We start from the raw sequence: 56,909 nt of genomic DNA, 5'->3' as shown, positions 1-56,909 counted from the left end.
AACTGGAGTGTGAGCTGACAGATCGCTCTCTGCACTTCAGGAAAGGCATTTTGGTCGAAGTCGAGAAGACGATTCCGCTCGAGAATATTCAGGACGTTACCTTTGTCGCCGGTCCGGTGCTACGTTATTTTGATCTTTGCATTCTGAAATTTGAAACGGCCGGTCAGAATTCAAAGCAGGCCAACGACATGGAGTTGATCGGCATTGTGGATGCACAAACCTTTCGCACCCAGATTCTGGATCAGCGGCAAAAATTGATGGCTACCCGAACGCATCAGCCATCGGTTCCAACCGACCAAAATCTCCTCACCGAAATCCGTGATACGTTGCGCGACATTCGGCAGTTATTACAGGAAAATCGTAACTAAGTACATGCGCAAACGTTCGCCGTCAATTTTACTTTATTTTGATACTTTTGAATGGTGTATTTGTCTACTATTCGGTGCTTATAAAATTTTGATATATGAGTACTTTAGCCTGAATACCAGTATAATTTGATTTCCACACTATTTTCACTATCAAAGGATTTACTTATGAAAAAGCGTTTCTACATCTCGCTGTTACTTTTTAGTATACTTTCCTTCTATAGCCTTCCAGTTCTAAGCCAGTGGTCCACGGCTACACTATCACGAGCCCGGTCAAATATTAAAGCTGTTACGGCAGGCAATAAAGCCGTGTTTGCGGCAGGAGGGGCTTTTTCCCCCCTTGGTAGCGCCATTGATGTAGGGGATGTAGACATCTATGATGTAACAACTGATCAGTGGACTTCTACTTATCGACTCTCTTTAGAAAAAGCAAACATGTCGGCTACCAGTTTGGGTGACCTGGCTTTTTTTGCTGGAGGCTCCTTCTTGACAATCAGGTATTACAATACAGTAGATATTTACAATTCAGCAACTAATCAGTGGACTACGGCCCAGCTCTCAGCGGCAAGAATAGCCATAGGCGCTGCTGGTGCTGGTAACAAGGTTTTATTTGCGGGAGGATATACGTATGAAAATGGATGTAATTGTTTTACCAATTTCAATGTGGTAGATATATATAATGTCACCACAAATCAGTGGTCAACAACTCAACTGCCGCGACTTAGTGGTAATGTATTGGCTACAGCCGTAGGGAATAAAGTGTTATTTACAGGAAATGGGTTGATCGATATTTATGATGTGACGACTGGTCAATGGACGGCAGCTACAATTCCTCAATCACAGGTTGCCTTAACTGCGGTAGGTGTTGGAAATAAAGTCCTTTTTGCCGTAGGTAGTTTTTTTGCCAGCCAAGTATATATTTACGATACAGCTACAGACCAATGGACTACGGGTGCGTTATCGCAGGTGAGAGGGGGTATATCAACGACCAGTCTGGGGAGCAAAGTCTTCTTCGCTGGAGGAGTGAGCAGTCCCTCTTTTCTCAACTCTAACGTATTGGACATTTATGATGCTGTTACGAATCAATGGACAGCTACTCAACTTCCCCAGCTTTCAGGCATTGTGTCCTCAACTAAGGTCGGGAATAAGGTCTTTTTTGCAGGAAATGGCACGAACAAAGTAGATATTTATACGGTTGAGGCTGCTCTACCCGTTAACCTAATCTCCTTCTCGGGAGCGTGGAAGGAAAACATTGGCGCTCAACTCAGTTGGCAAACCTCGCTGGAAACCAACAACGACCATTTCGAGATTCAGCGGAGCGCCAATGCCAAAAGCTTTGAAACCATAGGCCGAATGCAGGGAAAGGGCACTATTCAGGCTCACACGGATTATACCTTTACTGATGCTGACATGCCCGGCCAGATTGGCTATTACCGGCTCAAGCAAGTCGACTTCGATGGTAGTACGCATTTCTCCGATATTATTTCGGTGAATCGTCGGGAAAGCAATCCACAAGCAGCCACTCTATCAATCTGGCCCATGCCTGCAACAGGTAGTCTAAATTTTCAACTCTCAACTAGTAAAATAAGTCAGGTAACGGTTTATGATCTGCAAGGTCGTCAACGATTATCCACCCAGATGGAGAACCAGTCTACAGCCGATGTATCAGGTCTGCCAGCCGGTGTCTACCTACTAGATGTACTTACCTTGGATGGTCAGCACCTGCACAAACACTTTCTTAAACAGTAGTAAGAGCCTCCTGATTCGTAGCTTTGCTACGTATTTTCATAGCAGGTCTTATTCATGCCACCCCGCAAACTTTCCCTTACCGAACTCAATCGCCTGTCGGTTGATGAGTTTAAAGACACCGATAAATTTCCCTATTGCCTGATTCTGGACGACATTCGCAGTCTTAACAATGTGGGTTCAGTGTTTCGTACGGCCGATGCATTCCGAGCGCAAAAACTGTATCTGTGTGGCATCACGGGGCAGCCACCCCACCGCGACATCACGAAAACCGCACTGGGTGCCACAGAATCCGTTGTGTGGGAACATGCTCCGGACGTAGTGAACCTGGTGAATCAGTTGAAAACGGACGGCTGGATTATTGCGGCCGTAGAGCAGGCAGAAGGAAGCACGTCACTGAGTGATTTTAGACCAGAACCAAACAAACCGTACGCATTTGTGTTGGGTAACGAAGTAACGGGTGTTCGAGACGACGTTGTGCAAGTAGCTGATATAGTGCTGGAAATCCCCCAATTTGGCACCAAGCATTCGCTTAATATTGCTGTAACGGCAGGTATTGTTTGCTGGGATTTTCTGCAAAAAATGTAACAAAAGCTTAACATTGGCCTTGCGGTTATCCCATAAATTTCGTATTTATTTGTAAATTTTTTCTATTGACTCAAATGGCAAACAAAGCTGTAAAAACAAAGCAAAAATCGCTGGCATCCGAGATCGTCAGTTCCATTGAAACCAAACTTAGTGAAGCAGGTGCGGCTACAAAAAAGATGAAGAAATCCATCGAGAAATCGGCGGAGAGATTAGCCAAGAAGCTCGCAAAATTGATGGATAAGGCGGAGAAAAAAGCCGCGAAACCTGTTGATGCGTCGAAGAAAAAGGCGAAGAAAGAATTAGAGAAAGCAAAAAAGAACGCAGCGAAAGCCGAGAAAAACGCTAAACGTACGGCCAACAAAGCCTCTAGAGCCATCGTTGCCGCTGCTGAATCAGCCATCGAAATAACTAAACCCAGCCGTCCTTCCCGTAAGCAGACACCGGCTCCCAAGCCCGCGGCAACCACAGCTAAAACGCGTACAACACGCGCAAAAACCGAAGCGGCCACGCCTGCTCCAGCCGAGATGACATCGGACAATTCATAGTCAGGTGAACGCCTGATACGTTCTTTAGTTGCCCGTCTCAAGCGGGCTTTTTTGGCTTCAAAAGCAGACAGGTCAGGTGAATCACCTGACCTGTCTGCTTTTGAAAAATTAGCGTCTATTTGCTAACGGATGCCGACTGCGCGCTTACTACTCTCATAACCCCATTCATGATACGCCAGTGGCCCGGAAACGTACACACGTATGGATAGTCACCAGGGGCCGCCGGTGCCGTGAATTTCAGCCGGTACGTTTGATCGGGATTGACCAGTGGCGTAGATACGATGATCTGCGCAATAGATGGCACGTAGTTCTTTTCAGCCCCGTCTTTCGCCGTAATCATTTTATCGGCAGCGGCACCGATAATTTCCATACTCTTCGGTTTTCCAATCACCAGGTTATGCTGCATGGCATCGGGATTTTCCAGCACTATTTCCACTTGCTTACCAGCCGTAACAGTAAACTCTTTCTTGTCAAAGCGCATTTCTTCGCGCACTGTTTTCATACGTACCAGTTCAACATTTGGGTCGACCGCTTCGGCTTTCGTAAGTCCCCACGCTTCGTAAAGGCGATTCAGACGTTCGCGATTATCCGTAGAAACCGTATTGCTCAAACTGGCTAAAAACGATTTATCAGCCTCACGCACCTGGCCTTTCTCTTTCATGTTCCAGCCTTCCGATACGCCTTTTACGATGGCGTCGCTCTCCGCCGGATTTAGCTTTTGCGTTTGTCGAAGTAACGCAATGACGGAATCAACCGGCGCAACCGACGCATAACTACGGGTAGCCCGCTCCAGCACATAGGCACTCATGCTTTGCGGAGCGCGGTACGTTAGCGTGTGCGTGGCGTTGTTATTTTGCTCGTTGCTCTCCGCAATTTTGTTTTCGCGGTCGAGCATTACCGTAATGGTATATTGGCCAGCGCGCTCGAACATAACTCCCATATCCCCTACCCAGGGGCCATTATTCGCTTTGCTGATCGTAACGGTTTCGCCGGGTTTGATCCCTGTATTATGCGTAACACTCACAAAATCAATCTTCGACGCATCCGCTACACCTTTGGGGCCCTCAACCCGTAGCGTCATTGGAATGGGCGTACCTTCGGGAATAGCCACGCCACCGGCATTCGTTACGTCGACAAACAGTTTGGCACCTTCCCGAACGGTGGGTGAATCTGGCGTAGTCCGAACAGCGGTAACAACAAGATCAGGCTGATTCCCAGCAGGTACTACGGCTTTTGAGGAGGCCATTGCAGATGTCCCATGTCCAGCGTGACTACTCATATCGTGTGCAGCGGAAGCCACGTTCGATTTTGCGGAACCGTTCATGGTGATCTGACCGAGATACGTTTTCAGTAAAAACCCATTCGCACTGGTCAGTGCACTGGCAAAAGCATCCGGTAGCCATCGATCATTCGCTTCTGTAGACTTATCAAGACGAGCCAGAATCATTTGCTGAGCCTCCTTTGATTTTACCCAGTCTTTTGAGGAGAAGGCTAGTAATGCGTTCAGGACAACTAACGGTTCTTTGTCATTCAGAATATCATATTTGCGAAATAAAGCAATGGTATGCGGAGTCATGGGCATCACCTGTACGGCCGTTTTTCGAACGGCTGGAGCCGGATGTTTCAGCGCGGGTTCTATAGCGCTCATAAAGTCTATCCTATCTTTCATATCTGAAACATCGGGTTCCTTAATAATCAGGCCGTGCAACGTCCACAGTGCATGAATGGCCGCCGGATTATTGCCAATTTCATCGACAAACTGATCGTTGATCAAGGCAGTCAGTTGTGGCACTACGTCCCTATTCCCGCGTTCGATGAGCAAGCGTTGGGCCGTCATCCGCCAGAACATATTCGTATTTTTTAGCGCAGCAATCAACTCCGCTGGCCGGTCTTTACTCAGCGCCATCGGCGTATAGGCCGGTGCGTTCTTGTATCCAACCCGGTAGATGCGTCCGTGCGTGAAATCGCGGAGGGGTGTTTCGTAGGCATTACCACTGCCGTTGGTAGCTCCCTTTGGCGTAGGATTGTGCTGAATAATGTAGCTATACCAATCAACGACCCAAACGGCACCATCCGGACCAACTTCGGCAAAGACGGGCGCAAACCACTCATCGGCACCGGCTACCAGGTTGAAGCCTTCGGCATCCTCAAAGTTTGTACCGGTTTTTTCCATTACGTTCTGGTGCAGGATATGTCCGGTTGGTTCGGCCACGAACGCGATTTTGTTCCAGTATTTTTTCGGGAAAGCGCGGGCGGTGTACAGGTTATGTCCCGCTGCGGCCGTGAACCCACCAAATACGTCCACTTGACGAACTTTTTCGGTGATGGGTTTCATGTCTTTGTGCGTGTCGATGCTGCGGCTGCCGTTTTCGCGCAGGTGGGGAGCACCATTGAAATATCGGTTTGGAATGGCCATATACCAACCGTGCGAATTGTTAGCGGTTGAGCCAAAAATATCGCCCGTTTCGCTGAAACCAAGGCCCCAGGTGTTGTTCGACGTGTTCGTTACGTGTTCAAGTTTAGAACCATCTGGCTTGAACCGGAAAAAGCCCTGACTGAACTTAACGCTATCGGCACCAATTTTGCCTTTGAAGCCAGAGTACCCGACGCTGCCCCAAATCCAGTTGTCGAAACCGTAGTGCAGGTTGCTTGGTCCGGCGTGGGTATCGAACGTACCGAATCCGGTGAACACAATTTTCTTTACGTCTGCTTTGTCGTCGCCATTGGTATCCTGCAGAAACAACATGTGCGGGGCCTGGGAAACATACAGCCCGCCGTTGGCGAACACCATGCCCGTTGGAATGCTCAGTCCTTCGGCAAAATTGGTAAACTTGTCGGCTTTGCCGTCTTTGTCGGTATCTTCGCAAATGACGATGTAGTCGGAACCACCTTCGGGCTTGCGCTCATTCGGGTAATCTTTCGTGATGAGCGCATACAGCCGTCCGCGTTCGTCCCATGCCAGCGCAATCGGGTGCATCACGTTTGGCTCATGCGCAAACAGATCGAGAGTAAAATCAACCGGCACCTGAAGGTGCTTCATCGACTCCTCGGGCGATAGAGGTTCCTGCTCCATCTGGGCACCGGGCCGCTTTTCGTAGTTCGGAAGTAGGGCTTCGTGGTAAGCAAACGGTTGCGGATTCAGCGCATCGTGGCGTTTTTTAGCCTCGTCGCCAATCGCCCACAAAATGCCGCGTTCGAGCAATTGCTGAAAACCGGGCTGCGTCCAGGTACGTTCGTCGTGCCCATAAGCCGTGTAAAAAACACGCCCTTTGCCATATTGCCGGGTCCAGGTATAGGGTTCTTCCTTTACACCGGGCTTATCTTTCTCCTGATCGGCTTTGATATCGCGAACAGCCAGTACGTTATTGTCGGCTTGCAGATGACTGTGCAGATACGTTTCATCGAAGGCTTTGAACGAGGGCAGACCAGCCACGATTGGGTTGTTCGGCTGGGTGAAGTGCGTTTGAATGGTATCCATCCGATGCCGCCAGAACTGTCCGCCAACAACTTTGTCGACATACTCAGTTGAGTTTCGGAAACAATACGACGCGCAGTGCACCGGAATCAGCCCGTGCCCCGACGCTACGTAGTCCAGCAGTGCCTTTTCCTGTGGCTTCCCGATACTGTCCCAATTGGCGAAAATCAGTAACCCGTCATACTTATTCAGGTTATCGGCATTCAGGTCTTCCAGTTTGTCGGTATACGTGAAATTGATTCCCTTTTTACCCAGAGCCTCCATAATTTCTGGCACCCGCTCAATGGGTTTATGGTGTCCGTTGTCGCCCAGAAAAAGGATTTCCGTCCGGCGAGCCAACGCGCCAGAGTTTTTGCTATCCTTCTGTTGAACAGATGTTTGTGTACCCGATTGACGGGCACATTGGGTCATCATTACGACTAACCCAATTGCTGTAAGTATTTTTTTCATTTCCAACACAGAGTAAACAGAGGATTCACGGAGAACACAAAGTAGCGCCGTGCCCTCCGTGTTTTACTCCGTTACCTCTGTGTTTAGAATTTACATATTTTTAAAATCGGGTAACTTGATCAACTGCCCACCTTGTAAAGCTGATTCGTGCGCCAGAATACCTACGCTCGTCCAGTTGGCCGACTGGGCCGCATTCGGGAACGGGTCGCGATCCTCGACAATGGCCGACAAAAACTCATGAACCATGTGCGGGTGTGAGCCGCCGTGCCCGCCCCCCTGCGTGAAGGACAGGTGTTGTTGTTCATCGGCATCATACACTCCCTTGGTTGTAAAGCCAGCAATTTCAACAGGCAACAAACGGGCATAATCGGGCACAGTCACTTTTTCCGGAATCTCCGGTTCCGGCTTTTTGGCCGTATGAATTACCGGTTGTTCGTCCTCGATGAGTTGCCACTCGAACGATTTTTTATCCCCGTACACCTCGAAACTTTCGCGGTATTGGCGCGCTACGTCGAACAGCGACCGATACACATAGGCGGATAAGTCACTGTCCTTGAACTTGATATGAGCCGACTCCACTGCGAACGGCGAGTTATGAATCTTAGCCAACTCCTCCCGAATCGTTCCTGATCCGAAACATGATACGTAATCGGCTTCGAGTTTGAGCAAACCCGCTACGGGACCAACGCAGTGCGTGGCATAGTGCATGGGCGGCAGACCAGGCCAGTAATCAGGCCATCCATCCATATCCTGCTGGTGGCTGGCTTTCAGGAACTGTACTTTTCCCAATTCCCCATTTTCATACAACTCCTTGACAAATAGAAATTCGCGGCTGTAGACCACGGTTTCCATCATCATGTATTTCTTACCCGATTCCTTTGTCGCTTTCACAATTTCCATGCACTCCTCAACGGTTGTGGCCATTGGTACGGTACACGCTACGTGTTTTCCCGCCCGCAACGCTTTCAGACTCTGCTCGGCGTGGTTCGGAATTGGCGAGTTGATATGAACGGCATCAATGTTCGGGTCGGTAAGCAGTTCGTCGTAATTACTGTAGCGTTTTTCAATGCCGTATGCATCACCGATCTCGTTCAGTTTTGCTACGTTCCGTTGGCAAATCGCGTACATGTTCGCGTTTGGATGCCGCTGATAAATTGGAATAAATTCGGCCCCAAATCCAAGGCCAACGATTGCTATGTTCAGCTTTTGCATGGTGTAACCGCCGGATTAAAACCCAGCGCAAATAATTCATAATCGTTTAAGTCAATTGCCTGGGATTTCAACCCGGCGTTACTGAATTCGTAGCCAACTGCGCTTGTATAAATGTCAGCCCTTCTACAGCCAATTGCTCGGGCGAACTGAACATAGGCCGGAAAATATGGGTGGCTGCGGCAAGTTCAGGCGGATTTGGGCCGAAAGCTTCAATGGCAATAGGCCCTTCATAACCGACTTCCTGCAACGTATCGAACACTTCTTCGAAGTTAATATGTCCCTTTCCGGGTGTTGAGCGGTCATTTTCCGAGATCTGGACATGAACCAGATAAGGCGCACAAGTACGGATGGCATCGGCCACGTTTTTCTCCTCCATATTGGCATGAAACGTATCAAAAGCGGCCCGGCAATTCGGGTGATCGACAGCGTCGATATAACGCACGAGATCATCAGCACAGGTGAGCAGATACGTCTCAAACCGGTTGAGATATTCCATGGCCAGCGTGACTCCCTCATTTTGAGCGTGCTCTGCCACTTCGCGCATTCCTGCCACCGACCAGTTCCATTCCTCCGTTGTAGCTGGCTTCCCGGTGAAGGTCTTAAAACCGGCATACAAAGGACCCATCAGGATTTTCGATCCGAGCAGTCGCGAACACGTAACAACTTCCTTTAGATACTCAATACTCGTACGTCGAACGGTTTCGTCAGGATCAATAAGACTATATTCCGGGCCGCAAATCGAACAGGTTTGAACACCTAATTCCAATTCTCTCAATTGCTGACCGATACGCTGCCATTTGTCGAGATGACCTGTGCTATCGACTGATCTACTAATCGGTATTTCAACAAAATCGAAGCCGCTGCCTTTCAGGAACGATAGTGTTTTAGATAAGTCTTCGTCCATCGTAGCCGTCCAGACGAACATGTTCATTCCTACCTTATTCATATTGAGTCTCTAAAAAATTACACAAACATACTAAGTAGTAAATTGGATTGTACGGCTTTTATTGGCGAATACTGACTTCTTTTTTACATTAAATCAGAAATTTTGGCGTCATTTGTGTTAAAAATGAGTATTTTCAATGAAACAGCCCCTTCGTAAAGACCTTGAACCGGTTGCGGCCTCATTCATTGTAAAAGAATTGGTTGAACCGCACTTCGATCCCAACTGGCATTTCCACCCACACTACCAATTGTTTCTGGTAGAAGAAGGTACAGGCACTCGCTTCATCGGTGATTCGATTAAACCTTTTGGACCGGGTGATCTGGTTTTTCTCGGCCCTAATCTACCCCACCTTTGGCGTAGTGATCAGGCGTACTTCGATAAGTCGTCCAACCTAACGACTAAAGGAATTGTCATCTATTTCGCGGAAGATTTCCTGGGAACTGATTTTCTGGAAAAACAAGAGATGACAGCATTGCGCCAGTTGCTCAATCAGGCCCGGAAAGGACTGGAATGGACGGGGTATACTCGCCGAAGAACCGAAACGGCACTCAAAAATCTCACCCAAAAGCCGGTTGGCTTCGAGCGTGTCATTGGCCTGCTGAATCTGTTGAATGATCTTTCTCATGCCACAGATTACCGCCATCTGACCAGTCCAGGCTACACGAACACGATGAAACCGAATGAAACCGACAGGATGCAATTGGTTCATAACTACGTGCTGGGACACTTTCCCGACGACCTTAGCTTAGACACCGTTGCCGACCTGGCGGGCATGACCCCTCCGGCTTTCTGTCGCTATTTTAAAACGCGCTCTAACAAAACTTTTTCGGAATTTGTCTCCGAAGTACGTATTGGGCACGCCTGTAAACTGCTTATTGGTGGCAAACTGAATATTACACAAATCAGCTTTGAGAGTGGTTTCCGAACGCTGTCAAACTTCAACAGGCAATTCAAAGATATTACAGGTCAAACACCGTCTGGCTACGTAAAAACATATCGAGAGTTGTAATAAACAGATCGGCCCACCTTCAAATGAAAGTGGGCCGATCGCCGATCTGCCTGGAGACGAATCGTCTTAGTATAAAATCGTTGAACCAGCCGGTTCACGCACGCTTACACCTTCCGTAATAAAGGAGAGCAAATCCTCATTCAGCCGATCTTTCTCGGTTACGAATAAGCCATGCGGGGCTCCTTCATAAACAATATACTGAGCAGCCGGCAATGCTTCAGCCGTTCGTTCGCCAGACGATTCAAGGGGAACAGTCTTGTCGGCGTCCCCGTGAATAATCAGGGTCGGCACCTGAATTTGAGTCAGGTCATCCCGGAAATCCGTTGTCGAAAATGACGTAGCACAATCAAGCGTTGCTTTGTGCGATGCCACATAGGCTCTGGCGAAATCGCCGTCAAGGTGCGCCTGACTAACGGGCTTATTCAGGAGATTTACGCCGTAGAACTGTTTGCCAAATGTCTGCAGAAAATCTGCCCGGTCTTTCCTGATGTTTTCCGCTATTTCATCAAAAACGCTCTGATCAACGCCGTCTGGATTATCATCGGTCTTCAACAAATAAGGCGTTACGGCACTGATAAAGGCTACCTTGCTGACACGTGCTCCACCATGACGGCTCATGTATCGGGCAACTTCGCCCCCACCCATTGAGAAGCCAACCAATGTTACATTTTGAAGATTCAGTTCATCGAGTACGGCTTTTAGATCGTCGGCAAGTGTATCGTAGTCATAACCATCCCAGGTTTGAGTTGACTTACCAAACCCCCGACGGTCGTAGGCAACAACACGAATACCATGAGCGGGTAGTTCGGCCAGTTGATAATCCCACATTTCGTGGCTCAGTGGCCAGCCATGAATAAGTACTACGGGAGTGCCTGTCCCTAGATCCTGATAGAAAAGTTTGATATCATTACCGGAGGCATCCGTACCTGCTTTTATGTAGCTCATAACGTATTTGAATTTTTTGTTGAGTTATTCGATTCACGTAAATAGAACTACAGGTAGAAAAAATGGTTTGTCCCGTATTCTCAATATACCTGGCTTTGTTACAACCTTTTACTCGCTCATGAAGCAATCGCTCCTCAACCGATTAACGAATCAACCCGACGCTTTAAACCATCTGTTATTCAGTCTGACTGAAGCCCAGATTCGGCAACGGCCAGTATCAGGTAAATGGTCTATTTTTGAAAATATGGCTCATTTGGGCCGCTATCAGGAGGTTTTTCTGGAACGATTGCAACAAATAATTTCGGGCGATACCCCTTCATTCAGTCGTTACGTTGCTGATAACGATCCTGGTTTTGCTGACTGGGAAGAACTTTCGTTCCAGGAACTGGCCAAACGACTGCGGGGCGAGCGCCTGACCCTGAATGCGTTCCTTAGCATTCTGAGGGAGGAACAACTTGTTCATATCGGGCTGCATCCTGCTTACGGGCCAATGACGCTTGAGGGCTGGACGGAGTTCTTCCTTCTCCACGAAGCGCACCATTTTTTCACGATTCTACAGTTGGGTGGAGCATTGCGCACGTCTGAACAGCCAATGGGCTTTTATCTCTTGCCGGACGAGTGATCAATCAGACGTACATACTACATCAATACACCCTGAAACACCTCGTCGAGCCGAGAAACGGCCTTGATGCTGATTTTATAGTTTCGAGTGTCCAGTCCTTTCATGTTATACTTGGAAATAAACATTTGCTTGAATCCAAGCTTTTCAGCTTCGGCGATACGTGATTCAATCCGGCTCACAGCCCGCACTTCACCCCCTAATCCAATTTCGGCGGCAAAAGCCACCGATGGCGAGATGGCGATATCTTCATAACTCGACACGACGGCGGCACAAACGGCCAGATCAATCGCCGGATCTTCAACGCGCAGGCCGCCCGCAATATTCAGAAATACGTCCTGTTGCCCAAGCCGGAAGCCACCGCGTTTTTCCAGAACCGCGAGTAACATATTCAATCGTTTGGCATCGAAACCGGTGCTGCTACGTTGCGGAGTGCCGTAGGTTGCTACGCTTACCAATGCCTGGGTTTCGATCATGAGCGGTCTATTACCTTCCAGCATGGAGCCAATCGTGACACCACTCAAAGCCTCGTCGCGTTGCGAAATGAGAATTTCGGAGGGATTCGTTACTTGCCGGAGCCCGGTACCCAGCATTTCATAGATACCTAATTCGTCGGTGCTACCGAAGCGGTTTTTATTCGTACGCAGAATTCGGTACGTAGTGTGCCGGTCGCCTTCGAAGGTTAGTACGGTATCAACCATGTGTTCCAGCACTTTAGGCCCGGCCAGCGTTCCTTCTTTGGTGATATGCCCGATCATGAACACCGGCACACCGCTTTCTTTGGCGTACTTCATGAATTCGGTCGCGCATTCGCGTACCTGAGAAACGCTCCCCGCTCCCGACTCCACCAGCGACGATTGCATGGTCTGGATCGAATCGATGATTAGAATTTCGGGTTCAAAGTGTTCGACCACCCGGAAAATATTCTGGGTAGAGGTTTCGGTCATGACGTGGCAATCGCTGGTTGGTACGTCGAGTCGTTCGGCCCGCATTTTAATTTGCTGCTCACTTTCTTCACCCGATACGTATAAAACCCGCATCCCGGCCAGGCTCAGGGCAATTTGCAGCAAGAGCGTTGATTTACCAATACCCGGCTCCCCGCCAATCAGCACCAGTGATCCAGGCACAATGCCACCACCCAGTACACGATTCAGTTCGCCATCAGTGGTGTATATACGTGGTTGCTCTTCATAATTAATTGCGTGCAGGGCTTTGGGTTTAGCCGCCACTTTCATTCCCCCCGGCCCGGTCGATGGGCTACGCCAGCCGCCTGCCACGGGTTCATCTTTCTGAACAACCTCTTCTACGATTGTATTCCATTCTCCACAGGACGGGCATCGGCCCATCCATTTGGCCGACTGATGGCCGCAATTCTGACAGAAATAGGTGGTTTTTAACTTGGCCATTTTTTCAGGTAAGAGTGAGCCGTTAGCAAGTATCAGTAAATAAATTCAGCCATCCATTAAACGTTACGGCTCGTATGGAATCCAATCACGGCCATACAAAAACTGCTAACTATTTACTGATAACTGCTCACTATTCTAACGCCGTTCGCTCGAAATAAGTTGGCGTCCTGTACGGTAGATTCCCAATCTGCGTTTAACAAACAACAGCGTCTGATACGACCAATTATGAAAAAAAACCTGCTTTTCGCATTACTAACATGTCTGCCCGTCCTGTCATTTGCACAAGGCGGCTTTCAGATCGGAATTAAAGGGGGCGTTAATCTCTCCAAGCTTAGTTTTGGCAATTTTGTATCAACGGGTACTAATGCCAATGGTTCCCCTTCGGTGAGTCTTGACGGACAAACGTTTCGGAACAGCCTGAGCGACAGCTTTGATAGTAAGACAGGTACCTCATTTGGCATTTACGCCCGTTTTGGTAAAAATCTGTTCATTCAGCCAGAACTTCTCTACTCAACCCGGGCGGGCGAATTCGGCATTATTCGGAATGGACAGACAGAAACGGTTAAGGTAACAACAACCAGCTTCGACGTACCGCTTTTGCTGGGTATTAAAGGAGGCCCACTTCGTGTAGTAGCTGGACCGGTTGTCTCGTTCCGGGTTGACGATAATCAGAAGCTGGGCCAGGCGCTAAGCCAGTACACCAGTGGTTCACTCAACGATGCCTGGGCCAAAGCTTATTATGGCTACCAGGTTGGTGGTGGACTGGACCTCGGCTCGTTTGGTCTTGACGTACGCTATCAGGGAAATATTTCCGACATCGCTCAGATCAACACCGTCGATAACGCAGCCAAATTTAGCCAGACGATGAAGTCCTGGCAGATTACGCTGGCCTACCGACTATTTTAGAACAACTCAATGCAACGACAAACGACCCGCCGGAAGCTTCCGGCGGGTCGTTTGTCGTTCGACGATAATCCTCTAGTTATAAAGGCGTTGCCAGTACTGGGCGAGCTGTTGCGAAATAACTTTTACCCGTCGGCGGGAGATCCCCACTTCGCGTCCGTCGGCCAGCTTCACCTGATGTTCTTTCGTGAAGATGCTACGTTGTACGTAGGCTAAATTGACGATATATGATTTATGAATACGCAGGAACATTGAGCCATCCAGCGTCTTTTCAAATTCTTTAAGTGTTTTCGATACTAAATACCGCTTCCGGTCGCGGGTATGCAGGAACGTGTAATTTCCTTCGCCCTGAAGGCACAAAATATCGTCTACAGAAATAAATATAGTGCGATTTAAGTAGGGTAATGCAATACGTTGCGCACCACGCTGATACGAAGACGGGAAGTGAGGAACAACGGAGGATAGTGTTTGGGCTGAGGATAAAGTAGTGGCTTCCATGGTAGAGGGATTTTTGGTCGATGTCTTGGGTGATTGATGAAACAAAACTACTTTATGGACGCTGGTTCAAAAAGAAATGGCTTGATCGGCAAGGGCTACTTTTGAATAGTAACCAATTGCTAATCAAGCCATTGAGCTTAATTTTATCGTATTTTTTGAGTGAATGTACCCAGCCTATTGCGTAAAACTACGTGGTCAGATAACGTATATTCTACCAGCCCAAAGATCGGGTAACTCCTTCGTAATGCCTTAGCTAACGAGCACAGGCTGAAAATCCCGAATCCGGTCTATAAACATCTGAGCACGCCGACGTGATATCTTTATCTGCTGCCCGTCTATCAACTCCAGTTCGCCCTCTTTTTTGACAAAAAACTTGCGTACAAACCCCAGGTTAACGATACAGGATTTGTGAACCCGAACAAAAGCCTGCCCGTCCAGTAACGTCTCATATTCTTTTAGCGTCCGGGACACCAGCATTTTTGTACCGTCTTTAAGGTAGAAGTTTGTGTAATTTCCGCAACCCTCCAACCGTACAATCTCATCGACAGAAACTGTGCGTTTACGATCATAAAATGGAATGAGAAGTTTTTGCAGGTAAGCAGAATCGGCAATTTTTTCCACACTATTGTGGAAAGGAATGGACACATTGTCAAAAATAGAGTCTTTAGTGAATGCGTTCATAGTCGTTTGGGATGATGATTGATAAACTATAGTTATGGGTTGACACTCAGAAACTTACTATACCGATCCACGTACCGCAGCCACTACTTGTAAGGTTCGTCCCCGCTACGTTCATTCACAAGAATCAGACCTACTTATTAAATCATGTAATAATAAGTAAAATTACTAGCCATAATTGCCTAATATTCAGGTACATTTTCCGCTTACTCAACAAAAAGTAAGTACCATTACCAGCTAATTTCGCTTCGCTTTCACTCTTGTTATAACCATAAATTCGTTAGTCATAAGAGGATCTCACCTGGTACAGACCGACTGTCTCCTGACTTTTTATGTACCTTTGTTGAAGCAAATAGCTGAAACCGTAGCATATGCTGGACAAAGTAAGAGACCTACATCAGGAAATTGAACACTATACAATCAACTCACCGGAGCAACTGGAGCAGTTCAGGATGCGATTCATTAGCCGGAAGGGTGTGATAACCGAACTTTTCGAGGGACTTAAAACGGTTCCGCAGGCTGATCGCCGGGCGGTGGGACAGGAATTAAATGGCCTGAAGAATTTTGCCCAGGAACGATTTGAAACGTTTACCCAGCAAGTAGACGAGCAACGGACAAACGCCGACAGTGCGCCACCCGTTGATCTGACCCTGCCAACCATTCCGAACCTGACTGGCACGCAGCATCCGCTGAGCTTAGTTCGTCAACGTATCATTCAGATATTTGAGCGGATTGGCTTCAATGTGGCCGACGGTCCCGAAATAGAGTCGGACTGGTATAACTTCGGGGCGTTGAACTTCCCGGAAAATCACCCGGCCCGCGACATGCAGGATACGTTCTTCGTTGCCAAGGTAGAAAATGGCGCGCCTGCCGATATGCTGCTACGTACTCATACGTCCAACGTGCAAATTCGTCTGATGGAGCGTCAAAAACCGCCTATTCGTTCGATCATGCCCGGACGGGTGTATCGGAACGAAACCATTTCGGCACGGGCCCACTGCATGTTCCACCAGGTTGAGGGCATTTACATCGACCGTAACGTGGGATTCAAGGATTTGAAGGATACGCTCTATCACTTCGTGAAGGAGATGTTCGAGCCAGGTACACAAATTCGTTTTCGCCCGTCGTATTTTCCGTTTACCGAGCCGAGCGCTGAGATTGATATTTCCTGCCAGATTTGTGGCGGCAAAGGCTGCAATATATGCAAGCATTCGGGCTGGGTCGAGATTGCGGGCTCAGGCATGGTCGATCCGCAGGTTATTGCCAATTGCGGCATCGACCCTGAAGAATATACCGGCTTTGCTTTCGGGATGGGCATCGAACGGATCACCCAATTGAAATACGTAGTGAATGACCTTCGCCTATACACCGAAAACGACGTCAGGTTTCTACAACAGTTTGAAGGACTATAATTAGTCATGAGTCGCTAGTCAATAGCCGTTAGCAGTTGGCTATCTGCTCACTAACGACTACTGACCAGCGACTGACAACTCAACTTTATGTCTCCCATTCGCCTTTCTGATTTAGCGTTTACACTCGAAGCCGTCATTGACGAAGCGTTTGGGCAGAAAGCGGTTTGGGTAGTGGCCGAAACAAGCGACATCAAAAACTACCCGGATCGGGGCTACTGCTTCCTGACGCTGGTAGACCGCGAATCGGCAGGCCGCGAAACACTCGCCAAACTGGAGGCCTGTATCTGGCGGAGAAACTACCATACCATTGGCAATTTTGAAAAGGAAACGGGCGTAGCATTTGCCCGTAATATTCAACTATTACTGCTGGTATCGGTAGGCTATAGCCCGGTATATGGGTTGCGGCTGGAGATCCTGAAAATTGATCCATCCTACACCCTTGGCAATCTCGAACGGGAACGGCAGGCGGTGCTTGATGCGCTGGTTACCGATCATCCCGATCTGATCTGGCTTGAAGCCGGACAATATATTACGGCTAATCAGCTCCTGCCCCGCCCTGCCGTTATGCAACGCATGGCGCTCATTACGGCACCCAATTCGGACGGCTGGCGCGACTTCAGGCACGAATTGGCCCAAAACCCTTTCGGGTATGATTTTGTAGTCGATGAATTTCTGACGCAGGTTCAGGGTCAGGGTGCCGAACGAGCTATTTGCGGGCAGTTGGAGCGCATTCGTACGAGTGGTGTAGCCTACGATGCGGTTGTTATTGTGCGCGGGGGCGGCTCCCAACTGGATTTTGGTTCGTTCGATACGTATCTGATGGGACAAACAGTGGCGGGATTTGATATTCCTATTCTGGCAGGCATCGGTCACGAACGTAATATCAGCATTACCGACCTGCTTTGTCATCAGAGCGTAAAAACACCAACCAAAGCAGCGGCTTTTCTGATTGAGCACAATCGGCAGTTTGAAGAAAGTTGCCTTCAACTTCGCGAGCGCCTACGCATGGTGGCTCGTGAAGCCTTGCTGTCAGCCCGGGAAAACCTTGACCGGGAAACCGAACGGCTCCGCTTTGTTTCGCATACCTATCTCCGTGGCCGCCATACCGACCTTGCTGAAAAAGCCGTTACACTACGTCACCTCGATCCGTCGAACGTACTAAAGAGAGGCTATGCGCTGCTGCTACGTAATGGCCGGATTCTAACCCACACTACCGACATTCAACCCAACGAAACGCTTCAGGTGCAGATGCACGATGGAAGCATAAACGTAGTCGTTCGTCAATAATCATCAGCCGGTAGTGTATGCTGGCGATTAGAAACTCTTGACGATCGAATGATGACTGAGAACTACTTATGACTTACCAGGACGCTTATGATCAACTCAGTACGTTGGTCAATGAAATTGAAAACGAAGAAGTACCGCTCGACGAACTGCCCGGCAAGATTCGGCTGGCTACCGAATTGATTACATTTTGTCAGGAGAGGCTGCGTGCCGTCGAGACGGAGTATCAGGAAGTTATCGAACGGTTACCCAAACGATAAATCCTGGATTTATTAGCCGGTATTATGTAACCTTTGCTAAACCTTCCCTAATTTTATCGCGGGGCTACTGCCCGCCGGGTGTTCTGTGCCGATGCAGGTTGTGATGTTCGTGATGGCACCTATTTTATTTCTGCTTGATTGAGTTTGTTCACCATATGAATTTATTTGCCAATTTAAATAATGTATTAAGTTCGGATGTTATGTCGCGCATTGCCACATATATTGACGAACCTGCCGAAAAAACCAGCAAAGCCGTTAATGGGCTTGTTTATACGATAATAGGGGGCCTGATGAAACGTACAATGAGCGACATTGGCGTAAATCAGCTTTATAGTCACATTCAGAAAGGCCGATATGATGGTACGTTAACCGACAATCCAGGCAATATTTTACGCGACCCCTCTCAAACGAATACGCTTATTATGCAGGGTAACGACGTGATAAGTCACTTGTTACCCGCGATGAAGAGTTCGATCAGCAACATGATTTCGACGTATGCCGGGATTCGCAACTCGTCGTCAATTTCGTTATTGGGGCTTACCACAACCATTGTTCTTCAGGTACTTGGCAAACAGGTTAAAGACCAGAAACTGGATGCAGAAGGCCTGGCATTGATGCTTTTCTCGGAACGCGACGCGTTTATCAGCGCCGTACCAGAGGACTTTATGCCCCGTTTGGTTGAAAAGGTTGGGCTTCAGCAAATCGTGACGGGTCAGGCAGCGCAAACCCGGCGCCCAACGGTCGAATCGCCCACACGCTCAACAGCTCCCCCTGCCCGTCAGATTACCAGCTACGACCTTACCGATGATTCGGATAATGAGAATGCAGCACTCACCAAATGGGGGTTTGGCGCCTTGATCGCACTCGCCCTGGCCATTGGAGGGTATTATATTTATCAGAATACCCAAAAATATTCGGACGAACACAACGATAGCAGTAACTTATCGACGGTAACTGGCGATTCGATTCAGGCCGATACGGTTACCCGATCGCTGGCTGTTCCGAAAGAGCCGACAGCCAAAACAGCCGGTTCAGCAACGGCCGTTACCCCGCCAACGACGGCCACAGTCGCCGGTGGGTTGACGCAACTAATGACGCCTTACCTGACGAATCCCGCTCTTCCCAAAGGGCGTGTATTTCCCATGACAGGCGTCGCGTTTCTACCCGGCTCCTTGTCACTAACGCCCGGCTCGGTCGCGGCTATCAACGAATTAACCACGCTTTTGAAGACGTATCCCCAGTTGCAGATCCAACTGGTTGGCTATGCGAACGACGCCCAGGGAGGCTTCACGAACAAGAATCTGTCCTTTAAACGAGTCTATCAGATCAAGCAACAATTAATGACAGCTGGTATCAATTTCCTTCGGGTAGACGCCATTGGCCGGGGTACAGGCGTTTATCGACGAGACACATCAGCTATTCCCAGACCGACACTGCGTAAGATTGACGTAAAAGTCGTTGCCAAATGACAGCCTGAGCAATACTACAAACGCTATAAAAATCCCTCCCGAGCGCTCGGGAGGGATTTTTAGTTATGGACGATTACCGGGAAACTTTGTAAATACCTTGTTGACCGCTTCGTTAATCTGCTCGGACGTAGCTCCTTTTTTGCCTAGTACACTGGCAACGGCCGCATCCCATATAAGCGCATTTTGCTTCACATCGACAATATGCAGGCTGATTGTTCCTTCTTTATAAGTACTGACCGGCACATCCTGACTTTGCCAATGATACCTTCGCTGACCAATATAGCGCGGTGCTTCATAAATCGTCGTTTGGCGGGTTTGCGTTTTTTCGCTGACAACAACACCTATGTTTACCAGAAGATCGGCCTCGGACGGGGGTTGGTTACCAGCCAGTTGTTGATATCCACGTCTGGTTAATTCAGTGCCTACTGCCCGCTCGACCTGTGCGATTGCCGCCTGATAGGCGGCACTGGGCGTCGGATCAATACGTGTTGTGTCAATAAACGCGAACGTTCGGTACATTGCCCAATTTGTTGATTTGTCTCCCTGATTTCGCATGATACGATAGGGTGAACAGCCCGTTATTCCTACGATGAAGAGAAATATGAGTGTGAACTGAGTTTTCATAGTAGACCAGTTGCTTACTCCTAAAACGCATTCCAGGGTATTTTGTCTGCTTTATCACCTCCTTCCCGCAGATTTAGAGTGATACGTAAACACCCGGCGATTAAAACAACTTCACCACATCGTAGTTGCATAGAAGCAACGTTTTACGAACTAACCATTCAGATTATGAATTCAGAAACAGGAAAAACTGCCCTGATTACGGGGGCCTCCAGCGGCATCGGTCAGGAGCTTGCCAAATTATTTGCTCAGGATGGCTACAACCTAGTGCTGGTTGGACGTAGTGAAGAAAAACTCGACCGGCTCGCCGATGTATTCAAGAGCAATTATGGCACCGAGAACGTTACGGTCATTAATAAAAACCTGGCTGAAGAGGATGCCGCTCAGGATGTATATAATCAGGTGAAGGCCAAAAATATTACGGTCAATGTGCTGGTCAACGACGCGGGGGTAGGCCTTTATGGTCTGTTTGCAACCGACACCGATTGGGAACGCGAGAAGTCGATGATTCACCTCAACGTACTGACGCTGACCCAAATGACGAAGCTGTTTTTATACGATATGCTGGCTCGTGATGAAGGAAAAATCCTGAACCTGGCTTCGTTGCTATCCATCACACCGACTCCGCTGATGGCTGTTTACGCGGGCACTAAGGCCTACGTTTATAACTTCACGCAGTCGCTCGTTAACGAGTTGAAAGACACGAACGTATCCATCACAGCCCTTTTGCCAAACGCCACCGATACCGACTTTTTCAACAAAGCGGGTGCGGAGAATACAAAGGTGACGGACGAGTTACAGGACCCGGTTATGGTAGCCAAAGACGGATATGATGCTTTGATGGCCAGAAAATCCAAAGTCGTGCCGGGCGGTTTGAAAAACAAATCGTACGAAGTGTTGTCATATGTGGCTCCTCAGGAAACGCTGGCAGCTGTGATGCGCGATAAAATGTCGCAAAAGCCAGACGAAGAAGAACCAACTATTTCGCTGGCCTGGGGCATTGGTATCGGTATCGCAGTGATTGCTGGTATTGCCCTGACGATCGGCTACAAAAACACCAGCGATTTTCAGAAAGCCCGTTACCGCTACAAAGCCCGTTCGGCTAGTAACTCGTTGTCGGATACGTTGTCATCCGTAGTCGATAAAGTGGTTGAGACGGTTGTGGATGCTTATCAGACTACAAAGGAAAAAGCGGGAAAGCTTGCCGTTAAGGAAGAGGAAGTAGAAGAAGACCTGGCGGTTTAATACCAAATCAACTAGGTCTCGGGCCACTTCGGTGGCCCAACTTGAAGGTTCAAAATAACACTCAACCCAGCATGAAAAACTCATCGTTTTGGCGCATTGCTACGGCGGTTTTTGCCGTCGGTAGTATTATTTACACAACCGTATCCAGCAGTCAATCAAGACAGCAAAGCAAAAAACGTCACGAAGCCGATCACGAAGGGTCGGAGTATGAATATGACGTACCGGTTGAATACGAAGAGGTATTTGAGAAAAATATGATTGTTCCGGCAGGCTGGGCGTTCGGGGCTGTCTGGTCAACGATTTATTCCGGTTTAGGTGCCCTACTCATACATCAGGCCCTTCCGTCGGAAGAATACAATCCGCGCTATCAGAAAGCCCAGCCCTGGTGGTGGACCAGTTGGACGCTCAACGCCATTTTCGGCCGGTTTTTCTCGCAGAACGATCCACAGAGTATTATCATTTCTGATCTAACCACCAAGTTTAGCCTGCCCGCGGCACTGGCGTTGCATCAGAGTCTGGAAATCGGCAAAACCGACGTACCAGTTCCCGAAAAATACTTGCGCATTCCCGTGAGTTTGTATGCCGGATGGCTTACGGTCGCTACGGTCGTCGGCACCCCAAATACCTTATTAACCCTGAATGCCTGGGAACCGGACGAAGAGCGCGATGAGCCGATATCGGCGGGCCTCCTGAGTGCCACAGCAGGTGCTGGTTACCTAATCGCCCGGCAGTTGAACGACCCCTGGTACATGGTTCCATTTGTCGCTGGGTTTGGGGGCATTGCGACCCGGCAATGGGAAAAGAAACCCATTGTTGGCTGGACGGCTGCTTTGCTGGCCGTTGCGTATGTCGGCCTGTTAGCCTACTGGCTCCCTAAAGGCAAATTCCATGCATACGACCGCCCAATGATTCACGATGCCGAAGCGGAAGTGCTGGCCGGATCAGTCGAAACTCAGGAACCCCATCAGGCTGAAATTGCCCGAGAGCGCATGAAGCCGGTAATAGTCGAATTAGATTAAACGCGAAAGCCGCCTTGTGAAAGGCGGCTTTTTTGTTAGTAAACAAACCATGTTATTACAAAATGCTGTAGGCTTGGTCTGTCAATAACTCTCCTGACAAAGCTGGACACTAGCCACAATGCTACTTGTTTCTATTGACAGGACACGACTACGGCGTACATAACTTCGTATAGTTTATGCTTCGTATCAACGACATTTTGTCGTTGATAAAGGCCAAAATCGCTATTTATACGCCAAAATGACCGAAAAAACAGCTCGGTCCGTGATTTGTTACAGGATAGGTATACAATAAAAAACACGAAGCCTTCACTGTCATGGACTTTAAGAATTACACCGTAAAAGCACAGGAGGTCGTTCAGAAAGCGTCGGAGATTGCGCTGGGTAACGGCCAACAAGCCATTGAAACAGGTCACCTGCTTCAGGCCATTCTGTCGGAAGATGAAAACGTAATTGGTTTCATTGTAAAAAAACTTGGCATCAACTTACAGAATACAAGTGGCGCCTTACAGGCCATTCTGACTACGTATCCAAAGATTTCAGGAGGTAACGGCAGCGTTTACCTCAGTAATGATACAGCCGCAGCCCTGGCCAAAGCCAGCAACTACACCAAAGAGTTTGGCGACGAATTTGTGAGTGTCGAGCTGATGCTGCTGGGACTTATGGGCGGTAAAGACCAAATTGCAACGTTATTGAAAGATGCCGGTTTCAACGAGAAACAGACGAAAGCGGCTATCAACGAACTTAGAAAAGGAAATTCGGTGAAAGACCAAAACGCAGAAGCTAAATATCAATCCCTGGAACGGTTCAGCGTTAACCTGAACGAACGGGCACGCACCGGCAAGATAGACCCGGTGATTGGCCGTGATGAAGAAATTCGGCGGGTACTGCAAATTCTGAGCCGCCGTACGAAGAACAACCCGATTTTGCTTGGTGAGCCAGGCGTGGGTAAAACCGCCATTGTTGAAGGACTTGCCCAACGTATCGTGTCGGGCGATGTTCCCGAAAACCTGAAAACCAAAACCATCGTCTCGCTCGACATGGGTCTGCTGATTGCAGGTGCCAAGTATAAAGGCGAGTTTGAGGAACGTTTGAAAGCCGTTATCAAGGAAGTGACGGATTCCGATGGTCAGATTATTTTGTTTATCGACGAGATTCACACGCTTATCGGTGCGGGTGCCGGTGGTGAAGGCGCTATGGATGCGGCCAACTTGCTGAAACCAGCCCTGTCTCGTGGTGAACTGCATACGATTGGTGCGACTACGTTGAAGGAGTACCAGAAATATATTGAGAAAGATAAAGCGCTCGAACGCCGGTTTCAGGCTGTTATGGTTGATGAACCGGATATGCCCGATGCCATTTCGATTCTGCGCGGTATCAAGGAAAAATACGAACTGCACCACGGTGTTCGGATCAAAGACGATGCGGTGATTGCCGCGGTTGAACTCTCAACGCGCTATATCACCGACCGTTTCCTGCCTGACAAAGCCATCGACCTGATGGACGAAGCAGCCGCCAAATTACGTCTGGAAATGGATTCGGTTCCCGAAGAACTCGATGAACTGAACCGACGTATCATGCAGTTGGAAATTGAACGGGAAGCCATTCGGCGGGAAAACGATCGAGAAAAAGAAACGTTTCTGAGTCGCCAGATCGAGGACTTGAGCGAACAGCGTAATGATCTGAAAGCCAAATGGGAAGGTGAAAAAGCATCGGTCAATGAAGGCCGAACCCTGAAAGAACAACTTGACAAATTGCGTCTGGAAGCCGAACAGGCCGAACGGGCGGGTGACTACGGTAAAGTCGCCGAAATTCGCTACGGCCGTATTCCCGAGATCGAAACGAAACTGAACTCGCTCGTTAAAGAAGGCGCTGATAAAGACTCGGCGGATCGGATGATGCAGGAGGAGGTTACTGCTGAAGACATTGCCGAAGTAGTGGCCAAATGGACGGGAATTCCAGTTTCGAAAATGCTGCAAAGCGATCGGGAGAAACTGCTCAATCTGGAGAAAGAACTTGGCAAACGGGTAGCCGGACAAGCCGAAGCCATTGGCGTAGTGGCGGATGCCGTACGTCGGAGCCGGGCTGGTATGCAGGACCCCAAGCGACCTATTGGTTCGTTCATCTTCCTTGGCACTACGGGTGTTGGTAAAACCGAAGTGGCCCGGACGCTGGCTGAATATCTGTTCAATGACGAGAATGCGCTGGTTCGTATCGACATGTCGGAATATCAGGAACGCCACGCCGTTAGCCGGTTGATTGGTGCCCCTCCGGGATACGTTGGTTACGACGAAGGTGGTCAATTGACCGAAGCGGTACGTCGCAAACCTTACTCAGTCGTGTTACTTGACGAGATCGAAAAAGCGCACCCCGATGTCTGGAACATTCTGTTGCAGGTGCTCGACGAAGGTCGCCTGACCGACAACAAAGGTCGGGTAGCGAACTTCAAGAACACGATCATCATTATGACGTCGAACATCGGCAGTCACCTGATTCAGGAGAAATTTGCCGAAGACGAAGGCTGGAACCACTCGCTGGTGCTGGAAGAAGCCAAGTCGGCGGTACTGGAGTTGCTACGACAAACGATACGTCCCGAGTTCCTGAACCGGATTGACGAGATCGTAATGTTCGAGCCGCTGACGCAGGCTAACATCCGCAAGATTGTGGACATTCAGTTCCGCCAGATCAAGCAGCGACTGGCCGAAAACGGTATCCAGCTCGACGCTACGGACGAAGCGCTGACCAAACTCGGCGAAGAAGGATTCGATCCCATCTTTGGTGCCCGCCCGCTGAAACGCGTGCTGCAACGTCGGGTGCTCAACGAACTGTCGAAAGCCATTCTGGCCAACGAGGTCAAGAAAGATTCTGTCGTCCTGATGGAATTGAACAACGAGGGCGAGATCGCTTTCACGAATCTGGATGCTGAAATCGAGATGTAATTAATAGATTTTGGAAAGCCTGGCTGCTGCGAAGTGGCCGGGCTTTTTTTTGTATCTTAGCTGCATATATTTGTCAATACAAACGGTTACGTCTATGCTAAACGTTCAATACGTAACCGACAGTTACGGCAAGCCATTATATGTTCAAGTACCTATTAAATAGTACGAAAAGCTATTGGCTGACGCGGAAGAGTTAACCGATATTACGGCTTACAAAAAAAGCGGGCAAGACTGTACCATTTAACGAAGCCTTTCGTGAAGTTGAAGCCTATCACAATAAACAGGCTTCATAATGCAGGTTAAGTCGATAAGTACGAACCGAAGTACTACAAAGTAGCCGGGCTTTTTTGTTGAATCGTCAGTCACAAAAAAAACGTTATCTTCACTTAACAAAATCGTGTATTATGCCTGTCACTGCAAAACTGACTAATCTCCAATTGGAGTTGCTTCAAACATTTTCATATGCACTGCCGGATGAGCAATTAGTTGAAATTAGGCAGTTGTTATCTCAATACTTTTTAGATAAAGTAGATGCTGAAATGGATCAACTTTGGCAAGCAAATAGCTGGGATACAAACACTATTGAAGAGTGGGCTAAAGGGCATGAACGTACTCCATACAAGCCCCAGACATGAGGATTGTGATTGATACAAACGTACTGCTCGCGGCACTTCCCAAAGTATCACGTTTCAGAGACATTATTACAGCCCTAGTTTTAAGAAAGTTTGACTTAGTTATTAGCACAGCCATTCTGCTTGAATATCAGGAAATTTTATCCCGTAAGACAAACACAATTGTCTCAAATAACTTTCTGGAATTCTTAACAAAACTCCCTGGCGTAGTTCGTGTTGACACGCCCTTTACATGGGGAATTATTGAGGTTGACCCTGACGATAATAAGTTCGTTGATGCAGGACTGATGGCGGGGGCCGATTACATTATCACTTACGACCATCATTTCGACGTAGTAAAATCTCATCCGTTTCCAGCAATTGGTGTTCTAAGTCCGGATGATTTTTTGATACTACTGGCCGCTAGTTGACAAAAGAGTTATAAGGCAGGTCTATTAAACAGCCTATCATCATTGCACCCTCCCTGTCCACGAAATTCTAGCGGCCCTCTAGTAGTATTGCATCCAAAATAAGACGCGACTATGACTCCTGCCGACACTATCACTACGTATCGACCCACGTTATTTTTGATCATCTATCGTGTGACGGGCGAGGTGATGGTTGGTGAGAAAATCGTTCAGGAAATGATACTGAAGTGGATAAGTCGATCGCCGAAATAGCTCATTTCCAGGTATCCCAAATCGCCTTTGTAATCCTGGCAATTGCCGCTTCGCGGGTGTCACTATCGGCTTTTGCATCTGAAACAAATACGGCAATGGCCATGTGTTGCCCGTTTGGCAAGGTAACCAGGCCAACATCATTGGTCGCAGTTGTTACCCCACCGATCGTCCAGGATGTTCCGGTCTTGTGCGCCACTACCGTTCCGGCTGGCAACTGCCCTTTCAATCGGTGTAATCCAGTTTCGGTGTCAGTCATCAGACGTAACAAAAGTGCCCGACTGGAAGCCGATAAGCCCAGACCATCCTGCACAGCTTTCAGCAGCTCTACGATCTCGTTTGGCTTAGCCCAGTTTCGATACTGCACGGCATTATCGCTGCCAATCTCTTTCTCCGTATTGGCGACGACAATACCTATTACGCCGAATGATCTCAGATAATCCATTATTACCTTCGGCCCGCCAACCAGTCGCATGAGTACGTCGCTCGCCGAACCGTCACTTTCCGACACAGCATATTGTAATAATTCGCCTACCGTTACATCGGCACCTTTTGGATTTTTGTCCCGAAGCGGACTGTGCTGCCGTGCTGATACGTACTCGGCTGGATCAACATGAACGGCCTGATCGAGCTTTAGTTTCCCCTGATCCACCAGATGCAAGGTGGTCATGCCAATCGGGAATTTATATACGCTCTGCATCGGAAACTGCTCGTCGCCACGCAGCTCAATCGACTGACCGGTTTCGATCTTTATAGCCGCTACGCCCACGCGTCCCTGCGCTGTCTGGGCAATTTGCTGGATCTGATTGCGAAGACTTACGTCTCCGGCAGGCGTAGTTGATTGATTTATATGGGATTGAGCATACAGCGAAGCCGAAAAAAGCAGCGCAACAGGAAGCAGGAAGCATTTGAACATGGAGAATGGATTATTTAGCACGAAATTATCGTTTAATAGTACAGTCACAAAAGCATTTCCATCCATGACCCAGTCCGACGTTATCACTACGTATCGACCCACACTATTTTCGATCGCGTATCGAATGACAGGTGAGGTGATGGTTAGTGAAGACATCGTTCAGGAAGCGCTACTGAAATGGATGAGTCGCTCGTCGGACGATATTCAGGACAACAAAGCTTACCTGGCCAAGAGCGTAATAAACTCCTCCCTGAATCATCTGGCGCAGGTGAAACGACAGCGGGAAGCCTACAAAGGTATCTGGCTGCCGGAACCGGTTTTGTCAACTCACCACACCAGCGATGCCAAACTGGATATTTCCTATGGCCTTATGCTTGTGCTGGAAAAACTCTCGCCCATGGAGCGGGCTGTTTTTGTGCTCAAAGAAAGTTTTGACTTCGGCTACTCCGAATTAGCCAAACTCTTCGACACCACTGAAGCCAACGGTCGCCAGCTCTACCGACGAGCCAAAGAAAAGATTTCAGGTACAAACCGCCGGTTTACGCTTGATCCTCAACAGCAGCAGGCACTTATGGAGGCTTTTGCCAGGGCCAGCGAAACAGGGAACATTGACACATTGATTCAGTTGCTTAAAACAGACGTAGCGCTTTACTCCGACGGCGGTGGCAACGTATCGGCAGCCGTTAATCCGTTGTTTGGTCGGGTGGTTATTGAGAAATTCCTGCGGGGCCTGGACAAAAAACAAGGCCAGACTCAGAGCGTCCGGGCAGCGATGGTTAATGGTGAACCAGCTTTATTTCTCACCCAACGAGATACCCAATTGCTCGATACCGTTATGGTGCTGGAGTTTGACGACCTAGGTATTAGTGGAATTTACATCATCCGCAACCCCGACAAACTGGCCCATCTGCAATAAATTTTAAGGAGGGCTGTCACAAAAGGGTAGAGTTGTTTGTCTTGCATGAAATTTCGAGAAAACGTAAAATTTCATGCAGGACAAAACCATTCGCTGGGTACAGATCACCCTTCTCTATTTCGGATTAACCAATGCTTTTCCAGGCGTATGGGCGCTATTCAGGCCCCAGAGTTTCTATGATTCCTTTCCGGGCTTTGGCCGGGTTTGGGTAGCCATAGATGGTCCTTATAATCAACACCTGATTCAGGATGTCGGCGGCTTCTTTCTGGCCCTTTCCGTCCTCAGTTTTCTAGCCCTGCTAGCTCCGCGTCTGGTATCGGCTCGGGCTACGGCCATCTGCCTGCTGACATTCAACATACCCCACCTGTTGTATCATCTGACGCACTTACACATGCTTCCATTCATTGATCAGGTAGGGAACGTAGTGACTTTATTCCTCGCCGTGCTGCTGCTCATTCCCTTATTACTGTACCAACCCAGTTCCAATTAAGTACCAAATGTATTACACCAATGAACAAAGTCTTAGTCATCGGCGGTTCGGGCGTGTTAGGCTCGGCCGTCGTCAATGAGTTACAGAAAAATAAGGTTGACTTCCTGACAGGTAGTCGTCATCAAATCAAAACCGATGCCTATAGCAAAGTCAATCAGTCAACCGATATACCCTGGCAACCGGTTGATCTGATTACTGGCGAAGGGCTACAGGCGTCGCTCATTGGTGTCGACACGGTTTTGCATTTAGCCAGTGGGCAGGGGAAAATTGGTCAGGGACCTTTCGAGGTTGCTATTACCCGCAATCTGCTGAAAGCAGTCAGGCAGTCGGACGTAAAGCACCTTATCCATATCTCAATTGTTGGCATCGATAAAATTCCTTTCAGTTATTACAGGGCCAAGCTCGACACCGAAGCCTTGATTCGTGAAAGTCAGGTGCCCTATACCATTTTGCGGGCTACCCAATTCCATGACTTCGTTGAGTTTGGTCTGCGTAAGCTGCTAAGTTTGCCAATTGGGTTTGTACCAAAGAAACTACGACTTCAACCCATCCATCTGGATGCCGTTGTAAAGAGATTGTATGAGTTAGCCGAGGCTGGCAACCAGAATACAATTCTTAATCTGGGTGGTCCGCAGGTCTATGAGTTAGGAACACTGGCCAAAATCTGGATGCAGTACCGGCGAATTACCAAACCAATAGTATCGATTCCTATACTTGGCTCGCTGATGAATGCCATTGCTCAGGGAAACGCTACGTGTCCGGAAAAAGCAATCGGCTCAAAAACCTGGAACGATTATCTGGCTGAACACTATGGCTCCTGATAGTCAGATCGTTTGAGCTATATTCCAACAAAAAGGTCCGACTTTTCAGCCGGACCTTTTTGTTAAGGAAACCTCGGAAACTTGCTGAAATCGGGTTTTCGCTTTTCCAGAAAAGCATCTTTACCTTCTTTAGCTTCTTCCGATAAATAGTACAACAACGTAGCGTCGCCTGCCAGTTGCTGAATACCCGCCTGACCGTCAAGCTCTGCATTGAACGACGCTTTGAGCATACGTAGCGCAAGAGGACTTTTGTCCAATATTTTCCGGCACCAGGCAATCGTTACTTCTTCAAGCTGGTCGAGTGGCACGACTTTATTCACCAGGCCCATGTCCAGGGCCTCCTGCGCATCATATTGATCGCAAAGTAACCAGATTTCCCGGGCCTTCTTTTGACCGACTACCCGCGCCAGATAGGACGCACCGAATCCGCCATCGAACGAGCCAACCTTAGGGCCCGTTTGCCCGAAACGGGCATTCTCAGCCGCAATGCTCAGGTCACACACGACGTGCAGTACGTGCCCGCCACCAATGGCATAACCCGCCACCATCGCAATGACAGGCTTGGGAATACGACGAATTTGCATTTGTAAGTCCAGTACGTTCAGGCGCGGCACTTTGTCCTCGCCCACGTAGCCGCCATGTCCCCGTACCGATTGATCCCCTCCAGAACAAAAGGCTTCGCCCCCTTCACCTGTCAGGATGATAACACCGACCCGTTCGTCCTGCCGGGCCAGCTCCATGGCTTCCGACATTTCCCGGACGGTCAGGGGCGTAAAGGCATTACGTTTGTGCGGACGGTTGATACTGATTTTGGCGATTCCGTCGAAATAGCTGAACAGAATCTCCTCATATTCTTTGATTGGTTCCCAGGGGTAATTGCTTTGCATAGGTAATGATGAATGATGAATGAAGAGTGATGAACACTAATAGGTATTTATCACTCTTCATTCATCATTCCATAAGTGGTTTCGTGATAATGTACATCCCATGTATGGTCGGCCATCATGCGGACGGTGGCGAGGCAGCGCTCAAACGGGAACTTGCGGCCCCATTCATTTGGCCCAATCATGGAAAGAAGATCGGTACCATTCTTGCGTTGATAAAAGTGATAGGTGTGGCCAACAACGGGCTCGAAGCTCATCTGGGCCGAATAAATGCGCTCCGAAATCTCGACCCGATTACGAATGGCGGTTGCCTGTTCGGCCAGCAACTGCATTTGTTTATACAACTGGCTAAGTTGCATATCCGTCTGTTCACGCATGGCCGCAACGGCCCTCCCGGTAATCTTGCCCTTGTCTTCGGGCCGGATCACAGCACTACCCGCCGTGTGGGCATACGCCAGCAGACCAGGTGATTCGGCCACTTTGTCCGGCGAGATCGGATTGATAAATACCTTCGCTTCTTCCATAATAATTTGTTGGGAAACTGCCCGGCGAACACTTTTGTTCGCTGTCGTGGAATGACAAAAAATAACGCATATTTACATCGCCGTAGCGACGCTCATTTTGCAAAATTACAACGAACAGACATGGAAACCATCTTTCCCTCAATGGACCGACACGAGTTTTTTCGAATTGTCGGTACGAGCATTGGCGCCATTCTCCTGACAAACTGCGCAGCAGGCTGTGGGGATAAGGCTGGCGGTGATCCGACGCCTGATCCAAATCAGAAAGTTGACTTTATACTAAGCCTAAGTGATAAGGGAAACGAAAATTTAACGGTGAAGGGCGGCTATGTAGTTAGGAACAATGTGATTGTTGCGCAAACGAAAGCCGGTCAGTTTATAGCCGTGTCGGCAAACTGCACGCACGAGGGGACGCAATTAATCTATAGAGCCAACGATAATCAGTTCTATTGCCCGCTTCATTTATCGCGCTTCGATCCTACGGGAAAGGTACTTTTTGGACCGGCCACACAGCCGCTGACACAGTACATCGTTGAGTCAGATACGGCTGCGGGTACGATCCGGGTTCATACCTAATAACTAAATTTTTACGGCCTGTCGCGCCAGCAGTTTCCAGTCTTTATTCTGTTTAATCCACACCAGCAACACAGCTAGTTTTGCCGTTCCGGGTGTACCTGAATTGGCGGTAATAGCTGACAGTTTATGGCGGACAATGGCCGTATTATCAATAACAGTGATCGTTTGCTCCGTCAGGTCAATTGTTTTGAAGTCGGATTCGCCACTAACCAGGGCGTCTACAAACGCTTTCTTGTCTTCCATTTTGCCATTTGAATGACCATAGGTCAGCGCATCGGCAGCCAGCGCTTCCAGCCCTCCCTTAGTTGGGTCGATCATCAGTGCGCGAAGTTTATCGACCGCCTGGCTAACCGCCTGTTCATTCGATTGGGCAACCCCATCTGTGGCTAGCAAACTACCTGCGATCAAAAAAGCGAAGAGAATGGTTTTTTTAAACATAATTGGTAAGGTTAATAAAAGGTTTGTACGATTTCGCAGCGACTACATCAGCTCGATCAGTCCGGCTGTGGCAGTTAATCAACCACTGGATAAAGCTACTAAATTTGCTCAGCTACTTACGTTCGCCGTCTGGCAGCCAAACTAAATTTTATCATTCTGTGATTCTCGATCCCACGGCGCCTGATCGCTGGCCAGTCCCCCAAACGCCTTATGAAGCGGATACGCTGGCATTTTGCAAGGCCTGGCTTAGTGATCAACCCGCGTTTACACTCCATACATCCGGTTCAACTGGCACGCCCAAACCCATCCATCTCACCCGAACACAAATGCGGGCCAGCGCTCATTTGACGGGTAAAACCCTGGGACTGAAGGCTGGCGATGACGCACTCGTCTGTCTGAATATTCACTACGTTGCGGGCGTAATGATGCTGGTCCGTGGGCTGGAACTAGGGCTACCCATGACCATCCTGGAACCATCCGGCAACCCATTGACCACGCTCGATCCGGCCACTACGTCCTTTGCATTCACTGCGCTTGTACCCTTGCAAGTACAAACAATTCTGGAAAGTGCCAGTGCTGACAAACTGGCCATTCTAAACGGAATGAAAGCTATTCTGGTAGGTGGAGCGGCTACAAGCCAGTCACTTGAAAAAGCGTTACAGGTCATAACAAGTCCGGTTTATGCTACTTACGGCATGACCGAAACCGTGTCCCACATTGCCCTACGTCGATTGAATGGCCCGGAAGCAACAGACGTATTTACGGCCCTTGATGGCGTTGCTCTTGGAATCGACGACCGGGGGTGTCTGCACATCACATCGGCCGCGACGAACTTTGACCGTATTCAGACCAACGACATCGTCGAGCTAGTCGATCCAACGCATTTCAGATTACTGGGCCGGGCCGACCGAACCATTAATAGTGGGGGCGTTAAAGTCCAGCCTGAGCAAGTTGAACAGGTTATTCAGCAGGTTATGGCCCACTTCATAGAATTGGACGGTTCAGCGACACGCCGTTTTTTTGTAGCCGGTCTGCCCGACGAACGACTGGGACAACGGATCGTCGTTATTGTCGAAAACGCTACGTTCCAGCCGCAATTGTGGGCACGGGTTCAGCAAGTTACTCGGGAAACACTAGGCCCCTATTCGGTACCGAAAGACGTATTCGTCGTTGATCGGTTTGCCGAAACGCCCACCGGCAAAGTTGATCAGAAAGCGACAATAGCGCGAATATCCTAACTTTACCCCACCGCTGTCCTATTGACAAAAAAGCATGTCGTTCAAAAATCTCCATATTCGCTATCAGACCGCCCGGTCGCTGCCCGCACCTTACGCTTATTTTTACACCCTGTCGCTTACACCTGTCGCCCATACTGCCATTCAGGTTGACCTCGCCATTACGTATCCCGACCGCGACGACATCGACGATGATGAATTAATTGCCGAAGGATACACCCGCGATGATGATTTTACCTGGGCGGGGCAGTTACCCAAACCGTGGCTGGAGACCGTAGTGAACCTGGTCAATAAAACCCGTTTGCAACCGCTCAATGAAGATGAGCTGGATGAGGACGATGACTTTTGGGACATGACCCTTGAAGCCGATGGCCGTAAGCAGGGCAAACCAGCGAAGACCGACGACTGGCAGTACGTTATCCAGGAACTCATTCAGGCGGCTTATGAAGGCATTGGTCGGGAACGTCCTTTTGAACTGACGTACCTGAATTTTGCCGGGCAACAGGGCATCACCGAACTACGGTTAACGGCCTCCTTTGCGAAACGTAGCGTCACATTGGTGAGTATTCAGAATCGGAGTGAACAAACGAAAACACTTCCCTGGTCGACCCTGCAACACGTAATGAGTGCTGTCTACAACCATGATTATGACCCCGATGACGCCCAGTTAAAGCGTCCGCAACGTGATGGGCAGTGGCTGAACCTTGGCACCGACGAATGGTATGATGTCAGTCCGTTTAAAGACCTGACCAAAACGCTGAAGAGTCTCCAGTAGCCATATACCTCCCCTCTTTTCAACCATGAACCGTGTTGGTTTGCAGCCATTCGTAGTACGTTTCCTTATGATGTTGCTGCTAGTCGCGGCAACTCTGACGACTCAGGCACGTATCATTCGGATTGAGATCACCAGTCGTCAATCCCCTACATTTGAGGGTAAGGTGTTTGGGCGTGTGGGCGCTTATGAAAAGCTCCGGGGCAAAGCTTATGGCGAGCTTGATCCGGCCAGTCCGCAAAACGCACTCATCACCGACATCGCCCTTGCCCCACGGAATGCCAGAGGGCTGGTCGAGTATTCGATGGATATTTATATCCTGAAGCCCATGAACCTAAGTCAGGGTAATCACAAGCTGTTTCTGGAAATAAACAATCGGGGTGGCAAGCTTTTCGGTGGATTCAATAACAGCACGGGTGGCAACGATCCCACCACAGCGGCTCAGGCTGGCGAGGGTTTTCTGATGAATCTGGGCTATACAATGGCCTGGAATGGGTGGGACCCCTCAGCCTCATCGAGCAATAACAACCTGACCCTCAGCGTTCCCATCGCGAAGAATACGGATGGCTCAACGATTACGGGGCCCTCTTACGAATACATTGTCTACGATAATGCTACGTCGGAAACGTATGCGCTGGCTTATCCGGCAGCGACCCTGATCAAAAACCAGGCAACACTTACGGTGCGGGAACATTTACAGGATTCCGCCAAAATTGTTCCGGCCAGTGAGTGGGAATACGTTAACGATCGAACGATTCGATTGCTGCCCGCTGGAACCCCCTTCCGGCAAAGTTCCATTTATGAGTTCTCCTATACAGCCCGCGATCCAATGGTGGCTGGAATAGGCTTTGCCGCCACCCGTGATTTTGTGTCATTTTTACGCTACGCCACCGCCGACGATTTTGGCAATCCTAACCCGCTGGCAGGTGATGTAAAACACACGTTTTCGTATTCGCTGTCCCAACCGGCTCGTTACGTAAATGACTTTCAAACGCTGGGTTTCAACGCCGATGAGCAGAAACGGCGCGTCCTCGACGGCATCGAAAACTGGATGGGGGGCGGCAGCGGCATTGGCTTGAATATCCGCTTTGCCCAGCCTTCCAGAACCGAGCGTAACCGGCAAAATCATTTATACCCCGAAGGCGTTTTCCCGTTCGCCTATCCCGTTATGACCGATTCACTCACCGGCAAAACGGCGGGCCGTCTGGCTCAATGCACGGCCACCAATACGTGTCCCAAGGTGTTCGAGATCAATTCGGCGAACGAGTATTGGGTAAAAGCTGCTTCGCTGCTGCATACCGACACGAGAGGAAACGACTTGCCAGACCCTGATAATGTTCGGTTTTTTCTCGTATCTGGTGCGCAACATGGCACGGGGAACGGGAACAGTCGGGGCCTTTGTCAACAACTTCAGAATCCGACTAATGCCGAACCGGTCCTGCGTGCCCTTTTTCTCGCACTGGACGACTGGGTTACCAAAGGGACACCCCCACCAAAAAGCGAAGTTCCCCGACGGTCAACTGGTATGGCCGCGTTGGCCATTCCTCAGCCTGGCTCTCAAACAGGCGTAGTTCCGCAGGCGGCCCTTGGCTGGCCCAGCATTCCCGGTGTTGTCTATACTGGTCTGATCACTACGCGGTATGTGCTCGATTTCGGTCCATCAATCCAACAGGGAATTCTCACTACGTTTCCACGCGACGTAGCGGGGCGCCCGACTTACATGAACTTTGTTTCTAAAGTGGATAAAGACGGCAATGAGGTTGCTGGTATTCGCTTACCACCCGTTGCCGTACCCACCGCCACGACAACGGGCTGGGCATTACGTAGCGCAAACTTCGGCGAAAATGACGGGTGTGAAGGCGCAGGACAAATGATCCCGTTCAAGGTAACGCAAGCCGAGCGCGTCTCAGCGGGAGACCCCCGGCTTTCGTTACAGGAACGATATCACACCCACGCTGAATACGTTGACGCCGTTCGAAAATGGGCGCATACGCTGGAAAAACAACGCTTTCTGTTAACTGCCGATATTCAGCAATACATCAAATCTGCCGAAGAAAGCAACGTATTAAGATAAGCCGGGTCAGATCGTAAACCAGTTTCAAGACGGTTTACCAATGATTATATAACAATTACTACTTCTTTCGTTTACCGGTTACAACCCATCGTAGCGAGCCTGAGTCTATACCTTCGACCGGAGATATTTCGTGCGTCAGCATGGCAACCAGGATCTAAAGATTCAATTATACATCCATCGTTTGTAAGCTTATGAAAACGGGACGCCTACCAGGATTGCCAGTGCTTTCTTACGGAATGATTCTGCTCACCTGTTTAAGTGCTTCAGGCTGTTTTAATGAGCCCAACTACCCAAACACTCCGCAAATCAGTTTCAAAGGTTTTAGCCGATATGTGCTTGAAGCGGGAACCGGTGTGGGTCAGCAAAAGCGAGACTCCCTGGTTATCACGATTGGCTTCAAAGACGGGGATGGCGATCTGGGCGATAATATACCAATTGATCCGAATGATTCGATTCGTTATAAACAAGCGGGTGGTTGGGGAAACTACAAAATCATTACGTATCGCCTTGAAAATAACCAATATAAAGAAGTACCCCCTGGTGAAGCCAATACCTTGTTTTTTCCTCAATTAAGCCGGGAAGGTAAAAAAGGGCCCATAGAAGGTGATCTGGAATTAGAGCAGATCTACCTGTACGGCACACAGTTCAAAAATTATCCTGTTAAGTTCCGCATTCAGATTCGCGATCGAGCGTTAAACCTGAGCAATGAAATAGAAACGGATACGATAAGCGTTCCTTTCCGGGAACGGTAAATGTTTTGCAAAAGTACTAGTTGCGGCTAGAGCTGTATCGTATACGTTTCATACTAAAAGACAACGTATCGTCAGGTTTTCTTTCGTCTTAGCAACTAGATAAACACGGCAGTCGCGCCAGTGCCTGTTGTTTTAAACGACACCAACTCCCACCTTTATCTGACCATAAAATTCAGCGCGTCGATTGGCGAAAGGCAATTGGTTTTTGATCCGTCATTTACTTACAGACTTTGTCACCATTATCCTGTAAAGAAGCATGGATACAGTCCGCCTTGTGGGTGCCTAACACATCGTTAGTATTTTGACTCGTTACGTTCTAACTTAGCTCTCGAACCTGTTTAACTACTCCTATGACCGAATACCAAACTCCTAAAGACCGGGCGTATACCGATAGCCTCATTAATTCAGCGAAAAAAGAGGCTGCGGCCTTCCTAAACCTCAAACATACGGCCGAGCGGAAGGATGGCGTCATTCCCATCAAGTATAGAGAACTGATGTCAGTAGCGGTTGCTCTGACAACTCAATGCGCCTATTGTATTGAATCTCACATTAATAATGCGGTTCAGGCGGGTGCCACCCGTGAAGAGATCGCCGAAACGGTCTTTATTGCGGCCGCGCTGCGGGCAGGCGGTGCGGTGGGCAATGGCCTTATGGCTATGCGTCTTTTCGAAGAAGCCAGTCAGGCAAATCCCTAAATTCGCTTATTTCGATAATTGCTCTGGCATAGGGTCATCAGCGGAAAGCAAGCAGGCATTTTCCGTTAGTTTAGCTCCGCGGCCATCGGCTGGTTGAGTAAGGGGAGCAATACGGTAAAATGGTCGTCCTGATCCTGGACAAGTATGTCGGTTTGGGTCAGCATCCGGTATTTGGCCGCAATGTTAGCCAGACCAACACCATTGCTGACACTACGTCCATTTTTACGCTGGAGGTTATTGCGTACCCGCAGTTGCCCGGCTTCTGTCGTACTGATTTCAATGAGCAGCGGGCGATTGGGCATAACAACGTTATGCTTGACGGCGTTTTCGACCAGCAGTTGCAGCGTCAGGGGGGGCAGTGAACTGGCGAGATAGCTCTCCGCTACGTTCATCTGCACGCTGAGTCCCGCGCCATGTCGCGTTTGCAGCAGGTGCACATACGACTCAATAAACTTTAGCTCCGTGCAAAGCAAAATCAGTTCCCGGTCGTTGGCCTGAAGCAGGTAGCGGTACATTTTCGACAGCTCATCGACGAACTGACTGGCTTGCGGGGGTGATTCTTCGATCAGTGCCGACAGCGCATTGAGTGAGTTGAACAGAAAATGCGGATTCACCTGGCTCTTCAGTGAATTGAATCGGATCTGCCATTGCGCTTTTACGAGTTCTTCTTTTTCCTGATACGTCTGTCGCCACTGCCGCAATACGTACCAGCCTTCATAGATGCTGACATACACAACGTAGTAAAACAGCTGGATACCCAGCGACGTGATGTAATCGACAGAACCCAGCCACCACGACTCCCGCGAACCTAGTAGCATGTGCAGACCAAATCGGGCGAAAACGGCCATGTTCACCAGTAAGGGCATCAGAAGCAGGTACATAAACAGCCGCTTCTGTGTACGTTCCAGACCCGGCAACTGGGCCTGCACCCGGAGGGCAGCCCCACGGCCCAGTTGCCAAAAGACAATACCCGCTACCAGTCCAACCAGCGTTGAATGGACAAGGGCAGTTGGCGTGGCTTCCAACCAGAAAGAAAGCCGAAAAAATACATTCCCGAACAAAAACAGGCCGATGGGACCAAGCCAGCGCAAGCGGGAATCGTTGATACGTATCATGTCAGAACACAACCAAGATGGACTGAGAATGAACCGACAAACTGGACCGTTTCACACGTATAGAAAAGGTGTACATAAAGAAGTAAGCACCAGGGTTTCACCTTAGCAAACTAACTAATAATCTCTTAATAGTCAAACTATTCCTTATCTAAAGGTGGCTCGATGAGGTATACGGTTGATCTGATATGGATGAAACCCGCGAAGCTTGGACTACATAAAAAGCGCAGCTTATAATTATACTACTGAACCGAGTGAGTTACGTCGATATACAGACTGCGTCTAACGTCTATGTTCAATCGGTTTCAGTCGCTCGTTCGTGATTATTTTGGCTTTTCCCAAAAAGAATCCAGAGGTTTCATCGTCCTTATTTTCCTGACGCTTCTTTGTCTGCTCATTCCATTTGTGTATCGGTACGTTGCCAGCCAGAAACCGACCGATACGTCGGCTACCGACCAGCGTAAACTCGACAGCCTCGTGGCCCTGATGCAGGCCGAAGAAGCCAAACAACCCCGCTTTAGTGACCGTTCTGATAAGGAAAAAACGACCGCTGAACGGTTTAGTGAGCCTAAGCTCTTCAATTTTGATCCAAACACCATCAGTGTGGCTGGCTGGCAGCAGTTAGGCTTACCGAAATGGATGGCCGAGCGGATTGAAAAGTACCGCAGCAAAGGCGGTCAGTTTCGCACAAAAGAAGATCTGCTTCGTATCTACGACTTCCCACCCGATCTCTACGAGCAGCTTGAGCCCTATATTACTCTCAAAGCATCTTCCCCATCGGGGCAGTTCGGCAAAGACCGCTTTGGAAATGCGAAATCCTATAACAACGAGCCGTATAAACCCACCGAACGACCAGCCTTTGCCGAACGTCCGGCCAAATTAGTGCTCCAACCGTTTGATATTAACACGGCCGATACCGCTCAATTGATTGCGCTGAAAGGCATTGGCTCTACCCTGGCGGGACGAATTGTTAAATTTCGAGATGCCCTGGGTGGCTTCGTTTCTACGGATCAATTTCGCGACATTTACGGACTGGATTCACTCGCGCTCAACGAATTACAGACATTCGGCAAGATCCAGTCTTCAGTCCGCAAAATTCCGATCAATACAGCCAGCGCCGACGACCTGGACCGTCACCCGTTTCTGTCACGTCGACAGGCGCAGATCATTGTTACGTACCGCGAACAGCACGGGGCTTACACCTCCGTTGAGTCATTGAAACCTATCCGGATTCTGGATGCCAAAACCATTGAGAAGATTGCGCCGTACCTGGAATTTTAACGTGAATTGAGCAACGTAACGGTAAATTGAGCAGATCGTATGCTTACGTTTGTTTACACAAAATCACGTAGTAGATTCAACCAGATGATACTTTCCGTACGCCAACTGCTACTTCTTTTCGGTCTCATTCCGTTTTGTTTTTCTCTAACAGGCACAGCGCAACCTATCCAGTGGCCGAATGGCGCAAAAGCTGCTATTTGTCTGACCTATGACGATGGCATGAGCAGTCAGCTTGAACAGGCCGTTCCTCTACTTACGTCGCTTAAGCTGCCAGGAACGTTCTTCCTGAATTCTGTCGCCACCAGCCAGATGGCCGACCAATGGCGGGAAGCCGCCCGACACGGACACGAACTGGCGAACCATACGTTGTTTCATCCCTGCCTGGGCGCCAAAGGTTGGAAACCCGCCTGGGCACTGGAGAATTACACATTTGATCGGATTCTGAAAGAAGTTCAGTCCATGAACACGCAGTTATACCTGCTGGACGGAAAATCGAACAAACGCACATTCGCCTTTCCGTGTACCGAAACAACAGCCGGTGGCGTCTCTTACGTCGATACGCTTCGTCAGTCGGGGCTGGTGAGTTATGGTCGTATGGGCGGATCGTCGACCGATGCGATCGTCACCAATTTCACTACCCTGGATTCCCTACTGGTACCCTCCTGGGCGGTGCAACCTACCAACACCGCCAATGACCTGATTACCTATGCGGAGAAAGCCGCACAGCAAGGAGGCTTAGGCATTTATATGTTTCATGGCGTTGGTAGCCAGTGGATTGCCGTGTCAGCTTCGGAACATAAAAAGCTTGTTGAGCATCTGGCCAAAAACAAAAAGACGTATTGGGTAACGACATTTGAGGAGGCCATGCGCTACGTTACTAAATGGCAAAAGAGTCATCCGTCAGCGAGCGTACGCAAATAGGGATTCTGGCGCGGGTGAACCGGATCGCCGTATCGACCCGCGCCAGAATCAATACTATCGTTTCGTCAGTAACACCACATTCTCGACATGATGCGTATGCGGAAACATGTCTACTGGCTGCACATTCGTCACAGAATAGCCTTCGTCTAAAATACCCAGATCACGGGCCTGCGTGGCCGTATTGCAACTTACATACACGATACGTTCGGGGGCCGCGCTGAGCAGCTGACGCGTTACGGCTTCGTCCATACCGGCGCGGGGTGGATCGGTAATGATCACCTCCGGGCGGCCGTGTTGATCGAAAAACCCATCGGTCAGTATGTCTTTCATATCGCCCGCCACAAAGGTCGTATTCGTGATGCCGTTGACCTCGGCATTGACACGGGCGTCTGCCACCGACGCTTCGACGTACTCCACCCCCACTACGTGCTGCGCCTGTCGAGCGACAAACAACGCAATGGTGCCCGTGCCGGTATAGAGATCATAGACCCGTTCGCGACCCGTTAGTCCGGCCCATTCGCGGGCAACCTTGTAGAGATTAAATGCCTGCTGGGCGTTGGTCTGGTAAAAGGATTTAGGCCCGATACGGAACGTAAGCTCCTCCATGCGTTCTTCGATGTACGGTTTACCCGCCCAATTTATGACCTCCTGATCCTGATAGCTATCGTTTTTCTTGGTATTAATGATGTAATTCAGCGACGTGATCTGCGGGAACGTAGCGTGTAAGTGGGTCATCAGCCCATTGAGCAGGTCGGGTTTGTCCTGCGCGACCTGCAACGTAACCATAACCTGCTGCGTAGTGTCAGCAGTGCGGATAATGAGCGTCCGTAGATAACCCGTGTGCACTTTCAGGTTATACAACGTCATGTCATGCTGAAAAACATACGCGTCAACGGCCAGCCGAATCGCGTTGGACGGATCGGGCTGGAGGTAACAATGATGGATGGGAAGCACCTTATCGAAACGGCCCGGCACATGAAAACCCACGGCTCTCGGGTCGATCAATTGATCCGAACTCACTTCCGACGCCGTTTTCCAGCGGCCTTCGGCGCAGGTAAATTCCAGCTTATTCCGGTAATACTGCGTTGGGTGCGCGGCCAGAATCGGCAGAATCGTCGGCAACGCGACTTTACCGATACGCGTCAGGTGATCGACCACCTGCTGGTGTTTAAAACCCAGTTGCTCGGCATACTGAATATGCTGCCATTTGCAGCCTCCGCAGGTGCCAAAGTGCTCGCAGAAAGGCTCAGCCCGCACCGGCGACCACTCATGAACACGTTCGGCAACGGCTTCTCGGTATTGCTTTTTGGTATTCGTAATGCGCAGATCCACTACGTCGCCGGGCGCGACCCCTGGTCCACCCGTAGGGTTTTCAACGAAAATAACGCCCTCTTCGGTACGCACAATGCACTTCCCCTCGGCGGCCACCGCATCGATTCGGACGCCTGCCAACCGTTCGGGTGTTTTATGAATCTTCCTACGCATATAGTCCTGAAAAACTGCTAATTTAAGCATCCGTTTTCGGACGGGCTCAATACCGAACCGTTTCTGTGTATGTTAAACTTGTACCGTACATCCTGGCTTTCCTTTATTTTGACCAGTTTTCTGCTGGTTATTAGCCACTTGTCCCAGGCGACTCACATTGTAGGGGGTGAGCTTGAACTTCGTTACCTGGGCACCCAGAGTGCCTATACGCACCGAATCAACCTTAATCTCTACTTCGACGATTACAATGGTGACGCTGGTGCCGACGACGGCCTCGTAACCGTTGGTATTTTTGCCAAGCGCACCAATCAGTTTATCGGCTACATACCCTTAAATCGACTCAGCAGCGAATACGTATCCTATACACGACCGGCCTGCGCCAATCCAACGCTGCGAACGCGGCTGATCCGACACAGTGTTGACCTGACGCTCGATCCGAACGTATTCAACGATGCGGGTGGTTATTATATGTCGTGGGAACGATGCTGCCGAAATGGGGCAATCGCGAACATCAACAACCCCGGATCAGCCGGTTCAACGTTCTATCTCGAATTTCCGGCCATCGCTAACGGCCAGACGCGGGTTAACAATTCCTCGCCGGTATTCGCCATCCCCAAAGGCGATTATGCCTGTATTGGTCAGCCATTTACCCTTGATTTCAGTGCAAAGGACGCCGACGGGGATAGCCTGACCTATACGCTGGTAACGCCTTATAATGGCTACAGTTCAATGGCCGTTCCGAATCCGGGCGCGCTCAATCGGCCAGTACCGCCCTCGTTTGCATCAGGGCCTTATCCACCTGTTCGGTGGATCAATGGCATTTCCGTCGCCAACGAAATTCCGGGAAGGGTTCCGTTGCGAGTAAATGCTGCGACAGGATTGCTTACGGTGACGCCCGATCGGGCCGGTCTGTTTGTGTTTTCGGTGGAAGTGGGCGAGTATCGAAATAAAAAATTGATTGGCCTCGTTCGGCGCGACTATCAGGTACTGGTTACGGATTGCCAAAACAACAATGCTCCCCAGCTCCTCTTTCGTCCGGCAGGTCAGAATTCGTTTTATAAAGAAGGAAACGTAGTGACCATTGCCGAGAAAGATACAAACTGCCTGAGTCTATACGTAACGGATATTAACCCTAACCAACGTATTACCATCACGAATATGAGTGGCTCCATACCCGGCCTGACCATCGCGCCCGGCGATTTGCAGACGCGTACCAGCCACGATACGCTGCAAGCCAGCTTCTGTTTCGGTCGATGCGTTGGCGATGGTAAACCCTTCACCCTGATGATTCGGGCTACAGACGATGGTTGTCCGCAGGGGCTTACCGATACGCTCAGCATCCAGTTAAATATCATCCCTTCGGCCAACAACAAACCCAAAGCCAGCACCGACTTACTTAATAATCTGGCGAAAGTGACAGTAGGATCATCGTTGACGTTCAACGCCTTTGGCACCGATATGGACAACGATAATGTAACGATCCAGGCCGTTGGGCGCGGCTTTGCACTTGCGCAGGCAGGCATGAGTTTTACGTCGGGTGCGGGCGTAGGGAAAGTATCCGGGCCGTTCGTCTGGAAACCCACGTGCACGCAGGCTACACGAACGTCCTATTTAGTTGATTTTATTGTAACCGACACCCGCTGCAACCGCAATCTGCGTGATACGGTTACGGTCAATCTGGCGGCTATCGGCATACCCAGTCAACCACCCACGATTAAAACAACCCTGGCTCAGCCAGTAGTCGAGTTGACCGTTAGCCCCAGCGACTCGACGGGTCATACTACGTTCGATGTGCTGGGCAATGACCCCGACCGAGATACGCTTCGCTTGACGGGGGTCGGGCGCGGTTTCGATGTAAAGGCGGCCGGGATGGAATTCAACAGCAAAACGGGTTTGCCAACCCTTGCGTCGTTGTTTAACTGGAAGCCAACCTGCGAGTTGATGGCCGGACGAACCGACGCTACGTTCGTTGTCGATTTCGTGGTGGATGACCGCTCCTGCCAGCCCAAACATACCGACACAACCACCGTTACTTTCCACGTTAAAAACCCGGAGGTAAACAACGAAATTAAGGTACCGAATGTGTTTACGCCCAACGGAGACGGCCTGAATGATTATTTCGCGGTGAAAGACATGCCCGAAAATTCATGCGCAGAACAGTTTAAATCGGTGGAGATTACGAACCGATGGGGCCAGCCGATCTACAAATCAACCGACCCGAATTTCCGCTGGTATGGCAACAACTCACCCGCAGGCACCTACTATTACCTCATTTTAACCACCAGTCGAACGTTTAAAGGACCGGTAACGATAATGAGGTGATAATATAAGGCGTGGAGGACGTAAGGCGTAGCACGCCTTCTTTCCTATCTTTGTGGCTCCATTATGAAAGATAAAATAGTACTTATTACCGGTGCTTCGTCGGGCATTGGCCGGGCATTGGCTTTTTCGTTCGGGCGCGAGGGAGCCAGCATTGTTATCTGTGCCCGCAAAGCTGAAGCACTTCAAACTGTCAGTGACGAACTACGTCAGGCTGGTATTAATGTCCTCTCCCTGACGGCCGATGTCAGCGTTGAGCAGGACGTCAAACTACTTATCGACCAGACCATTGCTCACTTTGGCCGACTCGACATCCTGATTAATAATGCCGGCATTTCCATGCGCTCCATGCTGGTCGACACCGATCCAGCTGTCATCCAGAAAGTGATGGACATTAACTTCATGGGAACGGTTTATGCAACACGTTACGCTCTGCCCTACATTCAGCAGGCGAAAGGATCGATTGTTGGTATTTCGTCCATTGCGGGCTACCGGGGCTTACCCGTTCGAAGCGGCTATTCAGCCTCTAAATTCGCGATGAACGGTTTCCTGGAAGCCGTGCGGACGGAGTTGCTGCACACGGGTGTTCACGTATTGACAGCCTGTCCGGGGTTCACGGCCTCCAATATCCGCGTTTCGGCACTCGATGCACATGGCCAGGCAAAAGGCGAAACCATGCGCGATGAATCTTCAATGATGAGTGCCGAAAAATGCGCCGACCACATTCTAAAAGCGGTGAAAAGTCGCAGGCGCGAACTCATCCTAACCGGTCAGGGGAAATTTACTGTCTTTCTCAACAAATGGCTACCGGGCCTCATGGATAAACTGGTTTACAATACGTTAGCCAAAGAAAAAGATTCACCACTGAAGAGTCGATAGTTGTTAGTCGTCAACGTCAGTTACTAACGACTATTGACTGATCACTGACGACTAAATAATCCACACATTATCCCGCCGGATGAAGTAAAGTTCGTTGTGCCAGAGCACACGGAGGTAGATGTCTTTGGTACCCAGAATATTGACCTTATGCCCTCGTCCAATAACATCGACTACGGGCGCAGCGGCCGATGGATCGGTACGTAGCAACACGCGATCATGGCTCGTAATACCTGACTGTACCCCTTCGGGCAGATTCGTAAAAACTAGTAATAGAAACAAATACACAAATACGATCCACTTCTGCCGTCCCGGCACTTCCTCCTTTCGAAGCCGCTTGATCAGCAGTACGCTGAACACATACAGGGCCGGAATCAGCAGAAAAATCAGGAAATAGATGCCGTATTTACGATAGAAAAGGTAGAAGTAATTGAGATCATCCGTTTCATACCCACTGAGATTGTTGGCACGGGCAATGTCATTCATTCGACGTAGCACGGCATCGTCGGGATGGCGCTCGAAATAAACATCCAGGTAGTAGAGCAACCGTGCCACATCGCTTTGCCGTTCGTAGGCACTGGCTAATTTCAATAACATCGGATCAGTGGCGGTATGTCCCTCGGCCAGGGCCATTTCATACAGGCGCGTTGCATTTACCTGATCGCCAGCAGCAAACAACGAATCGGCCCGCCGAAGAGAGTCGGTTGACACGATCTGGCCCAGCGCGTTGAGCGACAGAAAACAAAAAAATAGGCTTTTTTTGAGACGAATGGCTTGCAACGAATGAAATAAGGCCATAGTTTTGCACCACAAATAAGAACACCCCCTAAATGCCCCCTGTTCAGATAGGGAAAACTGTTTAGAGGATCTGGTAGCTCAGCTGGTAGAGCAATACACTTTTAATGTATGGGTCCTGGGTTCGAATCCCAGCCGGATCACTTAAGTATAAAAGAAACGGGAAGAGGGGGAAGAAAAGGAGAATGGATAAACCCACTTGCTCTTTTCTTCCCCCTCTTCCCGTTTCTTTTATTTAAAACGGCAAGTCGTTACTTTCTTCGTCGAAGGCGGAGTTAAACGATGCAGCAACCGGCTGGCTTTGTTGAGCCGGACGAGCCTGTTGTGCGGGGGCAGACCGGGGAGCGGGGGCAGAACCACCGTCACCTTCGGCTAATTCAATACGGAAAGCGCGAAGTTCGGTATACCAGCGTTCGTTGTATTCACGCGACTCAGCACTGAACGTAGCTTTAAGTGTATCACCATCTGCAAACTGTTTCAGATCAGCTACTTTGTCGCCCCAGGCGGTCAGACATACTTTTTTAGGATATGAAGCATCGAGTGTTTCAAGAACAAACTCCTGCTTACTCCAGGGACCTTTTTGGCTTTGTCCCGATACTTCGGGTAGAACTTTTATGAGTTTTCCGACTAATTCCAGTGCCATACTGCTTGGACTTTTAAACGTGATTTAGAAGGATAAATGTACGAAATTCTGTCCATTTTTGGGGTATTTCAGCGTAAAAAAGCAAAACTTTCCCGGCTTGGTTTGGACAAATATGGTAGGATTCCTATCTTTGCACCCGCTATTACAAATTGGCCATGTGGTGAAATTGGTAGACACGCCATCTTGAGGGGGTGGTGCTGCAAGGCTTGGGAGTTCGAATCTCCCCATGGTCACCCTTAAAAACGTCTAAATTGGGCCAATTTAGACGTTTTTTTGTTTTCGTGCCGCTGTAATGGCAACTATATGGCAGCGACTTCTGATGAGTAAGCATGGGTTGAATCGCTCTAAAACACCCAAACCCTACCCCTACAAAGAGCCATTTTTATCTAAGCCAGCGGATAATGATTTGACAAAACAGTGGGTTGTCGATTATAGTATTTAATTGGAGCAACGAGAGAAACTGGTTCGTAAACGTGTCGTAATCAGTGGCCCGGCCATTGAGGCCAGAAAGCGAGATACTGACAACGTAATAGCTATCCTAACGAAGGAATTAAAAGATAGCGCCTACATCGATCCGCTTGGCCAGCCAGAACCGTCTACATCACCGATCGATCTAAAAAAAGAGATAACGTGTAGTGAAGCCATTGATTACTATCTTGATACCGTTAGCCGTTCTTTATCGAAAGGCTCCAGGCGAACGTACAAAACATGCGGCAATGCCTTTCAAAATTAGTTTAAGGATAAGAAGCTGACGATAATGAAGCTTCGGCTTTTCGCCCCAAGTTTATAATTACACGGACTATCTGAGCCGTGAGCGTAAAATAGAAAATCGGAATTTCAATCAGCAGCGCGGTTGGCTAGTCTCTTATTTTGAGTTCTTCCGGAATGCAAAGTCATCTTAGTTTTCCCGGTTTTAGAAGCTGAAGTAGGCAAGAAAAAAGTTACCTCAGGTCATCGTATATCCTTTCGTCCTGATCAGATCGCCCAAATTGCCGATTATTTTAAGCAAAATCGAGACGATCAGTTTTGGCTATTTTTAGACTGTATCTATGTTATTATAAGTACTTACTGGAAATTAGTTTAGATTATTGTAACTTCGTTCTATGGGACGAGTGAATACACCAGCACTGACTGAAGTCAACAAAACTGAGTTGGAACAGCGGTTTCGCTCAGCCAAAAGCCATGCGTTGCGAATGCGCTGCCAACTGGTACTCTTAAAGGCCGAAGGTCGCCCTTCCAAAGAAGTGGCTGGTATCGTCAAGATGGGCGAAATGAGCGTCAACAATTGGCTTAACCGCTACAAGGCTGAGGGCATTGAGGGTTTGGTAACCAAGCCTGGACGGGGACGTAAGACGATCATCTTTAGCCAAGCTGAGCAGGATAGCGCCCTGGAGTTGATCAAAGCCAATCGACAGCGCTTACTAACCGCGAAAGCCGAATGGGAAGCCTGCCAGGGCAAGCCTATTGGCCGCGACGCCTTCCGGCGCTTTTTAAAAGGGCTGGTGGACGATACAAACGTATTCGCAAGCGAGTGAAAGCACAGCCTTCGGCTGACTTGTACCAGGATCGGCTGGCGCGGTTGGCGGTGCTGGAAGAGTTGGCTCAGCAAGTATAACTCTCATTTATGTTGGTGGGCCGATTGATAGAGTGACACTTTTCGCTTATCTTTGTGACATACTTCACCTTATCAGCCATGGCCTTACCTATTGCTTCCTCTACAGCCTTAACCGACCGACAGTCGCCTTTCGGCTTAGTCAGTTCCTCACGCCAGGGCGTACTACGCGCTCAGGTTGACGAAATTGCGGCTCTGGTGGGCCTGACCGATAAAGAGATGGCCTTCGCCCTCAACATGACACCCCGTAACCTACACCGCTTGAAGCAGGATCAACGCTTTGGGGTCGATGCCTCCGAGCGGCTCTTACTCTTGAGGAACTTATTGCTACACGCCTTGGACACTTTTGAGGGACGACACACAACGGTATTGCAGTGGATGCGAACACCAATCCGGGAACTAGCTAACCAGGCTCCGCTACAACTGCTGGATACGGTCACTGGCTTCGGATTAGTCGATGATGTGCTGGGGCGCTTAGACTACGGGTTGCCAGCCTAGCTACGTTGCTCACCAGATGATTAAAGTTTATCGCATTATCCGGGATAAGTACCGCCATGAGCCCTTATCCATCGAAGGAAGTCGGCTGTTTGGTGGCCGTTGGAATCCTAAAGGAATCGGCGTGTTATACGCCACTTCGACGCCGGAATTAGGCTTGGTAGAAACCTTAGCTCATGCTCCCGGCGTGCGCTACGAGGAGTTGCCCACCTATTGGGTGTTCACCCTGGAGATTCCGGATGAAATTCGCTATTACCAACGGCAGGAGCTACCTGCTTATTGGCAGGATGAAACCTACGAGCGCACCCAGAGTTGGTTACAGGACTGGTTAGGTACACCAGACCAGTTAGGCGTTGCCCTTCCTTCGGTCTTAGTACCGCTTTCGTACAACATCATTCTGCACCCCAAACATCCAAGTTTTACGCAGATTAAGGTGGTCAGTCAGGAGATTCAGCCCGTTGACCGTCGCTTATGGCGGATGGGGTAACCAGTAAAATCTTCCTGTTGCTAACTGGTATTTTGAATAACCGTATAATACGGATTAGCATTAATAGAAATCAAGGATTAGTCTGATATTTCAAAAGATTCATTCTCTTAAAAATGCTCCTTCCTGAGATCCGTTGTCGTTAGTGACAGCTAGATTAGGGACATACTTACAAAGGGGTATGATTTCCATCGCTATTCGGGAGATTGGCCTACTAAGCCTGTTTTTCATACTGATTCACAGCTGTCGGGCTAGGAACGACAACCCACATAGAGAAAATTCGCAATTGCCAAACCTGTAAAAGTCTGTTAGGCCAGGCTTATGCGCCGATAAATAATAATACCTCCGCTCAGCCGGTTCTTTACGGTACTATTGCAGCTTAGCCGCCTAATCGGTTTAGATATGAAAATCCATATACTTACCGCTACCCTGCTTCTGCTTACCTTACCTGCCTGTGCGCAGGTAGGTATTGGCACGGCCACCCCCGCTCCATCGGCGCAGCTTGATGTGGTCTCTACCAATAAAGGGTTACTGACTCCTAGGGTAACCAGCACCACCGCCGTAACAGCACCCGTTGAGGGTTTACTGGTCTATCAGACCGGTGGAACCGCTGGGTTCTATTACTACACCGGAGCTGCCTGGGTACAACTAGCGCCTAAACCAACCAATGCCCTGGGTCAGTCCATCGCCTTTATTCAAACGGCCAGGGCTTCCAATACGACTAGCTATATTACCACCCTATCGTACGCATCGCCTTCTCAAAACGATATCATACTGGTGACCCACAACTATAATCCTCCTAGTGCTGCTAGTGCGTATCTAAACAAAGCCGTGGGCGTGTATTGGACTGGATCTGGCTGGACTATTTACAATGAAGATTTATCTGCGATTGTCAATACGTCGTTTAATGTACTGGTTATAAAAATTTGATTCACTGACCCGGGTAGCCGCTTCCATCCAGTAATCGCCCGATTTTGGCTAGAAGCCAGGCCCGATGGTGGATCGACCACCTCAACTTTAATCAAACACTCAAACCTATACGATCCTAAGGGATGATGTGTTAGCACGCTTAGGCGATTTTTAAAAATTGGTCCTGTTGGCCAGCTTTATTAGCATGGCTCTCGCCTGGATGCGGTGAGGCAATGGTTGGTTGGCAGACTTGGTATACCGAATCCCTATGGAGTGGTGGCTGTTTGACTGGTCGATTACGGTTCGTTTAATTGCTTTGTGGAGAGTCAGCACACAAACTAGTAACGCTGCTTTGGTCAACGCGCTTAAATCACTGCGTAATGAATAAAGGAAAAATTGTATGCAACTTCCTGAGTTTGACAGATGGTAAAAAATAAAAGTCTCGCAAAATCGCTTTTTAAACGCTACACTCGCCAAGCCATCACTCGGTTTCGAAGCTGTTTGGCCAAGATCAATTCTAATCCAAGATCAAGACACAGTTTAAATATCTCTTCCAGGAAGGAAGAACGATCACGGCTCCCAACCGTGGTGAAATATTTTTTTACGACAGGTACTATAGCCTCGACAAAATCATCATTATAGTAGTGATCATTTTTTAAGGCCACCAGCTCATTGATAAATGCTTCTGGCAAATCGGCTCCATAGGTGAAGTATTTTAGGTATTTCAGGGCTGTCCCTTCGCCAAAAATCGCGGGGCCACTGATGCCCCTTAGCTCAAATCGCTCCAATCTCGAGGTTCTGGGATCGCTCAAATGGTAGGCTAGCTCAGTAAAATACTTCAACCGCACTTCAGGAATCGCCCCTCTTTCGAGTAAGGATTCGGCCAGCATTTCGCTGCATTCAAGCATCCCCATCCGCTCTTCAAAATCTTCATCGAGGCTAACCTCGAAATTGCCTAAGCGTTTGGCCCATGCTGTTTCCTGTGCGTTTAGTTTTACGCTCTGCATATTTATGGGATGATCGGTCGGCTCAATTTCGCTAATTCAGGGAATATTTAAATTGGTCTAGCCCATCCACACCAATAATTTTTACCAAACATTTGGATGTTGGAGGATAAAAATCAGTAATTCAGGCACAAACGGAAAATCAGGCGCAAACGAAAAAGCAGCAGGATAACAATTTGATAACGATGATATCGGTGACCAATGGAATATGGGGAGTCTAGTTTATTGAGTAGCGTGTCTCAAAGCCTATGCTGACCCATTGGATTAACGAGCTAATGAATTTACTGGCCGGTAATAGTCGCTATGTCCGTTACGGTCGTTTGACGCAATTCATTTTTGTGCTGCTCGCGCTTATTTTTTTGACAATCCCTATTGTACTGATGCTGGTTATTTGACCCAATTAGCCACCTTTTTGGCTCTAACTAATCTCGGGTAGGTATTCGCATTTTACAAACGTACGACCAATTTGACTTGCTATTTTTTACTGGACGCGGTTCCCGGGACAGAAAAGCTAAGAAACATCGTCTGGAAAAAGATAGTACAATCAGAGAAAACTCAAACCTTGTGTCTGTATAATTATCTCAAAAAAGGCTCCCCGAAATGAGATGTTGAATCGTGGTCATAAAGTCAAGTGATGGATTCAGTACAAAACGGCAAACGTACCCAGTTGTGCGCCTGATCCCGCAAAACATACCCTCTAAACGATCGGTTAGGCTCCTGATCCGTTACCTGCTTCTTATGACCGCTACTAACCCATTTCAACGCTACGACGAAACCGACGACCGGCAATTTTACCGGCAGCCGCGCCTGGTCAACCACATTGACGAGGCTGCCCTCCGGGCCACCATCAACTTATATGCTGAGTATTTGCCCACTGGGGGCAACATTCTCGATCTAATGAGCAGTTGGGTAAGCCATCTGCCAACCAACATCCCATACGGACGAGTGGCCGGACTGGGCATGAATGAGGTCGAGTTAAAGGTCAACCCACAACTCACCGAGTACGTGGTACAGAACCTGAACCAACTACCCAGGCTCTGCTACGGCGACAATACCTTCGACGGTGGCATGGTCACGGTGTCGGTGCAGTACCTGACGCAGCCGGTGCTGGTTTACCAGGAGATGGCGCGCGTGCTGCGGCCCGGCAGTCCGTTCCTGACCGTGTTCTCCAATCGCCTGTTTGCGACCAAGGCCGTTGCCATTTGGCAATCGCTCGATGACCAGGGCCATCAGCAGTTGGTGCGTTGGTATTATGAGCAAACGGGCCTGTTCGGCCACATAAAGGTCTTGGATCGTAGCCCGGGTGGGGGGCGTGATCCGCTGTTTGCGGTGGTCGGCTGGGTTAAAAATGAGACGGACTCAACAGCTGACTCATACGGTATTGGTTCGATAAGCCATTAAGGGGGAGTGCCCCCATTCATACGAGATGGTCCACCAACAATAATTTATACAGCTGGTCCATGTGTTACGAGGTCAAGTAAAGAAAACGCTCCTTACTGAGACGTAGAGAGATTTGCGTACTCGTAATTCGGGCAATTGATGAGGCACCCTACGCTATGATTTGTCCTGAAATCATCCGATTGTGCAAGCACCATTGAATGCTCAGGACAAGTCACTTGGTGACGAGCTTACTCCTCGGCTGTTCCCGTAAACAACTGCACTAACTGCTCTGAAGCAGTTGGGCTGTGCATCCAGGCCACCGTCTCTATCGCTTCGCGGGCCTCGGCGGAACCACGAGCCAGCATTCGCTTTTCGTATGCTTCAATTGCCGATTGCGTATCTAGATACGTGGAGCTGGTTAAGCATTCGCTTAAATCCAGCGCATCCAGCATGGCCAGGTTTACCCCTTCACCGGTGGGGGGAGCTAGGTGAGCCGCATCGCCCAGCACCGTAATACTCGAGTGAGCCGCCCAGCGTTGATCGAACGGCACACAGTATTGCGGACGGATGAGAAAAGGGTTGCCTACATGGTCAAATAATTCGAACCAGATGCGACTCCAGTCCGAAAACTCCTGCTCAAACCAGGCCGACCGTTGGCTTGAGTCCGAAAAATTGATCCCATTCTGTTTGACCCAGTTTTCCGGCAGTTTCAGACTCACGTAAAAATCAATACTGCCATCGCCTTTCGCTGATACGTGCATGTATTTCTCGTCCGCATGCACGTAAATCTTTCCTCCTTTCAGCAACCCATATAGGGTCGGTGCCGTTACGGCGGCATCGTCTACATTCCCCTGCAAAATGGTCGAGCCCGCGTAAAAAGGGATCAGCGGGGTAAGCGCCGACCGAACTTTAGAGTTGGCCCCATCGGCTCCGATCACCAAATCGGCATAGGTGCTTGTGCCATTTTTAAACGCTAATTGCCAACCCTCACCTACCGGTGACAAGCTTACCAACTGAGCGTCCCAGACCACCGTATCGGCATGCAGCGAATCCATCAAAAGATTCCGCAAATCCGCCCGGTCAATCTCGGGCCGGAACAATTCCTGATCAAAGTCTTTCGTCTCGGGGCGGTCATGTTCATCATAGAGGATATTTGCCTGCTTATCCAGCACGCGGCCTAAGTCAGCCCCAGGCCGGTAGGTTTGTTTAAACTGATCCATCAGCCCGGCGGCTTGAATCGCTTTAAGACCCGATTCAAAATGCAGGTCAAGCGTAGCGCCCTGTACCCGGACCGAGCGATTAGCATCTCGTTCATATACGGTTACGCTTACTCCTTTTTGTTGAAGCAAACGGGCGAGTGTGAGTCCACCGGGACCACCGCCAATAATAGCTACTCGTTTAGTATCTACTAACATACTTTCTGTTTTTCTTAAATCATTCTTTACGCTCACAAAATTGACCCTACCTTTAGGGTTAAAATAGCCCTAATCAATAGATTAATAGTCATAAATGAAAATAGCAATCACTGATGACGGGGCAGGCATTGCGCTGAAATTTGCCCGGGCCATTGGCGCCACCATCCGGGGGCGTTTTATCGACATCCCCGAAACCAAGGGAGGAGGTTATATTACGGGTTTCTCCTGGGGTAGTGATCTGCGAATGATGATTCGCTATTATCATCTGAAGGACGATATTATTATCGAACGAACCAATGAGTTAATTGACGGGCAGGATGAGGTGGTCTTCCAACTGAGCGGCATTTTTCCCTTGCCTACGCAGGCCGAAAAACAGCTATCAACCGAGCAAGCTACGGTGTTGATCTGTAAGCATGCCCTTTCATCCATTATGGCAATGCCTTCCGATACAGCCTTTGGCAGTGTGACGATTGCGGTTTCCAAGCCGTATCTGCGTCAGCTTTTTGGCCAAATTGATCATCCCATAGTCGCCAGTGTGTTGGAAGCTGGCGATACATTTATCATGGAAACCGGCATTTCTTCGCAGATTATCAATGCCGCTAGTGATATGCTACACTCACCCGTTGCGCAAAGCCTGGAAAGCCACTTTTACAAATTGAAATGTGAAGAGTTGCTCTGTTATACGTTTAGTTTGTTGATGCAACGCGAAGCCCTTCCCCTGAGTCGGATGCACATAGAGGATATCAAAGCGATTTATGCCGTTAAGTACCATCTACAAAATCATTTAAGCGAACCACCCCATATCGCGGCCTTAGCCTGGGAAGCAGGCATGAGTGAACCCAAACTACGAAAGTTGTTCAAGCAAACGTTTGGGAAAGGGGTTTTCGCGTATTATCAATCGGCCCGCATGCAGGAAGCGGCCCGGTTGCTGAATGAAAACGGCTTAACCGTCTCGGAAGTAGGTTATCAACTAGGCTTTACAAACTTAAGCCACTTTTCCCGCGTGTTTGAGCAACATCTGGGTATGAAGCCAAAGAAATATTCGGTACTGTAAGCGGATGGGCCGAACAGCCTATAAGTAGCACTTTCGTCCTTTAAGGGCTATCTGTTTAAAAATAATTTATTCTTAAATAACCCTGATTTTACTACCTACCAAATACGTTAGTATTTAACCGTGTGTCGAACTGAGTGACGAATTAAGTTGGAGTCAAACGTTTGCAGTTATGCGTTCGACTCCGACTAAGCCAATAAAACTTGTAGTATGATTGCGTTATTATTGGTTGCTCGTCTTCTCGTTGTCGTAGGGATGTACTACGCGCTACGGAAAGGTCGTAAGGACTGGTCTCTGTTGCTGGGTGCTCTCATGTTTTTACTGACATTTATTGATTACAGTTTGGATAGGAATTGGTTTTAGGCAGCCCTTCAGATTGGCGTGATGTTGGTGTTTCTTTACAGATGGTTAGTATATAGAAAATCAAACTAAGCCAACGCTCACGTTTACGGACTGCTACAGATTTCGGTCCCTAAGTAGTTGGTTGTACTTGACAAAAATGTTGCCTATTCAACTGTCTTATAAAAAGGCTCCAACTTGAGACTAGGTGATCTTCAAATAGATGCTGTGTAAAGGGGGCGTTTAGGGTGATTGATTAATTTCCTCTATTTTCCCACAGCAAACATGAACTTGGTGACACATGCGGTTTGGAATGATCCTTTTCCTACTATGTATAGGGGGGCCTTGCTTGGCCCAAACTCAACAAAGCGTCAGTTTTACCAACAATAACCAGCTATTAGCTGGCACGCTCACGATGCCTCCAGGAAAGGGCGTTCATCCGGCAGTACTTATTGTCTTGGGTAGTGGCTCTAGCAATCGAGATGGGGAGATAGAGGGGCTTAAGCCCTTCTAAGCATTGACGGCCGAACTGGTCAAAAAGGGATTTGCTGTGTTAAGGTATGATAATCGATCTAAAGGGCGATCACCAGGAAAGCCAATCGAAGAGTCTACTACGACAGAATTGGCTTCAGATGCGCAAGCGGCTTTTAGATTCTTGAAGGGTCATAAAGAGATAGATACCCGACGAATTGGAGTAATCGGGCATAGTGAAGGAGCGACTATTGCCGCTATTGCTGCTTCAAGGATTCCGAAAATCAGATGTTTACTCGCTCTTAATG

The 56,909-nt window shown here is 49.0% G+C and carries 55 protein-coding genes and 2 tRNA genes (1 of these 57 running past the window's edge); 39 read left to right on the top strand and 18 right to left on the bottom strand.

Going from position 1 to position 56,909, the window contains the following annotated elements; all coding sequences use genetic code 11:
- The 4 genes from ACYVEA_RS26795 to ACYVEA_RS26780 form a co-directional block, all read left to right on the top strand.
- Window positions 1–368, top strand: the 3' portion of a protein-coding gene (locus tag ACYVEA_RS26795; protein ID WP_461116502.1) for a PH domain-containing protein. 172 nt of this gene lie to the left of the window's left edge; the window shows 368 of its 540 coding nt (coding positions 173–540); the start codon falls outside the window, past its left edge; it ends in the stop codon at window positions 366–368.
- A 165-nt stretch (window positions 369–533) separates the two neighbouring features.
- A complete protein-coding gene (locus ACYVEA_RS26790; protein WP_461116501.1) occupies window positions 534–2,114 on the top strand; it encodes a T9SS type A sorting domain-containing protein in 1,581 nt (526 codons plus the stop codon).
- Between the two features lie 54 nt (window positions 2,115–2,168).
- Entirely contained in the window at window positions 2,169–2,699 is a 531-nt protein-coding gene (locus ACYVEA_RS26785; RefSeq protein WP_461116500.1) for an RNA methyltransferase, read from the top strand.
- Between the two features lie 74 nt (window positions 2,700–2,773).
- Window positions 2,774–3,244 (top strand): hypothetical protein, encoded by a 471-nt coding sequence (locus ACYVEA_RS26780; RefSeq protein ID WP_461116499.1) that lies wholly within the window; start codon window positions 2,774–2,776, stop codon window positions 3,242–3,244.
- 115 nt (window positions 3,245–3,359) lie between these two features.
- Here ACYVEA_RS26780 and ACYVEA_RS26775 read toward each other — a convergent pair whose 3' ends face one another.
- The 3 genes from ACYVEA_RS26775 to ACYVEA_RS26765 all read right to left on the bottom strand — a co-directional run bounded on the left by ACYVEA_RS26775 (window position 3,360) and on the right by ACYVEA_RS26765 (window position 9,327).
- Window positions 3,360–7,169 (bottom strand): PVC-type heme-binding CxxCH protein, encoded by a 3,810-nt coding sequence (locus ACYVEA_RS26775; protein WP_461116498.1) that lies wholly within the window; start codon window positions 7,167–7,169, stop codon window positions 3,360–3,362.
- 90 nt (window positions 7,170–7,259) lie between these two features.
- A complete protein-coding gene (locus tag ACYVEA_RS26770; protein ID WP_461116497.1) occupies window positions 7,260–8,381 on the bottom strand; it encodes a Gfo/Idh/MocA family protein in 1,122 nt (373 codons plus the stop codon).
- Window positions 8,382–8,448: 67 nt separating this feature from the next.
- Window positions 8,449–9,327, bottom strand: coding sequence for a sugar phosphate isomerase/epimerase family protein (locus ACYVEA_RS26765; RefSeq protein WP_461116496.1), 879 nt, complete (start codon window positions 9,325–9,327; stop codon window positions 8,449–8,451).
- A 136-nt stretch (window positions 9,328–9,463) separates the two neighbouring features.
- Between ACYVEA_RS26765 and ACYVEA_RS26760 the strand changes: the two genes are divergently transcribed.
- On the top strand, window positions 9,464–10,336 hold the full coding sequence (locus ACYVEA_RS26760; RefSeq protein WP_461116495.1) for an AraC family transcriptional regulator: 873 nt from the start codon (window positions 9,464–9,466) through the stop codon (window positions 10,334–10,336).
- Window positions 10,337–10,402: 66 nt separating this feature from the next.
- Here the strand turns inward: ACYVEA_RS26760 and ACYVEA_RS26755 are convergent, their stop codons facing one another.
- Window positions 10,403–11,281 (bottom strand): alpha/beta fold hydrolase, encoded by an 879-nt coding sequence (locus ACYVEA_RS26755; RefSeq protein WP_461116494.1) that lies wholly within the window; start codon window positions 11,279–11,281, stop codon window positions 10,403–10,405.
- A gap of 118 nt (window positions 11,282–11,399) precedes the next feature.
- Between ACYVEA_RS26755 and ACYVEA_RS26750 the strand changes: the two genes are divergently transcribed.
- A complete protein-coding gene (locus ACYVEA_RS26750; RefSeq protein WP_461116493.1) occupies window positions 11,400–11,903 on the top strand; it encodes a DinB family protein in 504 nt (167 codons plus the stop codon).
- 17 nt (window positions 11,904–11,920) lie between these two features.
- Here ACYVEA_RS26750 and radA read toward each other — a convergent pair whose 3' ends face one another.
- Window positions 11,921–13,306, bottom strand: a complete 1,386-nt coding sequence (gene radA / locus ACYVEA_RS26745) for a DNA repair protein RadA (protein ID WP_461116492.1) — start codon at window positions 13,304–13,306, stop codon at window positions 11,921–11,923.
- A 225-nt stretch (window positions 13,307–13,531) separates the two neighbouring features.
- Between radA and ACYVEA_RS26740 the strand changes: the two genes are divergently transcribed.
- Window positions 13,532–14,212: a porin family protein gene (locus tag ACYVEA_RS26740; RefSeq protein ID WP_093829488.1), complete on the top strand. Its 681-nt coding sequence runs from the start codon at window positions 13,532–13,534 to the stop codon at window positions 14,210–14,212.
- 72 nt (window positions 14,213–14,284) lie between these two features.
- On the opposite strand, the gene ACYVEA_RS26735 is transcribed toward ACYVEA_RS26740, so the two are convergent.
- Both ACYVEA_RS26735 and ACYVEA_RS26730 read right to left on the bottom strand, forming a co-directional pair.
- Window positions 14,285–14,707, bottom strand: a complete 423-nt coding sequence (locus tag ACYVEA_RS26735; protein ID WP_461116491.1) for a LytR/AlgR family response regulator transcription factor — start codon at window positions 14,705–14,707, stop codon at window positions 14,285–14,287.
- Between the two features lie 249 nt (window positions 14,708–14,956).
- Complete coding sequence (locus tag ACYVEA_RS26730; RefSeq protein WP_461116490.1) at window positions 14,957–15,388, bottom strand: LytR/AlgR family response regulator transcription factor; 432 nt, start codon at window positions 15,386–15,388, stop codon at window positions 14,957–14,959.
- A 368-nt stretch (window positions 15,389–15,756) separates the two neighbouring features.
- On the opposite strand from ACYVEA_RS26730, the gene pheS reads away from it, so the two are divergent.
- The 4 genes from pheS to ACYVEA_RS26710 all read left to right on the top strand — a co-directional run bounded on the left by pheS (window position 15,757) and on the right by ACYVEA_RS26710 (window position 19,810).
- Window positions 15,757–16,797, top strand: a complete 1,041-nt coding sequence (pheS, locus tag ACYVEA_RS26725) for a phenylalanine--tRNA ligase subunit alpha (protein WP_461116489.1) — start codon at window positions 15,757–15,759, stop codon at window positions 16,795–16,797.
- Between the two features lie 87 nt (window positions 16,798–16,884).
- Complete coding sequence (locus ACYVEA_RS26720) at window positions 16,885–18,084, top strand: exodeoxyribonuclease VII large subunit (protein ID WP_461116488.1); 1,200 nt, start codon at window positions 16,885–16,887, stop codon at window positions 18,082–18,084.
- A gap of 68 nt (window positions 18,085–18,152) precedes the next feature.
- On the top strand, window positions 18,153–18,341 hold the full coding sequence (gene xseB, locus ACYVEA_RS26715) for an exodeoxyribonuclease VII small subunit (RefSeq protein ID WP_093829478.1): 189 nt from the start codon (window positions 18,153–18,155) through the stop codon (window positions 18,339–18,341).
- 155 nt (window positions 18,342–18,496) lie between these two features.
- Window positions 18,497–19,810 (top strand): DUF937 domain-containing protein, encoded by a 1,314-nt coding sequence (locus ACYVEA_RS26710; RefSeq protein WP_461116487.1) that lies wholly within the window; start codon window positions 18,497–18,499, stop codon window positions 19,808–19,810.
- Between the two features lie 63 nt (window positions 19,811–19,873).
- Here ACYVEA_RS26710 and ACYVEA_RS26705 read toward each other — a convergent pair whose 3' ends face one another.
- Entirely contained in the window at window positions 19,874–20,434 is a 561-nt protein-coding gene (locus ACYVEA_RS26705; protein WP_461116486.1) for a DUF4136 domain-containing protein, read from the bottom strand.
- A 165-nt stretch (window positions 20,435–20,599) separates the two neighbouring features.
- Here ACYVEA_RS26705 and ACYVEA_RS26700 point away from each other — a divergent pair, with 165 nt between their 5' ends.
- From ACYVEA_RS26700 to ACYVEA_RS26675, 6 genes are all read left to right on the top strand, one after another.
- Window positions 20,600–21,676, top strand: a complete 1,077-nt coding sequence (locus ACYVEA_RS26700) for an SDR family NAD(P)-dependent oxidoreductase (RefSeq protein WP_461116485.1) — start codon at window positions 20,600–20,602, stop codon at window positions 21,674–21,676.
- A gap of 71 nt (window positions 21,677–21,747) precedes the next feature.
- The gene (locus ACYVEA_RS26695) at window positions 21,748–22,695 is read left to right on the top strand and encodes a tryptophan-rich sensory protein (RefSeq protein ID WP_461116484.1); all 948 of its coding nucleotides are present in this window, start codon (window positions 21,748–21,750) and stop codon (window positions 22,693–22,695) included.
- Window positions 22,696–23,009: 314 nt separating this feature from the next.
- On the top strand, window positions 23,010–25,631 hold the full coding sequence (gene clpB / locus ACYVEA_RS26690; protein ID WP_461116483.1) for an ATP-dependent chaperone ClpB: 2,622 nt from the start codon (window positions 23,010–23,012) through the stop codon (window positions 25,629–25,631).
- 404 nt (window positions 25,632–26,035) lie between these two features.
- Window positions 26,036–26,266, top strand: coding sequence for a hypothetical protein (locus ACYVEA_RS26685; protein ID WP_461116482.1), 231 nt, complete (start codon window positions 26,036–26,038; stop codon window positions 26,264–26,266).
- Entirely contained in the window at window positions 26,263–26,673 is a 411-nt protein-coding gene (locus ACYVEA_RS26680) for a putative toxin-antitoxin system toxin component, PIN family (protein WP_461116481.1), read from the top strand. Before ACYVEA_RS26685 ends, ACYVEA_RS26680 begins: the two co-directional genes overlap by 4 nt.
- Before the next feature lie 111 nt (window positions 26,674–26,784).
- Window positions 26,785–26,922, top strand: a complete 138-nt coding sequence (locus tag ACYVEA_RS26675) for a hypothetical protein (protein WP_461116480.1) — start codon at window positions 26,785–26,787, stop codon at window positions 26,920–26,922.
- A gap of 1 nt (window position 26,923) precedes the next feature.
- Here the strand turns inward: ACYVEA_RS26675 and bla are convergent, their stop codons facing one another.
- Window positions 26,924–27,835, bottom strand: coding sequence for a class A beta-lactamase (gene bla / locus ACYVEA_RS26670; RefSeq protein ID WP_461116479.1), 912 nt, complete (start codon window positions 27,833–27,835; stop codon window positions 26,924–26,926).
- A gap of 64 nt (window positions 27,836–27,899) precedes the next feature.
- Between bla and sigJ the strand changes: the two genes are divergently transcribed.
- From sigJ to ACYVEA_RS26655, 3 genes are all read left to right on the top strand, one after another.
- The gene (sigJ, locus tag ACYVEA_RS26665; RefSeq protein WP_461116478.1) at window positions 27,900–28,751 is read left to right on the top strand and encodes an RNA polymerase sigma factor SigJ; all 852 of its coding nucleotides are present in this window, start codon (window positions 27,900–27,902) and stop codon (window positions 28,749–28,751) included.
- Between the two features lie 73 nt (window positions 28,752–28,824).
- Window positions 28,825–29,241, top strand: a complete 417-nt coding sequence (locus ACYVEA_RS26660) for a hypothetical protein (RefSeq protein ID WP_461116477.1) — start codon at window positions 28,825–28,827, stop codon at window positions 29,239–29,241.
- Window positions 29,242–29,261: 20 nt separating this feature from the next.
- Complete coding sequence (locus ACYVEA_RS26655; protein WP_461116476.1) at window positions 29,262–30,062, top strand: SDR family oxidoreductase; 801 nt, start codon at window positions 29,262–29,264, stop codon at window positions 30,060–30,062.
- Window positions 30,063–30,124: 62 nt separating this feature from the next.
- Here the strand turns inward: ACYVEA_RS26655 and menB are convergent, their stop codons facing one another.
- Together menB and ACYVEA_RS26645 are read right to left on the bottom strand one after the other, a co-directional pair.
- On the bottom strand, window positions 30,125–30,949 hold the full coding sequence (gene menB, locus ACYVEA_RS26650) for a 1,4-dihydroxy-2-naphthoyl-CoA synthase (protein WP_461116475.1): 825 nt from the start codon (window positions 30,947–30,949) through the stop codon (window positions 30,125–30,127).
- A gap of 50 nt (window positions 30,950–30,999) precedes the next feature.
- Window positions 31,000–31,470: a DUF2452 domain-containing protein gene (locus tag ACYVEA_RS26645; RefSeq protein ID WP_461116474.1), complete on the bottom strand. Its 471-nt coding sequence runs from the start codon at window positions 31,468–31,470 to the stop codon at window positions 31,000–31,002.
- 120 nt (window positions 31,471–31,590) lie between these two features.
- On the opposite strand from ACYVEA_RS26645, the gene ACYVEA_RS26640 reads away from it, so the two are divergent.
- A complete protein-coding gene (locus ACYVEA_RS26640) occupies window positions 31,591–32,043 on the top strand; it encodes a QcrA and Rieske domain-containing protein (protein ID WP_461116473.1) in 453 nt (150 codons plus the stop codon).
- A 3-nt stretch (window positions 32,044–32,046) separates the two neighbouring features.
- On the opposite strand, the gene ACYVEA_RS26635 is transcribed toward ACYVEA_RS26640, so the two are convergent.
- Window positions 32,047–32,481 (bottom strand): nuclear transport factor 2 family protein, encoded by a 435-nt coding sequence (locus tag ACYVEA_RS26635; protein WP_461116472.1) that lies wholly within the window; start codon window positions 32,479–32,481, stop codon window positions 32,047–32,049.
- Between the two features lie 158 nt (window positions 32,482–32,639).
- On the opposite strand from ACYVEA_RS26635, the gene ACYVEA_RS26630 reads away from it, so the two are divergent.
- The 5 genes from ACYVEA_RS26630 (at window position 32,640) to ACYVEA_RS26610 (ending at window position 38,009) form a co-directional block, all read left to right on the top strand.
- Window positions 32,640–33,719: an AMP-binding protein gene (locus ACYVEA_RS26630; RefSeq protein ID WP_461116471.1), complete on the top strand. Its 1,080-nt coding sequence runs from the start codon at window positions 32,640–32,642 to the stop codon at window positions 33,717–33,719.
- Between the two features lie 34 nt (window positions 33,720–33,753).
- Entirely contained in the window at window positions 33,754–34,491 is a 738-nt protein-coding gene (locus ACYVEA_RS26625; RefSeq protein WP_461116470.1) for a hypothetical protein, read from the top strand.
- Window positions 34,492–34,516: 25 nt separating this feature from the next.
- Complete coding sequence (locus ACYVEA_RS26620; RefSeq protein ID WP_461116469.1) at window positions 34,517–36,562, top strand: alpha/beta hydrolase domain-containing protein; 2,046 nt, start codon at window positions 34,517–34,519, stop codon at window positions 36,560–36,562.
- A 191-nt stretch (window positions 36,563–36,753) separates the two neighbouring features.
- Window positions 36,754–37,314, top strand: coding sequence for a hypothetical protein (locus ACYVEA_RS26615; protein WP_461116468.1), 561 nt, complete (start codon window positions 36,754–36,756; stop codon window positions 37,312–37,314).
- 350 nt (window positions 37,315–37,664) lie between these two features.
- Window positions 37,665–38,009 (top strand): carboxymuconolactone decarboxylase family protein, encoded by a 345-nt coding sequence (locus ACYVEA_RS26610; protein ID WP_461116467.1) that lies wholly within the window; start codon window positions 37,665–37,667, stop codon window positions 38,007–38,009.
- A 65-nt stretch (window positions 38,010–38,074) separates the two neighbouring features.
- On the opposite strand, the gene ACYVEA_RS26605 is transcribed toward ACYVEA_RS26610, so the two are convergent.
- Complete coding sequence (locus ACYVEA_RS26605; RefSeq protein WP_461116466.1) at window positions 38,075–39,124, bottom strand: sensor histidine kinase; 1,050 nt, start codon at window positions 39,122–39,124, stop codon at window positions 38,075–38,077.
- A 288-nt stretch (window positions 39,125–39,412) separates the two neighbouring features.
- On the opposite strand from ACYVEA_RS26605, the gene ACYVEA_RS26600 reads away from it, so the two are divergent.
- Window positions 39,413–40,402 carry a helix-hairpin-helix domain-containing protein gene (locus tag ACYVEA_RS26600; RefSeq protein WP_461116465.1) on the top strand — a complete coding sequence of 330 codons (990 nt, stop codon included), beginning with the start codon at window positions 39,413–39,415 and terminating at the stop codon, window positions 40,400–40,402.
- A gap of 84 nt (window positions 40,403–40,486) precedes the next feature.
- Window positions 40,487–41,323 (top strand): polysaccharide deacetylase family protein, encoded by an 837-nt coding sequence (locus ACYVEA_RS26595; RefSeq protein ID WP_461116464.1) that lies wholly within the window; start codon window positions 40,487–40,489, stop codon window positions 41,321–41,323.
- A 54-nt stretch (window positions 41,324–41,377) separates the two neighbouring features.
- Here the strand turns inward: ACYVEA_RS26595 and rlmD are convergent, their stop codons facing one another.
- The gene (gene rlmD, locus ACYVEA_RS26590; RefSeq protein WP_461116643.1) at window positions 41,378–42,808 is read right to left on the bottom strand and encodes a 23S rRNA (uracil(1939)-C(5))-methyltransferase RlmD; all 1,431 of its coding nucleotides are present in this window, start codon (window positions 42,806–42,808) and stop codon (window positions 41,378–41,380) included.
- Between the two features lie 69 nt (window positions 42,809–42,877).
- Between rlmD and ACYVEA_RS26585 the strand changes: the two genes are divergently transcribed.
- Both ACYVEA_RS26585 and ACYVEA_RS26580 read left to right on the top strand, forming a co-directional pair.
- Window positions 42,878–45,130: a T9SS type B sorting domain-containing protein gene (locus ACYVEA_RS26585; protein WP_461116463.1), complete on the top strand. Its 2,253-nt coding sequence runs from the start codon at window positions 42,878–42,880 to the stop codon at window positions 45,128–45,130.
- A 63-nt stretch (window positions 45,131–45,193) separates the two neighbouring features.
- Window positions 45,194–46,006: an SDR family oxidoreductase gene (locus ACYVEA_RS26580; protein WP_461116462.1), complete on the top strand. Its 813-nt coding sequence runs from the start codon at window positions 45,194–45,196 to the stop codon at window positions 46,004–46,006.
- A gap of 51 nt (window positions 46,007–46,057) precedes the next feature.
- Here ACYVEA_RS26580 and ACYVEA_RS26575 read toward each other — a convergent pair whose 3' ends face one another.
- The gene (locus tag ACYVEA_RS26575; protein ID WP_461116461.1) at window positions 46,058–46,801 is read right to left on the bottom strand and encodes a hypothetical protein; all 744 of its coding nucleotides are present in this window, start codon (window positions 46,799–46,801) and stop codon (window positions 46,058–46,060) included.
- A gap of 67 nt (window positions 46,802–46,868) precedes the next feature.
- On the opposite strand from ACYVEA_RS26575, the gene ACYVEA_RS26570 reads away from it, so the two are divergent.
- Window positions 46,869–46,941, top strand: a tRNA-Lys gene (locus ACYVEA_RS26570).
- A gap of 92 nt (window positions 46,942–47,033) precedes the next feature.
- Here the strand turns inward: ACYVEA_RS26570 and ACYVEA_RS26565 are convergent.
- Window positions 47,034–47,441: a DUF3127 domain-containing protein gene (locus ACYVEA_RS26565; RefSeq protein ID WP_461116460.1), complete on the bottom strand. Its 408-nt coding sequence runs from the start codon at window positions 47,439–47,441 to the stop codon at window positions 47,034–47,036.
- Window positions 47,442–47,592: 151 nt separating this feature from the next.
- On the opposite strand from ACYVEA_RS26565, the gene ACYVEA_RS26560 reads away from it, so the two are divergent.
- The 5 genes from ACYVEA_RS26560 to ACYVEA_RS26540 all read left to right on the top strand — a co-directional run bounded on the left by ACYVEA_RS26560 (window position 47,593) and on the right by ACYVEA_RS26540 (window position 50,962).
- A tRNA-Leu gene (locus tag ACYVEA_RS26560) sits at window positions 47,593–47,674 on the top strand.
- An 870-nt stretch (window positions 47,675–48,544) separates the two neighbouring features.
- Entirely contained in the window at window positions 48,545–48,976 is a 432-nt protein-coding gene (locus ACYVEA_RS26555) for a helix-turn-helix domain-containing protein (protein ID WP_461116459.1), read from the top strand.
- Between the two features lie 158 nt (window positions 48,977–49,134).
- The gene (locus ACYVEA_RS26550) at window positions 49,135–49,551 is read left to right on the top strand and encodes an antitoxin Xre/MbcA/ParS toxin-binding domain-containing protein (protein WP_461116458.1); all 417 of its coding nucleotides are present in this window, start codon (window positions 49,135–49,137) and stop codon (window positions 49,549–49,551) included.
- Between the two features lie 16 nt (window positions 49,552–49,567).
- Complete coding sequence (locus ACYVEA_RS26545; RefSeq protein WP_461116457.1) at window positions 49,568–50,035, top strand: RES family NAD+ phosphorylase; 468 nt, start codon at window positions 49,568–49,570, stop codon at window positions 50,033–50,035.
- A gap of 399 nt (window positions 50,036–50,434) precedes the next feature.
- Window positions 50,435–50,962 carry a DUF7452 domain-containing protein gene (locus ACYVEA_RS26540; protein ID WP_461116456.1) on the top strand — a complete coding sequence of 176 codons (528 nt, stop codon included), beginning with the start codon at window positions 50,435–50,437 and terminating at the stop codon, window positions 50,960–50,962.
- Window positions 50,963–51,405: 443 nt separating this feature from the next.
- Here the strand turns inward: ACYVEA_RS26540 and ACYVEA_RS26535 are convergent, their stop codons facing one another.
- A complete protein-coding gene (locus tag ACYVEA_RS26535; protein WP_461116455.1) occupies window positions 51,406–51,948 on the bottom strand; it encodes a hypothetical protein in 543 nt (180 codons plus the stop codon).
- A gap of 735 nt (window positions 51,949–52,683) precedes the next feature.
- Between ACYVEA_RS26535 and ACYVEA_RS26530 the strand changes: the two genes are divergently transcribed.
- Window positions 52,684–53,346, top strand: coding sequence for a class I SAM-dependent methyltransferase (locus ACYVEA_RS26530; RefSeq protein ID WP_461116454.1), 663 nt, complete (start codon window positions 52,684–52,686; stop codon window positions 53,344–53,346).
- Window positions 53,347–53,573: 227 nt separating this feature from the next.
- On the opposite strand, the gene ACYVEA_RS26525 is transcribed toward ACYVEA_RS26530, so the two are convergent.
- Window positions 53,574–54,740, bottom strand: coding sequence for an FAD-dependent oxidoreductase (locus ACYVEA_RS26525; protein WP_461116453.1), 1,167 nt, complete (start codon window positions 54,738–54,740; stop codon window positions 53,574–53,576).
- A gap of 94 nt (window positions 54,741–54,834) precedes the next feature.
- Between ACYVEA_RS26525 and ACYVEA_RS26520 the strand changes: the two genes are divergently transcribed.
- Both ACYVEA_RS26520 and ACYVEA_RS26515 read left to right on the top strand, forming a co-directional pair.
- The gene (locus ACYVEA_RS26520) at window positions 54,835–55,794 is read left to right on the top strand and encodes a helix-turn-helix transcriptional regulator (protein ID WP_461116452.1); all 960 of its coding nucleotides are present in this window, start codon (window positions 54,835–54,837) and stop codon (window positions 55,792–55,794) included.
- Window positions 55,795–56,647: 853 nt separating this feature from the next.
- The coding region (locus ACYVEA_RS26515; RefSeq protein WP_461116451.1) for an alpha/beta hydrolase at window positions 56,648–56,909 on the top strand (262 nt) is incomplete at its 3' end.

It is taken from the genome of Spirosoma jeollabukense (assembly GCF_054777855.1).
Note: the sequence above shows the minus strand (reverse complement) of the source record. Positions and strands in the feature narration are given on the sequence as shown.

Excerpts from the sequence above, each read along its gene's own strand:
- ACYVEA_RS26580 (WP_461116462.1), top strand. The coding sequence starts at position 45,194 with ATGAAAGATAAAATAGTACTTATTACCGGTGCTTCGTCGGGCATTGGC.
- ACYVEA_RS26615 (WP_461116468.1), top strand. The coding sequence starts at position 36,754 with ATGAAAACGGGACGCCTACCAGGATTGCCAGTGCTTTCTTACGGAATG.
- ACYVEA_RS26535 (WP_461116455.1), bottom strand. The coding sequence starts at position 51,948 with ATGCAGAGCGTAAAACTAAACGCACAGGAAACAGCATGGGCCAAACGC.
- ACYVEA_RS26625 (WP_461116470.1), top strand. The coding sequence starts at position 33,754 with ATGTCGTTCAAAAATCTCCATATTCGCTATCAGACCGCCCGGTCGCTG.
- sigJ (WP_461116478.1), top strand. The coding sequence starts at position 27,900 with ATGACCCAGTCCGACGTTATCACTACGTATCGACCCACACTATTTTCG.
- ACYVEA_RS26540 (WP_461116456.1), top strand. The coding sequence starts at position 50,435 with ATGAAAATCCATATACTTACCGCTACCCTGCTTCTGCTTACCTTACCT.
- ACYVEA_RS26780 (WP_461116499.1), top strand. The coding sequence starts at position 2,774 with ATGGCAAACAAAGCTGTAAAAACAAAGCAAAAATCGCTGGCATCCGAG.
- ACYVEA_RS26750 (WP_461116493.1), top strand. The coding sequence starts at position 11,400 with ATGAAGCAATCGCTCCTCAACCGATTAACGAATCAACCCGACGCTTTA.
- ACYVEA_RS26575 (WP_461116461.1), bottom strand. The coding sequence starts at position 46,801 with ATGGCCTTATTTCATTCGTTGCAAGCCATTCGTCTCAAAAAAAGCCTA.
- ACYVEA_RS26735 (WP_461116491.1), bottom strand. The coding sequence starts at position 14,707 with ATGGAAGCCACTACTTTATCCTCAGCCCAAACACTATCCTCCGTTGTT.
- ACYVEA_RS26565 (WP_461116460.1), bottom strand. The coding sequence starts at position 47,441 with ATGGCACTGGAATTAGTCGGAAAACTCATAAAAGTTCTACCCGAAGTA.
- radA (WP_461116492.1), bottom strand. The coding sequence starts at position 13,306 with ATGGCCAAGTTAAAAACCACCTATTTCTGTCAGAATTGCGGCCATCAG.
- ACYVEA_RS26525 (WP_461116453.1), bottom strand. The coding sequence starts at position 54,740 with ATGTTAGTAGATACTAAACGAGTAGCTATTATTGGCGGTGGTCCCGGT.
- menB (WP_461116475.1), bottom strand. The coding sequence starts at position 30,949 with ATGCAAAGCAATTACCCCTGGGAACCAATCAAAGAATATGAGGAGATT.
- ACYVEA_RS26765 (WP_461116496.1), bottom strand. The coding sequence starts at position 9,327 with ATGAATAAGGTAGGAATGAACATGTTCGTCTGGACGGCTACGATGGAC.
- rlmD (WP_461116643.1), bottom strand. The coding sequence starts at position 42,808 with ATGCGTAGGAAGATTCATAAAACACCCGAACGGTTGGCAGGCGTCCGA.
- ACYVEA_RS26705 (WP_461116486.1), bottom strand. The coding sequence starts at position 20,434 with ATGAAAACTCAGTTCACACTCATATTTCTCTTCATCGTAGGAATAACG.
- ACYVEA_RS26595 (WP_461116464.1), top strand. The coding sequence starts at position 40,487 with ATGATACTTTCCGTACGCCAACTGCTACTTCTTTTCGGTCTCATTCCG.
- ACYVEA_RS26640 (WP_461116473.1), top strand. The coding sequence starts at position 31,591 with ATGGAAACCATCTTTCCCTCAATGGACCGACACGAGTTTTTTCGAATT.
- ACYVEA_RS26520 (WP_461116452.1), top strand. The coding sequence starts at position 54,835 with ATGAAAATAGCAATCACTGATGACGGGGCAGGCATTGCGCTGAAATTT.
- ACYVEA_RS26700 (WP_461116485.1), top strand. The coding sequence starts at position 20,600 with ATGAATTCAGAAACAGGAAAAACTGCCCTGATTACGGGGGCCTCCAGC.
- ACYVEA_RS26635 (WP_461116472.1), bottom strand. The coding sequence starts at position 32,481 with ATGTTTAAAAAAACCATTCTCTTCGCTTTTTTGATCGCAGGTAGTTTG.
- ACYVEA_RS26675 (WP_461116480.1), top strand. The coding sequence starts at position 26,785 with ATGACTCCTGCCGACACTATCACTACGTATCGACCCACGTTATTTTTG.
- bla (WP_461116479.1), bottom strand. The coding sequence starts at position 27,835 with ATGTTCAAATGCTTCCTGCTTCCTGTTGCGCTGCTTTTTTCGGCTTCG.
- xseB (WP_093829478.1), top strand. The coding sequence starts at position 18,153 with ATGACTTACCAGGACGCTTATGATCAACTCAGTACGTTGGTCAATGAA.
- ACYVEA_RS26645 (WP_461116474.1), bottom strand. The coding sequence starts at position 31,470 with ATGGAAGAAGCGAAGGTATTTATCAATCCGATCTCGCCGGACAAAGTG.
- ACYVEA_RS26720 (WP_461116488.1), top strand. The coding sequence starts at position 16,885 with ATGTCTCCCATTCGCCTTTCTGATTTAGCGTTTACACTCGAAGCCGTC.
- ACYVEA_RS26755 (WP_461116494.1), bottom strand. The coding sequence starts at position 11,281 with ATGAGCTACATAAAAGCAGGTACGGATGCCTCCGGTAATGATATCAAA.
- ACYVEA_RS26585 (WP_461116463.1), top strand. The coding sequence starts at position 42,878 with ATGTTAAACTTGTACCGTACATCCTGGCTTTCCTTTATTTTGACCAGT.
- ACYVEA_RS26555 (WP_461116459.1), top strand. The coding sequence starts at position 48,545 with ATGGGACGAGTGAATACACCAGCACTGACTGAAGTCAACAAAACTGAG.
- ACYVEA_RS26785 (WP_461116500.1), top strand. The coding sequence starts at position 2,169 with ATGCCACCCCGCAAACTTTCCCTTACCGAACTCAATCGCCTGTCGGTT.
- ACYVEA_RS26710 (WP_461116487.1), top strand. The coding sequence starts at position 18,497 with ATGAATTTATTTGCCAATTTAAATAATGTATTAAGTTCGGATGTTATG.
- ACYVEA_RS26550 (WP_461116458.1), top strand. The coding sequence starts at position 49,135 with ATGGCCTTACCTATTGCTTCCTCTACAGCCTTAACCGACCGACAGTCG.
- clpB (WP_461116483.1), top strand. The coding sequence starts at position 23,010 with ATGGACTTTAAGAATTACACCGTAAAAGCACAGGAGGTCGTTCAGAAA.
- ACYVEA_RS26545 (WP_461116457.1), top strand. The coding sequence starts at position 49,568 with ATGATTAAAGTTTATCGCATTATCCGGGATAAGTACCGCCATGAGCCC.
- ACYVEA_RS26660 (WP_461116477.1), top strand. The coding sequence starts at position 28,825 with ATGCAGGACAAAACCATTCGCTGGGTACAGATCACCCTTCTCTATTTC.
- ACYVEA_RS26610 (WP_461116467.1), top strand. The coding sequence starts at position 37,665 with ATGACCGAATACCAAACTCCTAAAGACCGGGCGTATACCGATAGCCTC.
- ACYVEA_RS26730 (WP_461116490.1), bottom strand. The coding sequence starts at position 15,388 with ATGAACGCATTCACTAAAGACTCTATTTTTGACAATGTGTCCATTCCT.
- ACYVEA_RS26680 (WP_461116481.1), top strand. The coding sequence starts at position 26,263 with ATGAGGATTGTGATTGATACAAACGTACTGCTCGCGGCACTTCCCAAA.
- ACYVEA_RS26600 (WP_461116465.1), top strand. The coding sequence starts at position 39,413 with ATGTTCAATCGGTTTCAGTCGCTCGTTCGTGATTATTTTGGCTTTTCC.
- ACYVEA_RS26760 (WP_461116495.1), top strand. The coding sequence starts at position 9,464 with ATGAAACAGCCCCTTCGTAAAGACCTTGAACCGGTTGCGGCCTCATTC.
- ACYVEA_RS26695 (WP_461116484.1), top strand. The coding sequence starts at position 21,748 with ATGAAAAACTCATCGTTTTGGCGCATTGCTACGGCGGTTTTTGCCGTC.
- ACYVEA_RS26685 (WP_461116482.1), top strand. The coding sequence starts at position 26,036 with ATGCCTGTCACTGCAAAACTGACTAATCTCCAATTGGAGTTGCTTCAA.
- ACYVEA_RS26530 (WP_461116454.1), top strand. The coding sequence starts at position 52,684 with ATGACCGCTACTAACCCATTTCAACGCTACGACGAAACCGACGACCGG.
- ACYVEA_RS26740 (WP_093829488.1), top strand. The coding sequence starts at position 13,532 with ATGAAAAAAAACCTGCTTTTCGCATTACTAACATGTCTGCCCGTCCTG.
- ACYVEA_RS26605 (WP_461116466.1), bottom strand. The coding sequence starts at position 39,124 with ATGATACGTATCAACGATTCCCGCTTGCGCTGGCTTGGTCCCATCGGC.
- ACYVEA_RS26620 (WP_461116469.1), top strand. The coding sequence starts at position 34,517 with ATGAACCGTGTTGGTTTGCAGCCATTCGTAGTACGTTTCCTTATGATG.
- ACYVEA_RS26655 (WP_461116476.1), top strand. The coding sequence starts at position 29,262 with ATGAACAAAGTCTTAGTCATCGGCGGTTCGGGCGTGTTAGGCTCGGCC.
- ACYVEA_RS26775 (WP_461116498.1), bottom strand. The coding sequence starts at position 7,169 with ATGAAAAAAATACTTACAGCAATTGGGTTAGTCGTAATGATGACCCAA.
- ACYVEA_RS26770 (WP_461116497.1), bottom strand. The coding sequence starts at position 8,381 with ATGCAAAAGCTGAACATAGCAATCGTTGGCCTTGGATTTGGGGCCGAA.
- ACYVEA_RS26790 (WP_461116501.1), top strand. The coding sequence starts at position 534 with ATGAAAAAGCGTTTCTACATCTCGCTGTTACTTTTTAGTATACTTTCC.
- pheS (WP_461116489.1), top strand. The coding sequence starts at position 15,757 with ATGCTGGACAAAGTAAGAGACCTACATCAGGAAATTGAACACTATACA.